We start from the raw sequence: 51,481 nt of genomic DNA, 5'->3' as shown, positions 1-51,481 counted from the left end.
GTTGGACTATGTTGTCGATGCCTATGTTTGGAATATCAATGCTGATGTAACCTCGTGTTTTTGACTACAACGAAGAGTTTAAAACTGAGACTCAGCTAGCGAACTATTACGGTGCCGACGCTATTCCGGTCTTCAGACCACGATCCTGTTATTGTGGTACTTAAATTCCCGGAGGAAGATGAGAGTATACCCGGAGACTTTGACGGCGATAGTGACGTAGATTATGACGATGTTCGCTTCTTCTACAGTCTGTTCATAGCCGGACAAGCTAATGATTTAAGTTATGTATTTTAATGGCGACGGCATAATAAGTATGTTTGATGCACGTGCGCTTATGTCTATGTGTACCCGAGCGCGTTGCGCGGTTGAATAAAAAAGGAAGTTTAAATGAAAAAGTTATTACTCGTGATTGCCGCTGTATTCAGCATCAACGCCAATGCAGCGATTATTACTGTCACTACTGATAAAAGTCAGTATGAACTCAATGAAATCATCACTGCTACTGTCACTGTCAGTGATTTGATTGATGGTGTTGGTGTGCAAACCTTGTTATCAGGGTTTGACTTATCACTAACCTCTTTACTTGATAACAGTGAATACGTCGCGAACTCGGTGACTTTTGGAGCCAATATTGTAGATGTTTCTGATGCGCTTGCTTTCGAGAGTGTGTTGGGGCTGGGCTCTTTCGTTGGTGTAGTGCAGATCGCCAGTTTTTTCACTGATACATTTGCGTTACAGGCTGGGCTGAATGCTTTTGAATTGTTCTCTGTAGAGTTTGAAGCATTAGCGGTAGGGTCTGACACCTTGGTCATTGGGCCGAATGCATCACCAGATTTATTGTCTGATTTTTTTGGTGACGGTGTAACTGCAGTAACTGTTGATGCTGATTATACCGTTGTTGCAGCGACTGTGTCTGAACCAGCAACTTTTGGTGCAGTACTATTGATACTTACTCTCCTCATGGCGTTTAGAAGAGAGCAACGCTAACAAAAAGTACAGCTTTCAGAAATGAAAAAGCGTCTGCACACCACAGGCGCTTTTTTTGTCTTTACTTGTGGTTTAAAATAAATCACACTGGGCACTTGTCCAGTTGCACGGTTGTCGACTTCATGCTCGAAGATATCAATTTCGCTCAGCGCCAGCGATTGTCTTACATAGACTTCAGTCTCATGTTTAAAGGAAATATTCACCGACAAGATCTTATACAAAGATTTCAAGTAGGTCTGTCTGCAGGTACTAGAGATTTCAATTTATACAAGACGTTGGCACCAGATAACCTGTTCTACGATGCTCGAGAAAAGCGTTATTTCCAAAGTGATTCGTTTGAACCCCTTTTCAAGCATGATGCACGCAAAACACTGGTCAAGTTGGCCCATGCTATCTCAGATGGTTTTGATGCCATTGGAGATGTAACTTTTCCAGTGGAGTCGGCGTCATCACTTAACGTTCCAGATATATTTGTGGTTGCCAAGCTGGTTCAAGCGGTGCTCAATAAAAAAGCCGTCAGTGTCATCTATACGTCATTATCCAGTGGGTCAGGAGCTCGCGAACTTGTGCCCCATAGCATTGTAGATAATGGTCAACGTTGGCATGTTCGTGCATACGATAGAAAATCCGAAAGCTTTAGAGACTTCGTTTTAACGAGAATCAGCAAGGTGTCTCTTAAGGATGCGCCAGATGCAACTGAATGCGTAGCGTTTGATGATGCTTGGAAGCGAATGATTACGCTGACGCTCGTTCCTCACCCAAAAAATATAGCCTTTCCAACGGCAATAGAATTGGATTACGGTATGGAAGACGGAGAGTTAAATGTACAAGTTCGTGCTGCAATGGCTGGATATCTACTTCGACGTTGGAATGTGGATTGTACAAAACATGCAAGTTTGCGCACGGGAGAGTACCAGTTGTGGTTGAGCAACCAGTCATCTCTGGATAACACTGATAACCTTACTATCGCGCCTGGCTACATAGCAGAAGAAAAAGCGTATACATAAACCTTAATTAGACAAGATATGGCTAACCAACTCAAAAAGTCTACCTCCCTTTTTGGCGCCATCGTTATAGGATTAGGCTCTATTTTGGGCACAGGGGCTTATGTAAGTGTAGGCTTGAGTGCTCAACTTGCTGAAAATTGGTTATTGTTGGCTATTTTCCTGGCAGGGATCACAGCGACATTCAATGGGTTGTCTTCGGCCCAGTTAGCCAGTGCACACTCTGTCAGTGGCGGCACTTACGAGTACGGCTATCAGTATTTGTCACCGCGGCTCGGTCGTTTGGCGGGATGGCTTTTCGTTATTGCTAAAAGCGCATCTGCTGCCACTGGTGCGCTAGCTGTGGGTTGGTACATTGGTCATTTATTTGGGTTACCCGATGTTTGGCATCGGATCATTGCCTTATTGTTGGTCGCCGGCTTTACGTTACTTGTCAGCAAAGGAATAACGCGTACTAATCGCCTGAATTTAGCGCTCGTTTTAATCTCGATGACAGGGCTTATTGCATTCTCGATCTTTGGCGTTGTTACTCAGCCACATCAAGCGAATGTAGCATCAATGTTTAGGGAAAACTCGACAACACTGTACGCCGTTTTACAGGGCTCCGCATTCATGTTTGTTGCCTATACTGGCTATGGTCGAATAGCGACGATGGGGGAAGAGGTCCAAAATCCTCGTTATACCATTCCGAGAGCGGTCGTGATTACGCTGAGTTTATCTGGACTTTTATATTGTGCCGTTGGTGTATCTATTCTTATGCTCAATGCTAATGGACTCATTGATAAATCAACCCAAATGCATCTTTTTGAAATGGTGTCCGCACACTTAGGGCAGAGTAGTCACTTATCCCACTTTATTGCTTTCGCTGCCATCTGCGCAATGGCTGGTGTTGTGTTGAATTTGATCTTGGGAGTGTCACGAGTGATATTGGCGATGGGAAGGCGAGGGGACTTGCCAAAACAGGTCTCGTTTGTGAATAAAACCCAGACGTCTCCCACCATTGCTGTATGTGTAACAGGTGTTGTTATCGCTCTCATTTTACTGAGCACCGACATTAAACTCGCGTGGTCAGTGAGTGCTTTCACCGTATTGCTTTACTACGCATTAACTAATCTGGCTGCCTTGTTTGTTCCGTCAGAAAAACGCTTCGTACCCAAATGGGTTTCCTTGGTGGGGTTGGTTTCTTGCCTCCTATTGTCAGTGTTCGTATCACCATTAGTGCTAATGGTGGGTGTATTTTGTGTTGCGTGTTTTTTCTTTCTTGACTATTTACTTGCTCACTAGTGTGAACCAACTAAATCAATTCGATCCTCTCTCCCAATAAAGGTATAGGTTCATATACCTAGGTATATACTCTACAAAATAAAGTATATTGACTCCTTACTTAAATACTCTACATTGTAGATATAAAGCTTCAGGAGGGTAGTAATGAGTGAAAAAGAGAAATTCTTAGGGGAGTTTGAGCAGTGTATTTTGTTGAGCATACTCAGACTTGGCGAAAATGCTTACGGCTCCAGTGTTCGCGAGCTTCTGTCAGACGTCGTAAACAGAGAAGTATCAATTGGCGCTTTGTATACCACACTCGAAAGACTCGAAACCAAGGGGATGGTGTCTAGCCGCGTTGGTGAGGCAACGGCTCAGCGCGGTGGAAGGGCAAAAAAATACTTTGAAGTCACCGCAAAAGGTCAGCAAGCCCTCAAGCGTAGTAAACAGGCGTTAGAAAAGCTTTGGAAGGGTGTGGCGTTGAGCGTTGTTATAAACGACGGGATTAGACAGTCATGCTGAACGAAAATCACGAGGCACAGTTACCCTCATGGAGTATTCACTTACTTAATTGGGTACTTCCAGAGGCGTTAAAGGAGCCGATTATTGGTGACTTGAGTGAGGGATTTCATGCCCGAGCGATCAAGAACACACAGCAAGCACATCAGTGGTATTTTAATCAGGTCATTAAAACCACATTTCACTATTTGTTAAAAACGAAAGGTAGGTTATTTATGTTTCTATTCAGTCTGGCAGTCTTCGTTGGTGTTGTAGTTATGGCCATGTTTATGGGAGGAGAGATCACTGATTTTATCAATATCCCTTCCTTAATCATTGTAGTTCCTCCGGCGATTATCTTCGCAAAGTCGGTGGCGTCAACATTGACGATTAAAGACGCGTTGATCATTACCTTTGGGTTTAAAACTACCGAAGATATCAACACACTAAAGGAGGCGCATCGAATCATTGATGTGTTAGGAAATTCCGCCATGTGGATGGGGTGGATTGGTGTTGTATTAGGCGCGGTCGCTATAGGGGCTAACATTGAAAAAGAGTTTTTCGCAGACGTTATCGGGCCTGCGACAGCCGTATGTTTACTCACATTGCTTTATGCCATGCTTATTAAAGCTGTGTGTTACGTGGGCTGTACTAAGCTCAGAGGAGAGCTTGAGCGCTAGGTTAAATTTACCTGCTTCAGCCTGACCGCTGAAGCAGGTGTCATTTTTTATTTTTTGGTAAATACTTTTCTAACGCTTGAATCAGTTCTTCTTTTTCGAGAGGTTTGGTTAAAAACTCATCCATACCAGCGTTTAAACATTCCTTTCTATCTTCCGGAAATGCGTTTGCTGTTAATGCCGCAATCGGAGTTTTGACTTTGAGATCATTTCGCAAAATACTCGATGCCGTTAGTCCATCCATTATCGGCATATTGCAGTCCATTAAAATAAAGTCGAAGGTATACTTTTTACAGGCCTTAACAGCTTGTTCTCCGTCTTTAACGTGGATAGTTTTATATCCTTCCATCGCCAGCATGGCCTTGACGATTTCAGCATTTATCTCATTATCTTCAGCGACTAAAACACGATACTTGTTGTCACCGTTCTTTCCATCTCGTGATGTTCTTTCTGGTGCAATGAGTTGTTGAAGGTCGAGCTCTAAATCGCTTCTCATTAACGGCTTTGTATGTGTTTTCCAAATAAGTGAGTTTACCGGATCATCGCTTTGTAGTTGTTCCAGCTCTGCGGACACTAGAATCACTGGAGGGAAAGGCGACAAACCTCTTTCCTTGAGTACATTGAGTAAATCAGCACCGCTCATTTCTGGCATAGCCAAATCGAGAACTATCACATCAAAACTATCATAGTCTGCTTCCAAAAATGCTTGAGCAGAGTCAAACGCAGTGGCGCTGTATCCCATACCGGAAACGATATGAGAAAGGTATTCACGACTGGTTTGAAGATCGTCAACTACAGCACATCTTAGGCTATTCGATGATATTTGAGTCTCAGGTAGTTCAGCTGGAACCACGGGCATTTCGAAAATAAATTCGCTCCCTTGATTCAAAGTTGAGGTCACTGAGATGTCACCTTGCATCAGTAGCGAAAGTTGCTTTGCGATGCTTAAGCCAAGTCCAGTACCGCCGTACAACCGCGTTGTCGATTGATCGGCTTGCTCAAACTTTTGGAATATTGAATCCACTTGCTCAGGGGCAATACCAATACCTGTATCTTTGACCGAGAATGATATGTAGCGCACTTCTTCTTTCTCGAAGGTATCCACAGTGAGCGTTACCGAACCTGTTTCGGTAAATTTGATGGCGTTGCTCAGTAGGTTGTGGAGTACTTGTGAAATACGGGTGATGTCGCCAAGAATGATCGGTGGAAAATCACTTTCTTTGACGTAGTCAAACGTGAGTCCTTTATTTTGGCAATAAGTGCGTTGCAATGAAACTACATCGTCGAGAAGTTGATGTAAGTCCATTGGACCATTTTCAATGCGAATTTTTCCGGCTTCTATTTTTGAGAAATCGAGTATGTCATTGATCAGTACAAGAAGCTGTCGTCCCGCACTTTTCGCTTTTTTGAGATAGTTGGTACTTTTTTCTGGAGAATCAATTGCAAGTTCGATCATTCCAAACAGACCATTCATGGGTGTTCGCAACTCATGACTCATGTTCGATAAAAACTCAGATTTCGCCTTACTGGCTTGCTTCGCTTGAAGCGCGGAAGCTTCGGCTTTGTTTTTGGTGGCAACGAGTTTCTTGATTGAATCTGTAATTTGCCGTTCCATGGGATAAAATATAACGATGGCCTCCACGACTAGAAGCAGCAGCGTAGCAATCCAAAGGTAGAGTTCAATATTCGCCACTCGGTCTACTCGTTCTCGGGCTGCAAGTTCGAAAGCCGAGACGACATTATTGAGGTCAGTAAGAATAAGTGAAGCTTCTTCAATATCGATGGTGCGATCAGTAGGACATTGTTGTGTCACTATGGGCGTGGCTTGCTCTATGTATTTTTTGACTCGCTTATCGAGTTGACTCTCGCCGAAATAAATATGCGCTACGCTATCGGGCAACACAGGCAAAGATGTTAACTGACCATGATTTTCACTAAACTTGCTAAGCGCACTATCAAGCGCTGATTGACTGGCACCTGAGGCATCCTGACAGGTATGAATTTTTTCTACAAGCAGGGCGATGCGCTGTGAAAGCATTCGCTGTTGGCCTGCTATATTGATGATTCCTGTGTCGGCACGTTGCTCATGAAACATGCCTCGCATGACGAAAACAGTTAAGGTGACAAGCGAGGCAACTAAACACAAAGCAAGTACATATCGGAGTCGAATAGACATAATTACGCTATTTTAAGTCCCTAATATAAAAACGATAATCTATACCGCTTAAATACGCAATCCGATGGCAAAGGTTTTGTGCAACGTTATATTATTAGTGATGGTTGTGAGTATTTTCCAAAGGCTGTGAGGTAAACTCGTGCAGCACTAATTGCGGTGCGTTCAGATCGAAGAAAACAGTACCAACGATGGTTTGATTGTTATGTTGCCAATTTTCATGTTGGTGTGAATTCAGTGAAATCGCAATTTGGTTTACCCCTTTTTTTAGCCACTTTTCAGAAATATGAAAGTGCTGGGCGTATATGCGTTGATGTTTAACACCATTAATAAATAAATGTGCATGGCCCAAGGTCATGCCACCTTCAGTTTTCAATCTTGAGATATTTTCCTGAGTGGGCGCATTCAACACATAGTTCTGTAGCTCAATATGGACATTGACTCCGTCCATTTCATCGCGAAAGAGATTCACAGCCACTTTAGGTATTAACGGCGATGTAACTTCTCTACTTTTGTGATCATGAACTTCAGTGCCGATACACAATACTGAAAAAAACAGTGTACTGGCCGTAATAAATTTTAGTATTACTTTCATATTCTTTTTGCCTTTGGAACTTGTCACGCTTATCGACTGGGAGGGCCACCAACACCTGTGCTGCAGTTTGCCAATGCGTTGTCATCGATAGTTCCCGCAAATCTATCGCCTATAATGTAGGGAAACGCTGGAATCAGTTTGCCGTCCACTTCCGCGACGGTGATGTGATAGTGGTAACCACGTTCGTCATCGGAGTGACCATTGTATTGGTCTAGGAAGGGATAGCCCTGCTCGGTCAGACTTTCATCCCAATAATAGTCCTCGTAGTAGTATCCGTTAGAAGCAATCAGAGAGTTACCTGATAAGGTTGTCACTGTGTCAGTAAAATCAGGCCCAGCAGAGACAACTTCAACACCTTGAGACGGATCGTATTGGTCAACTAGGCTGCAACTTCTTGTACCATCACTACACCCTGTGGCAGATGTAGCGCTGTAATCTCTGACTGTCCATGCACTTATTGCTAAAACCCCAGTGTCTTCCCATGGACCGTAAACAGGGTAGCCGTCTGCAGCAAAACCATAAAGAGGCGAGTGCCCAATACCCTCATCGTTGACCATTGCGGCTAGACAAGATGAGTAAAAGTGATGATGATAATCGCCGTTAGCCGCATGACCACCGCATATATCAACATCATATTGCTCTGCTACTGGAGCTAATGTTTGCCAGTCTCCCTGGTTGTTATAACTCTGACCATCGCCCCAGTTATAAATTGATGAGCCATTAACCCATAGCCCCACCTGCCCAAGACCTGTACTACAGTCATCATCTGTGGGCTCAGGTTCGTCAGGGAAGTATCCTTCACGCAGTGACTCGCTTGGGCAAACCGGCCCAGGTGGCCAATAGCCGTAGCCTTGATCCACACCACAACTGCTATTACTGTTGTACCCGACGTCTTGACCGAAAGCTACTGTATCGCCAACAGCAATAGTGGGGCTTCCTGAGATATAGTCGCGATTTGCCAGTGGACGTTGCGCCAGTTCGTCGTACATGTCTTGCGTGATTTGTACCTGATAATCAGGTATTCCGTAGGAGCTAACTACGGTGTAAGACTTACCGTCTATCGAGCTGGTGGCAACGGATTGCACATTTACCAATGCATTCAAACTGCTTGAGGAAGATGGTACATGAACGGCCCTTGTATCATTGGTATTGAGAAGCCATACGCTGGAGTCAGGTGTTGGTTCGGGCGTTTCAGGTTCGGTTTGAACAGAGTTCACGGTTACAGAGCTAGATGCGGTTACAGTGTCATTGACGCCATCGTCGACTGATATTTGGAACACCAGCGTTGTTGCTTCGTCTGGCGCCGTGAATGAAATACTACTTGAACCCTGACCGTCAAATGACACATCAATTCCGCTAGACTGTACCCAAGTAACTGTTAAGTCGTCGCCATCGGCGTCCGTAATAGTTGCAGTTATAGCAACGGCAGTGCCAGCATCCACTGACACAGTATCTTGAACCACTATTGTCGGTGCACTGTTAGTCGTTTCCGGCGTTTGCTCAGTTACTGTGGTGGCTTCGTTAGAGGAGTCGCTGCCCCCGCAGCCTGAAAGGGTAAGTGAAATTGCTACTGCTAATACAGAAAGGGAAAAGTGTTGTCGCATATCGATACTTCCTGAAACTAATGCTCTGTTGCGTTGGAGAGTATCGAAAAAATATGGAGAAAATGTGCAGAATTTGCGGAATTCGTCGCTAGACGAGTTTGTACCCCACACCGTATACCGCTTGTACAGGTGATGTTTCATTGTTTTTGGTGAGCTTTTGGCGCAAGTTCTTCATGTGGCTATCAATAGTGCGATGACTCACAATTCGACCGTCTTCGTAGGCGTTTTGCATAAGCATTTCTCGCGCAAATACAACGCCGGGTTTTGTCATTAATGTTTTGAGTAATTTGAACTCAACGGGGGTAAGCTCGATGGGCTCTTTATCAACAAAACACTGGAAACGTTCCAAGTCCACACAAATGTTGTCAAAGGTTAGTTGATGAACTGAGCTATCCTCTGAAATCAAGGGCGGAGAGGCTCTGCGTAAAATAGTTTGAATCCTCGCCACCACCTCGCGTACAGAAAATGGTTTACAGACGTAGTCGTCAGCACCTGCATTCAGTCCGAGTAACCTATCAACTTCATCGACTCTGGCGGTTAGCATAAGAATTGGAATGTTTGAGAAAGTTCTGATTTGTTTACACAGCGTAAGCCCGTCGGTTTCAGGGAGCATTCGATCTAGAATGATGGCGTCGTATATTTCGCTTTTAACTTGTGAAACTACGTGAGTGCCAGAGTGCAAAACATCAGCATTAAATCCCTCTAAGTTTAAATAATCTACGAGTAATTGGGCAATTTTTACTTCGTCCTCTACGATCAAAACTTTAGATTTGCTAGACATGTTGCTCTCTCTGTTTGGGTAATTTAACTTCGATACACAATCCGCCTAGTTCTGAAGAGGATACGTGCATTTCTCCCTTATGACCTTTTATTATTCTTTGGCAAATAGACAAACCTAAACCAGCTCCGTTTTGTCGGCTTGTTCTTGCTTTGTCTTCGCGGTACAAGGGCTCAAAAATGAGACGCTGGGCCTCTCTTGACACTCCCGGTGGTGTATCCTCAATGCTAAAAATACCAAACTTATCGTCTTGTGAGACTGCTATACGCATATTTCCTGGTGCATCGGTGTAGGAAACACTGTTAACCACAAGGTTCATTACCAGTTGCGATAGCCGTTGAGTATCTGCGCTTATCCATACAGAAGTGACGTGAGATGCGTCTATCTCAATGCCCTTTGCTTGTGCTAAGACCAAGCCTACACGGATTTGTTCATTCACAATTTTCGCTAGGTCTACATTGGCAAAGTGAAAGCTTAGCTGGCCCATATCATCAAGTGAGAGTTGATAAAGATCCTCTACCAATCTAGATAAGCGTTGTACCTCTTGATTAAAGGACTCAATTTGTTCTGGTGTTGTTTGTCTTACGCCTAGCTTAATTAGCTCCAATTCACCAGAGAGTACGGTGAGAGGGGTTCTGAGTTCATGGGCAATGTCCGCAATCCACTGCTTCTTCATCGCCTCGTTAGACTCCAATGTGGCCGCGAGTTGATTCACTTGTTGCATCAACACACCGAACTCATCTTTGTTATCTAATTGAGTGTATTGATGATATTGCCCAGTTGATAACTGTTTGATTGCATTCGCTATAGTGTTGAATGGCGCCAACATTTTGGGTACAACAACCAATGCGAGAAGAAAACACAAACTCAAAGATACCGCGCCAATGATGAGTATGGATGTTTGTTGTCGCTCTAAAAAGCTTTCAACAATAACGGATGGTTGGTCGTCAGGGGTAAAACTTATCAATAGAGCAATGCTATTGCCACGATAGGTGATGGGGTAAACCATATGTTCGTGGCTGTTTTCATCCATAAGATCACCGGTAATAAACTCTCCAGTCATTGAGACCAATGTCGTTTTAACGCCACGCGCCTGCTCATGAGGAGGAGGCATTGATAAGTCTCTCATATGTGGCGGAGGTGGCCGATGACGCTGGTGGGGTGGAGCAAGCCTACTATTCAAAGACAACGAGATACCGTTCCATTGTTCGTTGTTAGATTGGTAATCTCTCACGAGTTGTACGCTAAGTTTTGCGAGTCGTTCTCGTTCCTGGCTTTTTAAGAATTCATTGAATCCCTGCTCAAAGCTCCAGCGCGCAAGCATGACAGTCACTGCCAGAGAAAGGCAGATAAAACTGAGTAAAATAATAAGAAGTTTATGAGATAGTTTCATGTTTATAGTCTAGCGTGGTAGTGCACTGCTGCACAGGGAGTATGTCGAACTGTGGAGAAATTATGGGAAAATTGCGCTAAATCTCCACATTTGACAGTGAACATCTCTTTTCTCCACCGAAAATCTCTAGGTTATTGACTAATATGAATTTTGTAAGTCGATAATTAACAGTTTTACACGCTGTAATGGCTTAACATTGATGTAAAACATGTGTCATAATTACCTTGCATATTATCACTCAACTATTGTTGTTGACTGCAGTTAAAAACGCAGCAGATTTGGTTTGGCGATATGTTGATCAACGTAACTGTCTTTCGTCGTATAACTTAATGATATTCGGGGTTTGTTTCATTTACGTTGGTTGTTTTCTTCACAGAGCAACGACTTTTCCAGTAGTACTGTCATTGGGCAGTCTATCTCGTTCACATTGGATTCGGGTTGTATTTCAAGTTTTCGGCGTTGCTGTAAGTTTCGATGTAAGGGATTAGTTTTGACAGATTTGGCAAATGTTTGCTTGCGCAGGTATGAAAAGCTAGAGTTAAAGCAACTGGTAATAATTGCAGGTATTGCACCTGACGCTATGCGAAAAGTGTTCGCAATTTGGGTGTTATTTTCGGCTACTGTCGGTGCTTTAGTGGCTGTTGCACCTGGATTGAGTTCGCAGTTTATTGGTTTAACGCTATTTATTTTGTTTGCGTTCACTGCGTTGATGTTCGGTCAAAGTCGGATGTCTGAAGGGTGGCCTGCAATTATTCTTGATGGCGGTGATATCGGTGTCGTACGTGACCCATTGAAGCGAGAGTTCGTATGCGTTAACAAGGCACTCGTTACCAATGCCGTTCCGCGTATCATCAATCCAAACAAAAAGGCTGTTGAGCTCCAACTAGATACCGAAAAATTGACAGAGCAAGATGTGAAGGTCCTCAATCAAGCGGTATGGCCAAGAGACAACAAGCTTATTGGGTTAGCGCACTTTAAGCGTCGTGAAGATGTGTGTGAAAGAATTTTAGATATTTGCAAGTAAGAGTAGCGAATTGAAGAATAGTTGGCATGCCGCGCGAGCGGCATGCCAAAAGATATTTAGTCTACTAGTACAATCTTAACCGCGTTAGTTGCACCAACTTTTTCCATCTCATCACCGTAAGTCATAATGAAGCGGTCCCCAGTTTGAACAAGGCCCTTCTCTTTAAGTACTGCGATAACATCGGCTTTCAGCTGACCAGGCTCACTATCTCTCGAATCAAAGTAAACCGGCTGTACGCCTCTAAACAGCGCCATAGTATTCAGCGATGTTTCGTGACGTGACATAGCAATGATAGGCAGTGACGTGGTGATACGTGACATCAACTTTGGTGTATTACCACTTTCAGTGAGGCCTACAATCGCCTTGATAGAAGGTAAGTGATTTGCTGCATAAACTGCAGACAGCGCTATGGTCTCGCTCACCGATGAAAACATCTCGTCCATACGATGCTTGGAGATCTTAACACTTGGGTGTGTTTCTGCACCTTCACAAACACGAGCCATCGCGGTAACAGTTTCTACTGGGAAATTACCAGCGGCAGTTTCTGCAGAAAGCATTACTGCGTCAGTGCCATCAAGTACTGCGTTGGCAACGTCCATAACCTCTGCGCGTGTTGGCATGGGGCTATCGATCATAGATTCCATCATTTGCGTCGCAGTAATTACGACTTTATTGAGTTGTCTTGAGCGTGCAATTAGTTTTTTCTGTACACCAACAAGCTCAGCGTCGCCAATTTCAACACCAAGGTCGCCTCGAGCTACCATTACAGCATCAGACGCGCTGATGATGTCGGTGATTGCTTCGTCTGAGGCAACCGTCTCGGCGCGCTCGACTTTTGCACAAATTTTAGCGTGACATCCAGCTGCTTCGGCGAGTTCGCGTGCATAGTCTAGGTCGGCGCCACTGCGAGGGAAAGACACGGCCAAGTAGTCGACGCCAATTTTAGCCGCTGTTTTAATATCTTCTTTGTCTTTTGCCGTTAGTGCTTCGGCAGATAAGCCACCGCCCTGACGGTTGATACCTTTGTTATTCGAGAGTTTTCCACCAACAGTAACTACAGTGTGTACCTTGCGGCCTTCAACGTGGGTCACTTTAAGTTGAATACGACCGTCATCGAGTAAAAGAATATCGTCGGCACTTACATCGTCTGGTAGCGCCTTGTAATCAATACCAACCTGCGTGACGTCACCAGCGTCGCGTTCTAGCTCCGCATCTAAGATGAATGGTGCGCCAATATCAAGGTGAACCGGACCTTCAGCGAACCTTGCTACGCGAATTTTAGGGCCTTGCAGGTCACCCAAAATAGCAACACACTTACCTAAATTTTGTGCGGCTTGACGTACTTTTTTAGCACGCTCGATATGGTCTTCGGCTTGTCCATGTGAAAAGTTCATTCGAACAACGTTTGCGCCAGCCTCAATAATTCCTTGAATAGTTTCTAGTGAGTCTGTCGCGGGTCCTAGGGTGGCAAGAATCTTCGTTCTTCTGGTCATAATTTTGTCGCTGTCTCTTGATAAAGGGCGGTTGGTTTGTAAACGATTAACCATAAATCAGGCGTGGTGTAATCGCTTTACGTAATTTTATTACAGGATAGTAGACGAATCTGACAGAAATGTGAATGAAATACGGGAATTTGTATACTCAGCCTACCAGTTTAGTGTGAAAAATGTACAGGGTGGTGGGGGGATGTTAAATAATTACAGCGAGAGCGGTGCAATAGGGAAGAAATAGCGCTCCTAAATAGAAGCGCAAAATGATTATATTTCGTTGCGTTTATCGTAACGTGAACCGCGAAGTGTATCTTTGACTCGCTTGAGGTTCTCGCGGAATTTATTGCCACGCCGAAGTGTGAACCCTGTAGCAAGAACATCAATGAGTGTTAGTTGGGCGATACGTGATGCCATGGGCATGTACATATCGGTATCCTCAGGGACCTCAAGAGAAAGTACATAGTTACACTCCTGAGAGAGCGGGCTACCTGCAGACGTAATACCAACGACGGTGGCGTCGTTACTACGAGCAATATTAGCTATTTCCACCAGGCTTTTCGTTCTACCCGTATGTGAAATCAACACTACCACGTCACCCGCTGTGCAGTTCATACAGCTCATTCGCTGCATCAAAATGTCTTCAAAGTACACCACTGGAACGTTAAAGCGAAAGAACTTATTAAGAGCGTCATGTGCGACTGAAGCGGAAGCGCCTAAACCAAAAAACGAAATTTTTTGTGCTTGGGTCAACAAGTCTACAACACGATTAACAGCCTGAACGTCAATCGACTGCCGTGCAACTTCCAAAGAAGCCATGGTTGATTCGAAAATTTTGGTTGTATATTCATCAGGACCGTCATTTTCGTCAACGTGACGGTTTACGTATGGCGTTCCATTTGCGAGACTTTGCGCCAGGTGCAATTTGAAGTCTGGAAAGCCTTTCGTATCTAGTCGACGACAGAAGCGATTAACGGTAGGTTCACTCACGTCAGACATTTTTGCCAAGGTTGCTATACTCGAGTGAATCGCAGTCTGAGGATTCGCTAAGATAACGTCTGCAACCTTGCGTTCTGATTTGCTGAACGCTGCTTTGTTTTGTGTAATTTTTTCTAAAATATTCATACAAGTGTGGCAGTGTGTAGGGTTAATTATTTATTCTTTGCACTCGTAATAGTACTGAAAGTGACAGCAGTGACAAGAAAAATGTAATTTTTTAACAATATTCTTGTCATTTTTCGAAAAAAGTGTCTCCCTACGGATAAAAATGAAAAAATGATTCGATAGTTTACGCAAGTTGTAATTTTACTACATTTAGTGTTAACTATATGCTAATAACGCGCTGACAATGTAAAAAATCCCTCTTTTTACGCATACATTGTCAGCTAACTGACAAAAAGGTCGACAAATATGGTTTTGGAAAATTCCTACGAGCCCTGTGATTTTGTATTGTTTGGCACTTTAGGAGATCTTTCTAGGAGAAAGCTACTCCCATCACTTTATCAGCTCGAAAAAGCAGAACTTATTCACCCTGAAACAACGATTGTTGGCGTAGCTCGTCATGCGATGGAGCTAGACGCTTATATTGAAGAAGTACACACGAACCTCATTAAGTTCGGTGATAAAGATTTTTGTGAAGACACATGGGCGCGAATGAAAGCCCGTTTACATTATGCGTGTGTCGACATGAAAGACTTAGAAAGCTATGCAGTATTGGACGACCACGTAGATCCAAATCGTACGATGGTGTGCTATCTTGCAACACCACCAGCAATTTACGGTGACATTTGCCGTGGTTTACACAGCTGTAAAATCATCGATTCAAGTGTTCGTGTAGTTTTAGAGAAGCCCATTGGTCACGATTTAGAATCATCTATGGTGATTAATGATCAGGTGGCTGAGTACTTTGACGAGAAACAAATTTACCGCATTGACCACTATCTAGGTAAAGAGACTGTACTCAACTTGATCGCTCTTCGCTTTGCCAATTCGATCTTTGCAACTAATTGGGATCACAACTGTATTGATCATATTCAAATTTCAGTAGCAGAGTCTGTTGGAATAGAGGGGCGTTGGGGATACTTTGACGACGCTGGTCAAATGCGTGACATGGTTCAAAACCACTTGCTGCAAATTTTGAGCTTGGTTGCGATGGAGCCGCCTACCACTCTTGACGCAGACAGTATCCGTGACGAAAAACTCAAAGTATTGAAGGCCCTTCGCCCGATCAACAGCCTGAACGTTAACAGTAGTACGGTTCGTGGACAGTACACGTCAGGCTTTGTTAAAGGTGAAGAAGTTCCTGGTTACCTAGAAGAAGATGATGCAAATACGAAAAGTAAAACTGAAACTTTCGTAGCCATAAAAGCAGAGATTGATAACTGGCGTTGGGCTGGCGTTCCTTTCTATTTGAGAACGGGAAAACGTATGCCTACCAAAGTGAGTGAAGTTGTCATTTACTTCAAACGTCAGCCTCATAACTTGTTCGGCGATAGCTTCAAAGATCTACCACCTAACAAGCTCGTTATTCGCTTGCAGCCTGATGAAGGTGTTGAAATCACCGTAATGAATAAGGTTCCAGGATTAACGAGTTCCGGTTCGATGGACTTACACAAGTCTAAGCTTAATTTGAGCTTCTCGGACACTTTCTCTGAAGAAAGAATTCCAGATGCTTACGAAAAGCTATTATTAGAAGTCATGCTTGGTAACCAAGCGCTATTTGTTCGCCGTGATGAGATTGAGCAAGCATGGAATTGGGTTGACTCTATATTAGAAGCGTGGAAACAATCAAGCGAGCCGCCGGAGCCTTATCAAGCCGGTACTTGGGGACCTGTTGACTCCATTGGTTTGCTAGCTCGAGCTAATCGAAGCTGGTATGAAAGTAAACAAGTTAAGAAGAAAAAATAATGGCACTTACAACTCTTTCATTTGATAGCGCTGATGCGCTCACACAAGCGTTTGCGGAAGATCTAGTTAGCATACTTAAAACTGGTATTCGCGCTCGTGGACGGGCATCACTTGTTGTCAGTGGTGGTAGAACGCCATTACCACTTTTTAAGCAGTTAAGTGAAACTGATTTGGAGTGGGACAAAGTGGACGTAACTTTGGCTGATGAGCGTTGGGTTGACGAAGGCCATGATGCCAGTAACACCACTTTGGTAAAAAATAATCTGATTCAAAACAAAGCCAGTGCAGCGACGTTTGTACCGCTAAAATCAGCACATGAGAATGCTGAGGACGGTATTGAAGAAGCACAGGCTGGTGTACTTGCTATGTCACAACCTTTTGACGCACTCATTCTTGGTATGGGAGAAGATGGTCACACTGCCTCTTTGTTCCCTTGCTCAGAGCAAGTTGCTGATGGACTAGACATGGATAGCGGGAAAACCTGCTTAGCAGTGCAGCCAACAACAGCACCTCATCAACGTATTTCTCTGACCCTACCAGCGTTACTGAACAGTCGAAATATCTTTTTACACCTTACCGGTGAAAAGAAAAAACAAGTACTGAACGACGCGATCGAGAACGCTACGGAAATTCAAAAGCCAATTGTTGCCGTAGTAAACCGTGCCCCCGTAACATTGATGTGGGCTCCATAGGAGATGTGATATGAATACCCAGATTTTAGAGGTTACTCAACGTATTATTGAGCGCAGTAAAGAGACACGTCGCGCTTATTTAGAAAAAATTGAAAATGCCCGCAGACAGGGCCCACATCGTGGTGCGCTATCATGCGGAAACTTAGCCCATGGATTTGCGGCGTGTGGTCAAAGCGATAAAGCCGACTTGCGTTCAATGACAAAAGCTAACGTAGCCATCGTTTCGTCATACAACGATATGTTGTCTGCACACCAACCCTATGAGTCATATCCAGCGATTATCAAGCAAGCGGTAAATGAAGTGGGTAGCGTAGCTCAGTTTGCTGGTGGTGTGCCAGCCATGTGTGATGGTGTTACTCAAGGGCAAACGGGTATGGATCTCAGCTTGATGAGCCGAGACGTAATCGCACAGGCTGCCGCTGTTGCACTTTCACACAACATGTTCGACGCAGCCATGATGTTGGGCATTTGTGACAAAATCGTTCCTGGGTTACTTTTAGGCTCACTGAGCTTTGGTCATTTACCTACCGTATTTGTTCCTGCGGGACCAATGCCTTCTGGCTTGCCGAATAAAGAGAAGGCACGTGTTCGCCAGATGTTTGCTGAAGGTAAAGCCGACAGAGATGCGTTATTGGAAGCTGAATCTCAGTCTTATCACTCAGCTGGTACCTGTACTTTCTACGGCACTGCCAATTCAAACCAACTTGTTGTAGAAATGATGGGGCTTCACTTACCTGGGTCTTCATTTGTTAACCCAGGCACACCGTTACGCGATGCATTAACAAAGGCCGCGGCGGTTCAAGCGACTCGTTTAACTGACCTAGGTGACAATTACACGCCAATCGGTCACATCGTTGATGAGAAAGCTGTGGTTAATGGTCTTGTAGGCTTATTGGCAACAGGTGGTTCTACTAACCACACTATGCACCTTATCGCTGTGGCGCGTGCTGCCGGTATTATCGTTAACTGGGATGATTTCTCAGACATTTCAAGTGCAGTGCCATTGTTAACTCGTATTTACCCCAATGGCTCAGCGGATATTAACCACTTTGTTGCTGCTGGCGGAATGTCTTTGCTGTTCAAAGAGTTGCTGGGAGCTGGTCTCCTTCACAATGATGTTAAAACGATTTGTGGTGAAGGGTTAGAAGCGTATACAAAAGAACCTTTCCTTGCCGACGGTAAACTTGAATGGCGTGATGGCCCACAAAGCTCTCACGACAAAGAAGTACTTGCGACTGTGGAAGCACCGTTCAAGCCTGATGGTGGCTTAAGTGTGCTAGAGGGTAACCTCGGGCGAGCAGTTTTGAAAACTTCTGCATTGCGCTCACCACATTGCCATATCAAAGCGCCAGCTGTTGTGTTTGAAGATCAGTTCGAACTAGACGAAGCCTTTAAATCAGGTGCATTGAACAAAGACTGTATTGTTGTTGTTCGCTTCCAGGGGCCTTCTGCTATTGGAATGCCAGAGTTGCACCGTTTAACGCCACCTCTTGGCGTATTGCAAGACAAAGGCTACAAGGTTGCATTGGTCACTGACGGTCGTATGTCGGGTGCCTCAGGTAAAGTACCTGCGGCTATTCACGTAACACCAGAAGCCATCAAAGGTGGTTTACTAGCAAAAGTACACGATGGCGACATCATCGAGTTGAATACAGAGACTGGTGAACTGACATTATGCGTAGATGAAGCTACCTTAGCTGCTCGTGAAGCACAAGCGGCTAACGTGACTAAGCATCACGTAGGTATGGGACGAGAAATGTTTGGCGGAATGCGCATGAATCTTACAGGCGCAGAAGAGGGTGCTTGCTCTCTGTTCGTCACTCAGGAGTAACTTAAATGAGTGAGCAGTTTGTAGCTGACGTCGGCGGTACGAATATTCGTGTCGCCCGTGTTACACCCGAAGGTGTAAGCGATATTAAAAAGTATATGTGTAATGACTTCGACACCATTGCGCTGGCGTTGCAACAGTACTTTAGTGAAACCCCTGAATATACATTTACACAAGGGTGTATCGCTATCGCATGTCCAGTGTTAGGTGACCAAGTGACCATGACCAACCACTCTTGGTCATTTTCACAAAGTGCACTGAAGAGTGAGTTGTCACTTACTGATTTGTATGTGATCAACGATTTTACAGCGGTAGCCCATTCGTTGCCTGTGTTAACAGAGTCACAATTGATTCAGGTAGGCTCAGGCACACCGGTAGATAAGGGTAACATCGCTGTATTTGGTCCGGGCACAGGTCTTGGTGTTGAACACATCACTATGACATCTTCTGGATGGCAAACACTGGATGGTGAGGGTGGCCATGTTGACTTTGCTCCGGTAGATGAAGCGGACATCGTTGTATGGCGCTACTTGCTCGACAAACTTGGCCGAGTATCTGCCGAAGAAGTAATGTCGGGTAGAGGACTACTCAATATATACACAGCATTGGCGCTGGACGCTGGTAAACCAGCAACGTTTAACGAACCAGCCGAAGTTACGCAAGCTGCGCTCGATGGAAGTTGTGAAGTGGCGCTATCAGCGTTAAATCAGTTCTGCAGAGTGATGGGCAGTTTTGCCGGAAACCTTGCGCTTAATATGGCAACCACTGGCGGTATATTTATCGGTGGTGGTATTGCAGGTCGTTTCCCAGAATTCCTACAAAGCAGTGACTTCAGATCGCGTTTTGAGGGCAAAGGCCATATGAAGTCTTACGTACAAGACATCCCCACCTATTTGATCGCTGAACCTGACCATGGACTTCTTGGTGCGGCAGCGTATCTCAAACAAACAACTGCGAGCTAACTATGACAGCAAATTGGAAATACTCACCAGAAGAAATTTTTACAGCGGGACCTGTAGTACCTGTGTTGGTGATCAACGACGTTGAAAAAGCCGTTCCATTGGCCAAAGCGTTAATGGCTGGTGGCATCAAAGTACTTGAGGTTACCTTGAGAACACCTGCAGCTATCGACGTAATCAAACGCATTGCCGAAGAAGTGCCAGATTCACTGATTGGTGCTGGTACAGTAACTAATGCACAGCAACTTAAAGCCGTTGTGGATGCAGGCGCAAAGTTTGCTATTAGTCCGGGTATGACAGCTGACTTGCTTAAAGCGGGTATGGACGCTTCGATTCCACTCATCCCAGGTATTTCATCTACTTCTGATTTGATGAAAGGTAAAGACGCAGGATACACCCACATGAAGTTCTTCCCAGCGGAGGCTTCAGGCGGCGTTAAAGCGATTAAATCTATCAGCGGACCTTTCCCAGATGTAACCTTCTGCCCAACAGGTGGTATTGGGCCGGGTAATTACAATGATTACCTCGCGCTTAAGAACGTTAAGTGTGTTGGTGGCTCATGGTTAGCACCAGACGACGCAATTGAGGCTGGTGATTGGGATAGAATTACCCAACTTGCAAAAGAAGCCGTAGAAGGCGCTCAGAACGCGTAAAAAAAATAAAGCCCTGCTATGCAGGGCTTTTTTGTATTTAAAACACAAGCGTAGTGCTCAATTATTTTGCAGTGCTTATCACCTGTGTAAGCACATGTGTTTCGTTAGGTTGTAAACCATAGCCTTGCGTTACTGTGGTTTCAACGCATAGCATGTGCTTGTATCCAAACGCATCCATATCAGACAGCGACGCTGCCCCGTGCCAAGGGTTCCACACTACAATAGTATCGTTACCAGATGACGTGATTTCTGTGGTTCTAACGCCATCTTCAACGATAGTAATATTTGGTGCCTCGCAGAAATGAATGCGATCAGTCTCCTCACTGACAAAGTAGGGAGTCGGTGTAGTAAGTACAGCACTCTCGCGAGTTTTGTCTTCGTAATCTCCCGTTATACCGTCGATAGTGGTTTTACCAATATGCTCAACGTTGAAATACGTGTGCAACGCGCAATCAATGGAAAACTCGTGGTCGTCAATGTTCGTAGTAATGAGTGACACTGAAAGGCTTTCGCCAATCATAATAACCAACTTAACTTCGCATTTGTGGTCGAAACCCTTTGCTTTGGTGAAAGCCGGAAGTAAAGTGAGTTCAGTGCCTTCGCTCGTATCTTTGCTATTTGCAATAGACCAAGTTTGTGTACGAAGGAATCCGTGTGAGGGTAGTGTGCCTTTCTCTTGCCCATGATTATGGCCGAACCAGGGCCAACATAGTGGAATACCACCGCGAATAGGTTTTTCTCCGTTCAGGTACGCATGGGGGCTCACCCACAAACGTTCCTTACCGTCAGATTTGGGACAATAAGACATTAGGTGAGCACCAAACAAGGATACTTTAGCCGTTGCATGGGCATTGTCTATATTGATAAACGAGAGGCCGTCTTGATTCGTCGATACCGAAATACTGTCACTGGTAGTCATATTTCTTCCGTGATGTGAGCACTGTTATCGCATTGTGCCCTTAAAACAAAAAAGGTGCGAATTAAAAATCGCACCTTTGTATATTTTTTGTGTTGTTACAACACAAATACGTTTTTGTTACTTAGAGATATGAGCAACCAAATCTAGGACTTTGTTCGAGTAGCCCCATTCGTTGTCGTACCAAGATACAAGCTTAACGAATGTGTCAGTAAGAGCGATTCCAGCGGTAGCATCGAATACTGAAGTACGGGCGTCACCAATAAAGTCGTTAGAAACTACAGCATCTTCTGTGTAGCCCATGATACCTTTTAGCTCACCTTCTGATGCTGCTTTCATCGCTGCACAGATGTCTTCGTAGCTTGTTGGCTTCGCAAGGTTAACAGTTAAGTCAACAACAGAAACGTTTGGCGTTGGTACGCGGAATGCCATACCTGTAAGTTTTCCATTGAGTGAAGGAATAACTTTGCCCACTGCCTTAGCAGCGCCCGTCGAAGATGGAATAATGTTTTGACCCGCACCGCGGCCACCACGCCAGTCTTTCATTGAAGGACCATCAACGGTCTTCTGAGTAGCTGTTGTCGCGTGTACTGTCGTCATTAGGCCATCAACGATACCGAAGTTATCATTCAATACTTTTGCAAGTGGCGCTAGGCAGTTGGTAGTACAAGACGCATTAGAAACGATAGTCTCTCCTGCGTAGCTCTCTTGGTTAACACCCATAACGAACATTGGTGTGTCGTCTTTAGAAGGTGCTGACATAACTACTTTCTTCGCACCAGCTTCAATGTGCTTGACGGCAGTTTCTTTAGTTAGGAATAAACCGGTAGATTCAACAACTACGTCAACGTCTACTTCGTTCCACTTTAGATCGGCAGGATTGCGCTCTGAAGTGATTCGAACTGTTTTTCCATCTACAACCAAGTTGTTGTTGTCGACTGAAACTTCACCGTCGAACAAACCATGTGTAGAGTCATATTTTAACAAATATGCAATGTAGTCTGTGTCCAGAAGGTCGTTAATAGCAACGACTTCAATGTCTTCACGGCTAGCAGCTGCACGCATCACCAGGCGACCGATGCGTCCAAAACCATTGATACCGATACGAATTGTCATGGCGTACCTCGAATTGTTGTATTTATGAAAATTAATTACGTAAAGTATGGATCAAAATGCGATAATTGGCAAAACAAAAAGCAAAACTGTTGCAAAATTACATATTGATGCTACTGCAAACGTATTCAATTTCAACCTGAGGCATCTTTCTAGATAATGTTAAAATTTTGTATGTAGATGCTTTTCTAGCAAGAAACTACAGCGTGACTTTTATTGATTAACAGGAATCACTCACGATGACACAACAACTTCTGCAACAATTGGTTGAGATGCGCGGGATCGAGACTCACTTCGTTGATGCATGGGGTAACCCAGCAACAATCGCTCAAGAGAGTCAGGAAAAACTGCTCAATGTATTGGGCTACAACACAACCAATGAAACAGAAATCCAACGACAGATCTCTGAAGACATTCAATCGGTGTGGTTATCGCCCTTGAACCCTGTACAGGTGATTCGTTCGGGAGAGTTACTTGTCGTACCCGTGCGTTTGCCGATTGAATTGGTTAATGACACTCACGTTCTAGTTATTACTGAAGAGTCTGGCGAAGTATCTGAATTCAAAGTAATTCCTACTGACGGTGAACTATCGGCATCCGCTCATATCGACGATGTGGAGTTTCACGAGTATCAACTAACCATAAATGCAGAGCTACCTCTTGGCTATCACACGATGGAACTTCGTGCTGATAGCGATGTACTAGCGTCAGTGCGTTTAATTGTTGCACCAAAAGCCTGTTACACCCCTGAGCCTGTTGCGGAAGGTAAAAAAGTATGGGGTTTGAGCGTCCAGTTGTATTGTATCCGCAGCGAGTCCAACTGGGGTATTGGTGATTTTAGCGACCTCAGAAAACTTGTAGGTTATGCCGCTAGTGTGGGAGCAGACTTCATCGGTCTTAACCCCATCCACGCATTATACCCTGCTAATCCAAATGCTTGCTCGCCTTATGGTCCGTCCTCTCGTCGCTGGTTGAACTATCTTTATATCGACCCTTCTGTAATAGAAGGGTTTGAACACGATGATGTACAGGCGATACTCAATCGGGAAGATTTTCAACAACAACTCGCTCATGTTCGTCAAGTTGAACATGTAGATTACGAAGGCGTTACACGCTTAAAGTTAGCGTTGTTAAGAGCAGTTTTTGACGTATATAACAACAAGTACCTTAAAAAGAACACCAAACAGAACAAAGCGTTCAAAGCGTTTGTGGCAGAAGGTGGGACCAGCCTTGATATGTTGGCAGTGTATGATGCACTTCAGTCTCATTTGCAAAAGGAAGGTAAGGAATGTTGGGGATGGCCTGTCTTCCCTGATGAATATAAAGACTACCACAACCCTGCTGTTGAGAAGTTCAAAAAGGCTAACCTTACTGACGTTAAGTTTTACTTGTTTATGCAATGGATAGCTGCAGAACAACTAGAGGCGGCAAACCAGGCGGCGCAAGATGCGGGTATGACCATCGGACTCTACCGCGACCTAGCGGTTGGGGTAAGCGAGGGTAGCGCTGAAATCTGGGGTAATAAGGATTTGTACTGCACAGACGCTAGTGTAGGTGCTCCACCTGATATTCTTGGCCCTCTTGGTCAAAATTGGGGACTGCCGCCAATGGATCCTCATAAGTTATATCAACAGGGGTATCAACCGATTATCGATCTTTTTGCTGCGAATATGGCGTCTTCTGGTTCGCTGCGTATTGACCACGTAATGGCATTGCTTCGCTTGTGGTGGGTAGTTAAAGGTGACGATGCCAAAGACGGTGGGTACCTTTATTATCCAGTAGACGACCTACTTGGTATTTTGGCGCTAGAGAGTCACCGCAACAAGAGTTTAGTCATTGGTGAAGACTTAGGCACCGTGCCTGATGAAATTCGCGTAAAGCTTGCCGACAACGGCGTGTACTCCTATCGTGTATTCTTCTTTGAGCAAGCGGAAGATGGTGGATTTTTCTCACCTTCTCATTATCCAATTCAATCTATGTCTACGCTGACGACCCATGACATGCCTACCTTAATCGGTTTCTGGCACTGCCTTGACTTAGAACTTGGGAAAGAGCTGGGTTTGTATCCAACAGAAGAGATTCTTCAAACGCTATATGCAGACCGTCACAAGAATAAACAGGCTATTCTCGATACCCTCCATGGGCATAACTCGGTGAGTGGTGATGTAGGCCACGACGTCAATGTTACTGGGATGACACAGCCGCTTAACTACGGGATGCAGGTACATATGGCAGGTGGTTCTAGCGCGCTATTGAGTTTACAGTTAGAAGATTGGTTGCAAATGGACAAGCCAGTGAATATACCTGGTACGTTTAATGAATATCCGAACTGGCGTAGAAAGCTCACACAGAATATTGAATCAATTTTTGACAATGGTGATATTCAGTCCCTGGCAGGCCAATTGACGCAAGCACGAAACAACGCGAGCAAATAACGTTTTTAAGCGAATGGCAGTGGCACGACAAACCTTTCGGTTTGTCGTGCATCATTCCGGATAAACACACTATCAAGGAATTTTCGCCAATCATTGTAATGAATACGTTTAAAACCTTTGCTAAGTGAGATAACTTAAGTATTACTACTGACGAGCTGAATGTTCGTCAGCTTTTTGTGCGGTGCGATTGTTATTAGTGCCATGCACAACCACCTGCAACGTTGCGGGGGATCACTAAGGAGTAGCAGATGAAGCAAACATTGGCACAGGCAAGCTGTGCAGCGCCATTTTCCCTTCTCGGGCCTGAAAAAAATAAACAAATCACGACACTACGCGCTTGGCACCCTGACGCCGTTAAAATCCACGTAAGTTGGCCAAATTCTTCTACTCCGTCTTCAGAACTATCATTGGATACTAGCTCAGGACTATTCACCGCGGAATTTACTGATTTTCCTGAGAGTTCGCTGTACACCCTTGAGGTTATTACCGCAGAAAAGACCTTCAGTTACACCGACCCATATCAATTTAAAGAAGAAGCGTTTCATGCGGTTCACTTCATTGACCATGAGCCAATGAATCTATACCACCAAGCCGGTGCGCAGCTCACCTCGGTGGAGAGAGACAATCAAAATGTAGATGGAACACGCTTTAGCGTATATGCACCAAATGCCTCAGCGGTTTCTGTAATCGGTGATTTTAATGGTTGGGATGGCCGCTTGCACCCGATGGAAAAAACATCAATGGGCTTCTGGGTACTTTTCGTTCCTGAATTAGGAGAGGGGCAGCGTTACAAATACCAAGTAAAAGATGGTGCAGGCAACGCATTACCACATAAATCGGATCCTATTGGTTTTAGTGCGGAGCAATATCCATCCCATGCATCATTGGTGTATAACCACAACACTTATCAGTGGAACGACAGTGATTGGATGGAGGCTCGCAAGCAAGATAAATACGAAAATCCCATGAGTATTTATGAAGTTCACTTGGGGTCATGGAAACGACCTGACGAAGAGAATGAAAATCGCTATTTGTCATATAAATCACTGGCAGCGACACTAATTCCCTATGTAAAAGACATGGGGTACACCCACATTGAGCTCATGCCAGTATCGGAGTTTCCTTTTGATGGGTCGTGGGGCTATCAACCCGTTGGAATGTTTTCTCCTACCAGTCGATTCGGCGATCCAGACGAATTTAAGTGCTTTGTTGATCAATGTCACCAAGCCGGTATCGGAGTGATTATTGATTGGGTGCCTGCACATTTCCCAGAGGATGGTCACGGGTTAGCACGCTTTGATGGTTCATGCGTTTATGAGTACGAAGATCCAAGAAAGGGGTGGCACCCAGATTGGAATTCGTGCATTTACGACTTTGGTAAAGATACCGTGCGTCAGTTCTTAGTTGCTAATGCCTTGTTCTGGCTAGATAAGTTCCATATTGATGGGCTAAGAGTAGATGCGGTAGCATCAATGCTTTACCTTGATTACTCTCGCAACGATGGAGAGTGGATCCCCAACGTTGATGGCGGAAATGAGAACTACGAAGCCATCAGTCTGTTGAGGTGGTGCAATGAAGAGGTATACAAACATTTTCCTGATGCAATGACAATTGCCGAAGAATCCACCTCGTTTCCCAAGGTGTCTCGCCCTGTTTTTGAAGGCGGCTTGGGTTTCGGATTTAAATGGAATATGGGTTGGATGCACGATTCGTTGCATTACATCTCTAAAGATCCGGCGTACAGACGCTATCACCACGGTGATATTACTTTCAGTATGGTTTACGCCTATGATGAAAGCTTTGTACTCCCTATTTCTCACGATGAAGTTGTACATGGCAAAGGTAGCCTCATAGGCAAGATGCCCGGTGACGAATGGCAGCAAGCTGCTAATCAACGGTCTTATGCTGCCTTTATGTATGGGCATCCCGGTAAGAAGCTCAATTTTATGGGGAACGAATTAGGGCAAAGTCGAGAGTGGAATCACGACGGTCAGCTCGACTGGGATTTGCTCGAGTACCCCAAACACAAAGGGATGCAGGCGCTCTATCGTGACCTAAATCATATGTATAAAGCATTTCCTGCGCTCTATGACAATGACCACAATCACAAAGGCTTCATGTGGTTAGACCACGAAAATGCCGATCAGAGTGTAGTGTCTTTCGTAAGGCGCTCACAAACAGGGTCTCAGCGAATTTACGTAGTGACCAATTTTACGCCAATTCCCAGAGAGCATTTCAGAATTGGCGTTGAAGATGATCGCCAACTCAAACTGATATTGAATACGGATAATAGTGTATATTGGGGGAGTGATTTTGATGTACAACCTCGACTAAATGCTGAGGTTTGTCCGTGGAATAATCAGCCGTTTTCCGTACAATTAACCATACCACCTTTGGCCACAGTTTTTTACGTAACGGACTAGCAACACATTGGATACACGCGTTCATACTTTTGATTGTGACTTAATTACACAAGGTAGCCCCCATCCACTGGGGGCTACTCTGGTTGATGGCGGCTGTAATTTTGCAGTTTATGCACCAGAAGCCATCGCCGTAGTACTTTGCCTTTTTCAATCCGATACCGAAGAAATGCTTTCGGAAGTTGCATTACCTGAACGCACAGGTGATGTATGGCACGGATTCGTTTCGAATCTCACCGAGGGGTATTTGTATGGCTATCGAGTTGAGAGGGCATACAATTCACTGCATGCGGCTTCCTCAGACAAGCTACTCATCGACCCTTATGCTAAAAAACTCAGCCGTGCGGTCCACTGGGATGCAAGGCAATATAAAAAAGACTCTCAGTTTATGGTCCCCAAGGGGGTCATCGTTGAGCCAACGAGTTACGCAAGTAAGTCGGTTAATAAACCCAAACTGAAACCAAGCGAAAGGATTATTTATGAGGCCCACGTAAAAGGGCTGACTAAAAGCCATCCCGACGTACCTAAAGCCGATAGAGGTAAGTTCTTAGGAGCCTGTCATCCTGCGGTACTATCGCACTTAACGTCCCTTGGTATTACCACTGTTCAATTCATGCCTTTGTGCTCGTTTATGCCAGAGCCATACATTACCGAAAAAGGGCTAACTAACTATTGGGGATACAACCCCATCAACTTTTTTGCCCCTGAGCCTCGTTATGCCAATGTTGATGCGATTGCCGAAGTTAAGCAAATGGTTCAAGCCTACCACGACGCTGGACTGGAGGTGATTGTTGATGTTGTCTTTAATCACACCGCAGAAAGTGGAAAGGGGGGCCGGTACTGTCGTTTAAAGGATTTTGTCCGTTTCAAGCTTATTTATACAGCCAGAATATTGAAGGTAAGTTGGTCTTCGACAACCACAGTGGCTGTGGCAACACTATAAATACTGCTAACCCCTTTATGATGGGGCTGATATTAGACGCTATGCGTTTTTGGGTATCAGTGATAGGTATAGACGGTTTTAGATTTGATTTGGCTGTGTGTTTAGGTCGTGAGCCCCAAGAATACAACAAATACTCTGGTCTTATCCGCGCAATCAACCAAGATCCTGTATTGCAAAATGTGGTGTTACTCGCAGAGCCTTGGGACATTGGTCCTGGAGGCTATCAAGTGGGGAATTTCCCCTCGCCATGGTTAGAGGTTAACGATAAATACCGCGATACTACACGAGCGTTTTGGCGTGGTGACGAGGGACTGGCAGGTGAGTTCGCAACGCGCTTGATGGGGTCTAGGGATATTTTCCACAAGGGTGTACGTCATATCTCAACATCGGTCAATAATGTCACTTATCACGATGGCTTCACGCTACACGATATGGTGAGCTATGAGCAACGTCATAATCTCGCGAACCTTGAAGATAATCGCGATGGTCATGGTCATAACCTGTCGGCAAATTATGGCGTTGAAGGTGAGACGACCAATAAAAAATTCTCGCACTGCGTGAACGTCAAAAGCGTAACTTGTTTGCGACTCTATTGTTCTCTCAGGGGACGCCACATATATTAGGGGGAGATGAACTCAGCCGTACCCAGCAGGGCAATAATAACGCCTATTGTCAGGATAATCCGATCAGTTGGTATGATTGGGAAATGAATAAACGAAAGCAGGATTTCTTGGAATTCTGTCAATATGTGGTCCATTTGCGAAAAAACTCCACCTTGCTTAAGGAATTGCAGCTGGAGGACGACGGTTTTCATCTTTCTAAAAACGTCAGTCAAATAAATTGGTACAAGCCGGATGGCACTGGCAAAGCCTCTGAAGATTGGCAAGCTCGTCACAATCAAGCGTTTGGCATAGAGATTCGCGGCTCGGTAAAAAACACCCATCATCCAGAACATTGGTTTTTATGTGTTAATGCCTCTGATAATGACTTAAGGTTTAATCTTCCAAGACTCTCACCTTTTGGCGGCTGGACTTTACAATTGGACACCCGTTATCCATCTTTAAGTGAGCAGCCTAAAATTTGTATTCAGCAGGTGTTTTTGCAAGCTGGTAAGTCGCTCACCTTGTTCAGTTATAGTGAATACGAGCGTTAAACTTTACCTCTGAGCGCAAAATAGGCATACCGTAAAGTTTTGGTGCGTGTAAGCTGTTCTTTATCCGTGCAGCTGGTATGATGCGCTCCCATCTGAAAAGTGAGGGCAAACCTATGCAAAATGATGGTGGTAAACTGAATTCTGAAGCCGAATGTGATATTGGTTTTATTGGTCTGGGGGTAATGGGGAATAACTTAACCATGAACCTAGTCGACCATGGTTACCGTGTTGCTTGTTTCGACTTAGATCAGCAAAAAGTTGAGTCAATTTTGGCGAAAGATGCCAGTGAGCGTGAAGAAGGTAGCGCACCTCGCGTCGAAGGTTGTAGTTCTTATACTGAATTACTCAGCAAACTGAAAACACCACATTGCATCATTTTGTCTGTTCCTGCCGGTGACCCAGTCGATCACGTTTGTCATCACCTCATTGATGCGGGTATTCAAGCTGACGATATTGTTGTTGATACGGGTAATAGCCTGTGGACCGATTCTGTTGCACGTGAAGAAAAGTACAAAGGTAAGTTTATCTTTTTCTCTACTGCAGTATCTGGTGGAGAAGTAGGCGCGCGTTTTGGCCCTTCCTTAATGCCATCCGGTAACCCCTATGCTTGGACGCGTATAGAACCCATCTTAAAATCGATTTCAGCAAAAGTAGACCCGCAGACTGGTAAGCCGATTGAAAGTAATACACCAGGCAAGCCCGTAAAAGACGGTGAACCTTGTGCTACCTACATTGGCCCTGTGGGTGCAGGCCATTACGTCAAAATGGTACACAATGGTATTGAATATGCGGATATGCAGCTTATTTGCGAAGCGTACCATGTTATGCGTCAAGCGTTGAATATGACACCCTCTGACATTGCCGCGGTATTCCGCCGCTGGAATGAAGGTAAACTTAATAGCTATCTAATGGAAATCAGTGCAGAAGTACTCGATCAAGCAGATCCAGAAACTGATGCGCCGTTAGTCGATGTTATTCTGGACCGCGCGGGCCAAAAAGGCACCGGTTTATGGACAGCAGTAAGTGCACTGGAAGTAGGAAGCCCCGCACAAACTATCACGTCAGCAGTTTTCGCACGTAGCATCTCAAGTTTGAAAAGCGAGCGTGTTGCAGCGAGTGAAGTACTCACAGGTCCGTCGGCAACAACATACACCGCAGAAGAAACTACCGTAATTGTGAACCAACTGGAACAAGCCCTATATTGCTCGAAAATTTGTGCTTATGCGCAAGGTTTCCAATTAATGGCGATGGCCGCAAAAGAGCACGGCTGGGAGTTAGAGTTCGGTGAGATTGCTAAGATTTGGCGAGCTGGTTGTATAATTCGTGCAGTTTTCTTGCAGTCTATTTCACAGGCATATGAAAACAACGAAGAATTACCGAATCTTCTACTCGATCCCTATTTCGCAGAGCAAATCACTCAATATCAGGCAGATTGGCGCCAATCTATTGCGCAGGCAACCATTGCAGGGGTTCCTTGTCCTGCAATGATGTCGGCGTTGAGCTATTACGATTCCTATCGTACTGCTGTATTGCCAGCAAACTTACTGCAAGGGCAGAGAGACTATTTTGGTGCACACACTTATCAACGTGTAGATAAGCCAGCTGGCAAAAAATACCACATGGAGTGGAGCGATCCTGCACGCCCACAGACCACGATCAAGAAGTAATGAACTGATTGTTGGTGATACATCGTATAGAAAAGGTGTACTCTTTGAGTGCACCGTTTTTTTATGGAGTAAGGTATGACACAAACTGATTGGTCTGAAGTTCTGTCGCCAGAAGAGTATCGAGTGTGCAGACAGTCAGGCACAGAGCGTCCATTTACTGGCGTGTTACTCAATGAATCCCGTGACGGAATGTACATTTGTAAGTGTTGCGGTGCTGATTTATTTCCCTCGGAGTCGAAATTCGACGCAGGTTGCGGTTGGCCCTCTTTTTTTAAACAGCACAGTGATAATGTGGGTTATCGCGAAGACCATACCCATGGTATGCACAGAATAGAAATTTTCTGTAATAGCTGTGATGCTCACTTGGGACATGTTTTTCCTGATGGACCTGAGCCAACAGGTCAACGTTACTGTGTGAATTCCGTTTCGCTAACGTTTAAGGGTGATGGTGTTGAAATTAAAGGCTAGTTCGGCGCTACACTTACATGTGGTTAAAAAATAGACTAAACGTGAATTGCTGTCGAAAATTCATGGAAAAAAACCGCGTTTTCACGCGGTTTTTGTTGTTTAGTGCTTTTATATTTTGTAATTGAGTTTCAAAATTACAAGCGATTCAAGCGTAACGCATTTGCGTCAAATTCTTCCCGTCTTAACGCCCATACAATATCGTCAGCTACATCATCGAGAATGTCGGTGGGCAACCCGTGGGCCTCACCGAGGAGTTCTCGTTCTAGTGAAGGAATTTTGTCATCAAAGCTTTCAGCGACGGAAAGCCATACATAAGCCATTTGAAATTTATCATCGTCTAAGGCAATAGACACCAAAGAATGAAAAATTGAGACGTCGATGTCACTGCTGTCTTTATAGATGGATAGGGCACGATAAAGAGTTTGCGTTGTTAACGCGTTGTCATACTTGATCTGCAGTGATGCCAGAATTACCAGCAAGTTTGGATCATCAATATTTCTGCGTTGAGCATAGGACTCAAACCGAGAGAGTGCATCTCTATCATTAAATCGAGACCAGTGATAGTAAGAAAGGTAAGGGTCGGGTGAGGTTTTGGTTTCTCTCGCTAACCGTGATAGCTCCTGCTGGGCAGTTAAAACGCCCTTGAGCCGAGTTGCCTCTTTACCACGCCTTTTGATGTGCTCGATGTGTTGTGCTTCTTCCACACATACTAAATACTCCTCAAATGCGAGCATAAGAGGGTATTTATAGGCATCGGATGGGTCATCTTTGTGCTCGTACCTCAAACGAATAATGTCTGCGCGATCGTACCTACATCGAGCGTCAAGATTCAAATCTAAGCAAAACTCACTGTGGGTTTCACATATTTCAGCAATCGTTGGTTTAAACATATCGCTGCATCCACTTAAGCTAAGAGAAATAACTACGGCTAGACTAAGGTATTTTGAAAATGTTGGAATATTACTGAATATTGCCGTGTTTTTTATTGTTTTTATTGTATTTTTGAAACTTATCAACAATTTGGTGTTCCCTGCTTGTTTCATTACTATGGTGGCCATCACGCCAGATACTCACCTAGTGTACCCTAAAATTATAATGTACTGACGTGTCAACTATCGTAAATTTTCGTCGATAAAAGGCAGAAACATGAATCAACAATTTGAACAGGAATTACAAAGTAGTTGGCAAGAACGCCAAGAATATGCAGAAATGATGTTGCCACTTATCGGTAAACTCTATCGCAATAATTCGGTAGAGATTTCAGTGTATGGTCGTTCGCTGTTAAATGCTAGTGCAATTGATGTGATTAAAGCGCATCGCAAAGTGCGTTTGCACGAAGGTATCAAACTTCGTTTAAGAGAAAGTTTTCCTATTGTTAAAGCGTTAAGCGAGATGTCATTGGCTCCTGCACAAATCGATATCGGTAAGTTGGCCTTCGATTTTAACTACGGTGCAGCAGTAGATAAAGAAGACCTCAACGCGTTTTTGACTGAGAAGCTAGACGCCGTGGCTGGAAAAGCTGACGAGCAAGCACCTCAAGATGTTGTTCTTTATGGTTTTGGGCGCATAGGTCGTCTATTGGCGCGCTTGTTGATTGAGCGTCAGGGCCAAAACAACAAACTTCGTCTTCGCGCTATCGTTGTCAGAGGTGGACGAGATGGTGACTTAGAAAAACGCGCAAGCTTGTTACGCCGCGATTCAGTACATGGACCTTTCAATGGGAGTATCACTGTTGACCATGAGCGCAATGCGCTTAAGGCGAACGGTTCATTCATCCAAGTAATTTATGCCAATAGCCCAGACGAAGTGGATTACACTCAATATGGTATTCAAAATGCCATTATTGTTGATAATACAGGTATCTGGCGTGACCGTGATGGTCTTGGTCTCCACCTCAAAGCAAAAGGTGCTGCGAAAGCAATGCTTACTGCTCCGGGCAAAGGGGATATCAAGAACATCGTTCATGGTGTAAATCATCAGGACGTGACTGCTGACGATACTATTCTGTCAGCGGCAAGTTGTACCACCAACGCCATCACTCCAGTGCTTAAGGCGTTGGAGGAAGAATACGGCATTGAAAATGGTCACGTAGAAACGGTTCACTCATTTACCAATGACCAGAACCTCATTGACAATTATCACAAGGGTGATCGCAGAGGAAGAAGCGCACCGTTAAATATGGTAATCACGGAGACAGGTGCGGCGAAGGCGGTAGCAAAAGCCTTTCCTGTTTTGGCTGGAAAACTGACCGGAAACGCAATTCGAGTTCCCACACCGAATGTATCTTTGGCAATATTAAACTTAAACCTAAAAGAATCGGTGGATAAGGTCTCAGTGAATGAATTCTTACGAGACACTGCATTGTTTTCATCGTTACAACATCAGATAGATTACACGGCGAGTAAAGAAATAGTATCTACTGACTTAGTGGGTTCAAGAGCAGCGTCTGTAATTGACTCTCAAGCGACAATTGCCGCTGACAAACGTTTAACTTTGTACGTGTGGTACGACAATGAATTTGGTTACAGCTGCCAGGTAATGCGTGTTGTGGCTGATATGGCAGGGCTTCATATCCCATCACTGCCAGTGTAGCGATGAGAGTGTAAATATTTTGCTGTACAAAAACCGACCCATCGAGGTCGGTTTTTTGCATTAGTCCCCTTATGAATACGGGTTCACATGGCATTATGAATCAGGTCTATGCTAAATTACCGCACAAATAATTACGACGGCGACAGACCATGCACATCTCAAGTCAATTCGACAGTGGAAGCATTAATATTGTTAATGCAAAATCACCTGATGATATTCAACTCACTATTCCAAAAGACAACCAATCAGAGTTTGCTCAATGGTTTCACTTTCGACTGGTTGGTGAAGTGTTTATCACTCATTCAATCACTATTTCTGACTTAGCAAAGTCAGCGTACCCAGCTGGTTGGGAGAACTACAATGTTCTCGCATCGTATGACAGACAAACGTGGTTCCGCGTTCCAACAACGTTCGATGGAGACAAGTTACAGTTTTCTCTCACCTTAGAGCAGCCGAGTGTATTTTTCGCTTATTTCATTCCTTATAGCTATGAAAGACACTTGGATCTTATTCATGATGCGCAAATGGCATTGCACTGTGAACATCAATTTCTGGGCTTGACGTTGGACGGACGAGATATGTCTATGTTGATTATCGGCGAGCCGTCACCAGAGAAGAAAAAAATATGGGTCACTGCACGTCAACACCCTGGTGAAACAATGGCTGAGTGGTGCGCAGAAGGAATTATTTACCGTTTGCTGGATGAACAAGATGGTTTAGCTCGCAAACTTCTCGATAATGCGGTTTTTTATGTTGTGCCTAACATGAATCCAGACGGCAGTGCACGAGGCCATTTACGTACCAACGCAGTGGGCACTAACCTAAATCGCGAGTGGGCGACACCAAGTGCAGAAAAAAGCCCAGAAGTTCTATGTGTACTAGACGCAATGAAAGCGATTGGTGTAGATATGTACCTAGACTTACACGGTGATGAGGCGTTACCTTATAATTTCGTCGCTGGGTGTGAGGGAAACCCAAGCTACTCAGATGACATTAAGCAACTGGAAGACACTTTCAAAACCGCGCTAATGGCAGCGACGCCAGAATTTCAAGACGTGTATGGTTACGACAAAGACGCGCCGGGCGAGGGTAATCTGACGGTTGCGGCAAATGCAGTGGGTGAACGCTTTAATTGTCTGTCGTATACGGTTGAAATGCCTTTTAAAGATAACGCCGATTTACCTGACATACAGTTTGGATGGTCAGTACAACGTAGCCGCCAATTAGGTGAAGATATACTTATTGCTGTAAACGCTGTGATAAACCAATTAGGATAAGAAGTTCACAACGATTGTGAACCACAACGACAACATAACAACAATTACATAGGGGTAGATACCTTGGAAGGGTTATATAGTTTTTTAGTCATGCTTGATGGCTTGTTAGGGGGAGCGGGTTGGTTTCCGTTTGTTCTGCTGGGGGTAGGTTTTTTCTTTACCATCTATCTTAAGTTTCCTCAGATCCGCTTTTTCAAACATGCGTGGCAGGTAGTAACTGGTAAGTACGACAAAGAGAGTGATCCTGGCGACACTACTCACTTTAGAGCATTGACAACGGCACTGTCTGGTACTGTGGGAACTGGTAACATTAGTGGTGTGGCATTTGCGATATTCCTTGGTGGCCCAGCAGCGCTATTCTGGATGTGGGCAACTGCCTTTCTTGGTATGACAACCAAATTCGTTGAGGTTACGCTTTCACACAAATATCGCGTGAAAACGGAAGACGGCACTATGGCTGGTGGCCCCATGTATTATATGGACCGTCGTCTAAACATGAAATGGTTGGCAGTTGCATTTGCTATTGCCACTGTTATTAGTTCTTTCGGCACGGGTAATTTGCCTCAAAGTAACGGTATTGCACAAAGTATTGAAGCAACCTTTGGTTTTGAGCCATGGATTGTTGGTAGCGTTCTAGGTATTTTTCTTGCGTTGGTTATTCTAGGTGGTATTCAACGTATTGCAGCTTTCACAGCCCGAGTTGTTCCAGTGATGGCAGTCGTCTACTTGATTGGCGCTTTGGCAGTTATTTTTGCCAATATTGAAAACATAGGCCCCTCATTTGCTGCGGTTATCAGCGATGCATTTACCGGTTCTGCCGCAGCCGGTGGATTCCTAGGTGCCTCTTTAGCCTATGCCTTTAATCGTGGTGTAAACCGTGGTTTATTCTCGAATGAAGCGGGTCAAGGTTCAGCGCCTATTGCCCACGCTGCAGCAAAAACCAAGGAGCCAGCCTCAGAAGGGATGGTGTCACTGCTCGAGCCTTTCATTGATACCATTATCATTTGTACGATTACAGGTTTAGTGATTCTTTCTTCTGGTGTTTGGAAGGAAAAGCACGAAAATGTATTCGATCGCTCTGATATGTTGTTTGTTGAGGGACATTATGATGATAGCGACCAAGCGGATGTGAATAAACTGTACGGTTATCTAAACGAAATCGAAGGTAACGACGTATCTGCTTTTAACGGCACAATTTCAGTGGTAAACGGTACAGCAGTCAGTGACGGTTATACATTACTAAACTCTCGCTCTGTTGCTGAAGACGTGACCTATTCTGTAGGTAGTGAAGACTTGTTCACAGGTACGTTAACCATCGAAGATGGTAAGCCAATAAAAGAAAACCTAGTAGTGAGCGGTAAGTCGCTGGTTCATTCTGCAACCTTGACAACCATAGCCTTTACTCGTGGTTTCTTCGGCGATTTCGGGCAGTATATTGTGTCTATTGGGCTTTTGTTGTTCGCGTTCTCTACTGCTATTGCTTGGTCTTACTACGGTGACCGCGCCATGACGTATCTTTTAGGGCCCCGTTCAGTAATGCCTTATCGCGTCATCTATGTAGCGGGATTTGTTTGGGCGTCATTCTCAGATACTACCTTAGTGTGGGCGTTATCTGCGGTGGCTATTGTAGTGATGACATTGCCTAACTTGTTCGGCATCATGCTGCTCGCCAAAGAAATGAAAGAAACGGTAAACGAGTATTGGGATCGCGTCACTAAGTAATCAGTTGACCTCGTACTTAACCGAATTGATGGGTGTGGCTTTAGCGGTAGCAGTTTAAAAAGTCCACGCATCAAAGTATACAAACTAGCCCACGTATTACGTGGGCTTTGATTGTCTAAGCCATTGCTGCCCGGTTATGACAATAGATTGATTCAGGAGCATTTTATGGCGCTCATCGATTGCCCAGCATGCAATAAAAAAACCCTCAGATAAAGCGACAGAGTGTCCGCACTGTGGTTTCAAACTAGGTGATGCAACAGCAGAAGACATCGAAAGAAAGCAAAAGTTGCAGAAGTTTAACAAACTGCAGAGCATTCAAAACCAGTCGTTGATCGCTATGCTGATTTTCGTTGCTGGATTCGGTTTTATGTATTGGGGCGGTGCGCAGCCCGGAGACTTACAACACAACCTGGCGATACTTGCAAGTATATGTGGGTTTGTTTGGTATCTGGTTAACCGTGCTCGCGTAGTAATGATAAAGCGATTCAAATCATGAATATAGATGTAATGGTAAATGCTATGACTCCCGAAGTGTACGACCGCTTGCGTGAAGCGGTTGAAACGGGAAAGTGGCCAGATGGTACCCCTCTCTCTGAGGACCAGAAAGAAAGTAGTATGCAAGCCGTAATGTTGTATCAGGCTAAGATAGCTCATTCAACTGAACATATGACCATCAATGAAGCCGGTGAAATTGTTCATAAAAGCAAGCAAGATTTTAAGCGCGATATCAAGGCGCCATCAGACAACAATACAATAGCACGGTTTAAACAGGATGATATTTAGGCGTTTTTTTGCCCCTTCGCACACAAGCAAAGACCCTCAAAAGCGATTGCTCGCCATTGATGAACTTAACCCTGAAAAGGCGAATGAAAAAACTTTTCTTCACGAGCTGGCATTTAATGATGATGACAGCAAGGTCTCAATCGCCGCTTTACAAAAACTTAATTCCTTTGCACTTTGGCAGAAAATGGCACAAACGGCGAAGTGCCCCGTTGTTAAAAAGAGCGCTGAGAAGCAAGTTAGAGATACGCTGCTGGGCATGTCAGACACGTCGCTGTCGGTAAAAGAAAAAGAGGCATTTGTCGCTGAATCAGCCAATATGGAATTGGTTCAGAGTATTATTGAGCATGATTCACAACTACGTGCAAATGACGGGTTGATGCAAAAGCTTATTGAAAAATTCGACAAGCCGAATTTTACACAATACGCTTTTTTGAACGGTAGTGAATCCCTGCAACACCATATTATACAAAGCACCCAAGACGCCTCATTTTTACAGAAACTTGAGAAAAAATCCCGTAAGTCTGATGTGCACGCTAGCATTGTAGATAGGCTAGATGACCTTAAATTACTTGCTCAAAAACCTATTTCAGTGCGAAAAGACGTGACTTTGTGCTTGTCTAAATATCAAGCCTTATTAGATAAGGTTGATGTTGGTCTTGTAAAATCGAGCCGCGCCGCTCTCGTGAGTGAGTACAACACGCTTGCACAAAGTTTTAATTGCTTTGACGATGCAGAGCGCGATGCATTAGTTGAAAAGTTTGAACGTATAGATGGGCAGATAGAACGTCACTTAGAGCGTATCCTACCCGAGTGGGAAGCAAAGCAGGCACAAGAACGTTTAACCGAATTAGTTGCGCTGTGCCATCAGCAGCATGAGCATGCCGTAAAGCAAGTGCATTGGTTGTACAGTAGTCGATTGGTAGAAGCCACACTTGCAGACGTTGCGGGCGTTAACGAAGCAGTGCGAAGTGTAGAGGCGACGCTGACAGAACTAGAGAAGCATCAAGGCGAAAAGAATGGTATTTCTGCTGTGCATCGCTCTTTAAGTGACCTAGTGAAAAAGCTTGATGCTTTCTCTATGCAGCAGCAATATGCACAAAAATTGGTCTCAATTGTTGAAGAGGCTAAGTTGCTTGCACAACGTTTCACAATGGCTATTGATGCCGAAAGTGGATCAGAAGCTACAGATACCTCAGTACTACTCAGTGCTTTCGACGACATTAAATCGCAATGGAAAAACCATGCAACATCGCTTGAGCTAATTCCGGCCGCAATTAATGAACAATGGCGAGAGGTTACTGGTCTGTTTAAAGCGCACATGGACGCCAAGTCTAAAGCGCTCAGTAGTCAGTTAAAACAATGCCGAAAGCTCATCAATGTGGTTGAAACGCTCATTGAGCAAGGGAAATACCGTGGCGCGCTCTCAAAATTCAGCGACCTCGAAACCGGCTATTCTGAATTGCCTAAAGGTGCACAAGATAGAGTGAGTAAACGCTTTGCATCGATCAAAGAGAGCATAGAAAAAGTGTCAGGATGGCAAGCCTTCTTAGTTTCAGATAAGAAACCTGCATTGCTTGAAGAGGCTCGTATACTCGCACAGGAAACGGTCGAAAAAATTGATGCTCGTGCTGCCCATATTCGTAGACTAAGAAAGCAGTGGATGCAGTTAGGCGAGAGTTCTAGCGAGGATACCACGGCACTAGACAAGGCCTTTGATGATGCGTTAGAAAAAGCATTCGCTCCGTGTCGTATGTTTTATGCCAAGCAAGAACAGGAGCGAAATGCTGCGTTGGAGGCTCGTCGTCAGTTGGTAACGTCGTTGTCGACACTTCCCTCGGATATACCAATGCAAAAACTGGCTAAAGAACTCGACGTATTGAAACAAAAATGGTTCAACGCAGGTCATGTAGACAAGTCGAAGTATCATGAAGTCAAAGCGGCTTGGCAAAACGCTTTTAAGCCACTTCAACAAAAGGTCGATGGTTGGTATCAAGATAACAAGAGTCAGAAGTTAGCACTGATTGCAAAAGCGAATGAGCTCGTTGGCAGCGATGATGTTCAAGCTGCCGCAGAAAATGCGCAGCAACTGCAAAAGGCATGGAAACTTGTGGGACATGCTGGGAGACGAGATGAATCCCAATTGTGGAGCGCTTTTAAAGAAGCTAATGATAAAATCTTCGGTGAACTGCACGCTGTCAAAAATGCTCAACACAATGAAAATGAAGCCTTGTTAAATACGTTGTTAAATAAAGTCATTGAAGTAAAAGCTCAGTTGAGTGAGGTTGGACAGTCGGAAATTTCGGTCATTTCAAGCGCGCTAAATGATATTCAGGAACAAGCATATTCACTACCAAAAGTGCTTAAGGGTAAAGTGCAATCCGAAGTATCCGGGGTCCATAGGGCAATCGACACAATGCAGCAAGAGCGCTCGCATAAACGCCTACACGAACGAACTAATGCATTAATCACATTATTGAGAGCAGGAACCGATGGCGTCGTGAGTGATGATATTTCTGAAGCATTGGGACGCCGATGGTTGAATGCGATTGATGGCGACGTTGAAAGTAATCAAAGTCGCCATTGGTTGACGGTTGCTCTTGAAGCAGCTGTGGATCTGCCAACGCCGAGTGAAGATAGTACGCTCAGAACTGATGTTCAGCTAAGCATGATGACTGCCAAGTTAGAACGAGGCGAGATTGCTACTGCTGATTTACTGTTTGAAAAGTGGCTTGCTCACGGCGCTGTTAGTAAGGCCGAGGAAGGTTTGCTAGAGCGTATTGAGCAAGTACTGGCTGCGAATCCTGAGATTGTGGAGTAGGTGCATGGACAATCAAGTCGAATTTAGTTTTGACAGTGAAATGCATGCCTACAAATTTCTCAATACGGTAAAGCATTTCGACGCCGATGCGCTGAAAGTGAAGTTTGGGCGTTCAGATCACCATGTACTCGTTTCTTATCGGGTAGCATTAGATGCTTTTGATACCACCCTGTCTCAGCTTGACGATTTAGCGAGAGACTTGGGTGGAGAAGAGGTTTAACGTAACACTACGAGGAAACACAAGGGATGGCGAATACTCACTCAGCGTTCATTGGACTAATGCAACGAGCGCGTAATGTTAAACGTTGGCCACTGATGGCCCAGTTTCAAGAAGAAATGTTGTCGACACATATCTACGAAGCGGCTGTCGTGGCACATATGCTCGGTGCTATTGCTAAAGATGTCTGCGGACAAGACGTTAATCCTGACAGAGTGGCCACCATGGCATTGTTTCACGAAGGCAGTGAAATAGCAGGGATGAGCGATATTCCAAGCCCTGTAAAATACCACGATCCAGAGACAACATCGGCGATCAAAAAGTTGGAGCGTCGGTTCGAAGCAATGCTCATCCAGACCTTGCCTAATGCATTACAGAGCAGGTATCAGCCACTCATTGAGCAAGACAAAGATGACATTCACGTGCGCTTAGCAAAGGCTGCCGACGTACTATGCGCTTATCTGAAATGCGAGAACGAGTTGTCTAAATCTAATTCTGAATTTGCCAATGCTATGCAGGAAATGGAAGTGCAATTACGTCAGTACCGAGAAAGATTCGAGGCTGTGGAGTATTTTTGCAAGGTGTTCCTAGAGGATGCCAAAGGCACACTAGACGAACAAACCAAGGATTTAGATTGGGTTGAACGCGCCAACACCTTGCATTTAGATACAGAATAAATTGTTTTTTGACGAATTTACGCAAAAGCGTTAGCAATCTGTTTCACTTCGCAGGTAATAACTTTCACGTTTGTGTATCCCATGTTTCGGAGTTGCTCTGCGCAAAGCGTCGCTCTTACTGCTGAAGCACAGTGGAGATAAATAGGTCTATTGTCGTCACCTTCCATCGCGATTATTTTCATTTCCAGAATACCTCTAGGAATATTGATTGCCGCAGGAACAGGAGCGACGGCAACTTCTTGTGGCTCTCGTACATCAATGAGTAAACCATTGTCTGTCCCGATGAGTTGATGTGCTTCTTGTGCCGTGATTTTTTCGATATCGAAAGGAATACTCGCTAAACGTTCAGCAATTGTCTTAGGCATGGTGTTATTTCCACTCTAGTTGACTTGTATTAATATTAGCTTATTCTAATATTTAATGTATTGCAAAATTAGCGAAGGTATATTTTCGTCTAGTCGACATTCTCGGCAGTAGCGGTATACTTTGCGCTTGTTAAGAATAACTTCACAATACGGAGAATTTAGTGTTGATGTCTGTCTCAGAGCGTCGAAATGCTGAAGAAATGCTTAAACATGCCACTGACGCGGAGCAGTACCTAAAGCAACTCGCCAATAAAACTCGTCTGATGATTTTATGTTCGTTACTCAATGAGGAACTTTCAGTGTCCGCGCTTTTGGATAGAGTGGATGTTTCTCAGCCAGTGATGTCTCAACATTTAGCATTACTTCGAGAGTCTGGACTTGTAGCAACGCGAAGAGAAGGGCAGGTCATATGTTACCGCCTCGCTGACGAACGAGTTAAACAAACGATCAATCTGTTGTATCAGTTCTTTTGTGCACCTACAGAGTAGTTCGCTTAACTTAACGTTTGTACACATAGATAAAAGCACTTTACTCGCGTAAAATTTCGATATCTTTACCCTTCGTATTTGCAACTGTGAATGCGACACAAACCTGTAAGTGGTGATATGAATAATCTCATAGAAAAATCGGCCTTCGAACGCTTGGAAGCATCTTTCTCACTGTTTAACGCCAATGAGCAAGTATGGATCCTTACTGATGAACACGGTTGCGTGATGTTAACGACTGATGATGAGGACGGTGTACCTGTTTGGCCAAGTGATGACTTAGCTAAACTATGGGCAACTGAGGACTGGTCTGATTGCGAACCTATGGCGATTACTTTGCAAGATTTTATGCAGAAATGGATTCCTGGAATGGAAAAAGATGGGCTAATGGTTATGGTGTGCCCGGTTCCAGCGGAAGAGGGCGAAGTGATCCCACCAGAAGCTTTCGTCGAATATATCAGCAAGTCCTAATTTTGCCAGCTAAGGAAGGCTGCGCATTGTGCAATAAGGAGACACGGTAGTTTGCTAATCCCCAGTAGTGATGATTTATGGTTTCTCCCGCTAGGGGGCACCGGCGAAATAGGGATGAACCTCAATTTATATGGTCATGACGGAAAGTGGCTGATGATAGATTGTGGAATTTCATTCGATGAACCCCTAGTTCCTTCTTATCGCAATGGGGGAGAGAATGTAAAAGCTCTGCATTCTGTTGTTGCACCCGATCCAACGTTCATTGCCGACCAAAAAGAACATTTAGTGGGAATTGTCATTACCCATGCTCACGAAGACCACATAGGCGCTTTGCCTTATTTGTGGGAGCGATTTAAGTGTCCAGTTTATACAACACCTTTTACTGCTGAAGTGCTTCGACGCAAGTTATCTCGCTCGAAAAATGCCAACAAAGTTCCCATTGTGGAAGTACAAGGCGGAAGTATTCAAACTCTTGGACCGTTTACCCTCCAGTGGTTAGAGATTACACACTCAATACCAGAACCTTATGCCATAAGGATTGATACCCCGGTGGGAAGTGTGCTGCATACAGCAGACTGGAAAATTGATGCTCAGCCCGTTACTGGAAAGCCTTTCGATCACAGTGCCTTTCGTCGATTGGCTAGTGAAGATATTCTTGCTCTTATCGGCGACTCGACAAACGCGAATAAACCTGGTTTTTCTTTATCGGAGAGAAACTGCTTCGATGGCCTGTTGAATACGATTAAGCCAATCAACGGGCGAGTTGTTGTTACTTGTTTTGCGAGTAATGTAGCAAGACTCATTTCACTGGCGAAGGTAGCGCAAAAAACCGGACGTTATTTGGGCCTTTTCGGTCGCTCACTCCTAAACATGTATGCTATTGCGAAGTATCGTAATCTCTGGCCCGATGATTTAACTATTGTAGAGCCTGGACACTTGGGGTATCTGCCACCCGAAGAAGTCATGATGGTGGTAACAGGAAGTCAAGGTGAACCCAGAGCTGCGTTGGCTCGAATGGCGGCTGATACCCATCACCAAGTAGAGCTTACTAAAGGCGATGTGGTGATTTATTCGTCTATTGTGATTCCCGGTAACGAAACCGCAGTTAACAAGGTCAACCGTGCATTGGCGGCAAAGGGCGTTAGCGTGTTACACAGCGAGCAAAGTCCCTTGCCTATTCATGCCAGCGGCCATCCATGTGAAGAGGAGTTAAAGCTGATGTATCAGTGGGTTCAGCCTGAAATCGCTATTCCTGTACACGGAGAAAAAGCCCATTTAACTGCTCACGCTGAAATTGCGAAAGCATGCGGAGTCAAAAAGCACTATGTAGGACAAAACGGCGATCTATACCGATTGGCGCCACAACCAAGTATTAGACGCCAGCAGGTATCTACCGGACGAATACCTATTCAACAAAACTAGGGGAGCAACTTTGCTTCAATAACGTTTGGTAGGAGGCAAAAGTCAGTCCAGTCGACATATTCTTACGTGTAATACAAGGAGTCGTTCTGTTACACTTCGGTAAGAATAATAACAACATTAGAGAGATGCGTTGCTGTGCAAAGGATGGTTTGGCTTTTTTGTTTTCTCCCATTTTTTTCTTTCGGAGTTAGTGCCGCACCTAAACTCGCCAACCCTGTTTTCCAATCATTGTCTACCAAAAACGGCCTACCCCAAGATGTGGTTAATCATATTCAAATTGATGACGAGGGTTTCGTCTGGATTGCTACTGAAGGTGGTGTGGTTAGATGGGATGGTACCAAAACCCAGTTGATTCGTGGCCCAGATGACCTCTTCATTAACCTTTCTATTGACAGGCTATCGATTGAGCAGGGCAAAGCGCTGTGGATCAGTACATTTTCTGGCGGTGTATATCGTCTCGACTTCAAAACTAATCAAACCGAACAAGTGGTTGCACTGCCGTATGCACAACAGAGTGATTGGATACAAAATGCAGAAGATTTCTTCTGGCACAACGAACATACGCTCTATTTAGCATTATCTGAACAAGTTGTGCGCTACAACACGGTAACGTCGCAACTGGATACTGTGTTCTACCTTGAGCAATCGTTAGTCGCTGAGGAGCATGGTGTTAGAGCCGTGCATGTATTAGACGACGTTTTAATTATTGCGACCTCAGCGGGTGTATTTTACAAACGACTACAAGACCCAGCATCTTCTGTGCAGACCCTTGACTATCTCAATGGAGTTGAGCCGGATATTGATAACCAGAATGCAAAATTACTTTTTCGGGATGACAATGAGGGATTTTGGATTGGCACTGTCAGTGGCGTGTATCGTACGACACTCTCTGACCTGCGCTCTCAACTAGAAGGAAGCTCGTCCTCACGGTTTACCGCCCATATGCCAATGCGCAATGTGTGGACCATGGAAACGGCGGGTGACTCGTCGTTTTGGTTGGGAACAAACAAAGGGTTATATAGCCTAACTTACGACGGTGATGGGTGGCAGAGTGAGCACGTATTAGAGCCTCACAACGGTAGGAGCGAGTTGTCTAATAAACGTATTCGCACGCTTGCTACTGATAAAACAGGTAACTTATGGCTGGGCTCTATATATGGCGGTGCACTCTATTTTGGGGTAAAAAGCGCAGAAATCGAGACCATACAGAACACACGGTTCGGTGATAATAAGCTACTTAGTGATGGTGTCATTTGGTCGCTGGCACAAACTGATGAGGATAGCTTGTGGATTGGCACAGAAAATGGTCTGAACAAATACTATTTTGAAACTAAATCGACCGAACAGTACCTGTTTAGTGATAGCGAGCTGTTTGAGCCGGGCTCCGCGGCGATTCAACGTATTATTCCCCAGAGTAACGGGCAGCTTTTTCTTCAAAGTTACTATGGTATTCGCATTTTTGATCCGGAGACAGGGGAGATTACCCGTCCCCAGTTATCAGAGGGTGACAACCACGTTTTTGATGCGTGGAACTCAGGGATGAATATCGACAGTGCTGATAGACTTTATTTCATCGGTAGTGAGTTTTATCGCTATTCCCCCCAGACACAAACCGTTGAAGTCCTGCCGTTAGACGAAGAAATTTTCGATGTGAGTTTCTCTGTTGGTTTCTTGGGTGAGTCGACCTATCACGATGGTAAAATGTTTCTCTCTATGATGAGTGGCTTGTGGCTTTTCGATCCAGAAACCTTTGAGTCTGAGCTCGTCTACTTGTTTTCAGAAGAGCAGCGTTCGAACCTGCAGTCAGTTTCATCCTGGGTAATTGACGATAATCGAGTGTTGTGGTTGGCGTTTACTGGTTACGGACTTTTCGGGTTGGATGCGGATACGTTTGAACCTCTATACCATCTCAGTGAAGATAACTTATTGTTATCCAATATAGTTTACGGTCTAAAAAAAGATGACCAAGGTAACATATGGTTTAGTTCTCACAATGGATTACACCAATATTCACCCGTGTCGGGGCAAGTCTATAATTTTATCTACGGCAGAGAGCTTCCTGTCTCCGAGTTTAACGAAGGCGCAGTGGCGCAGCTAGCTGGGGGAGAATTGGCATACGGTTCAACCTCTGGGGTAGTAGTATTTTCTCCTGAAACACTCAGAGCCATGGACAGATCTGGCAGTCTTTTGTCGTTTCAGTCGGCAATTACGGGTGTTACATCCGGCGATCAGGAACTCGGCTTGCCGTTCACGAATTTGCATGACATGGAGATTACTCTCTCCCACCGCGAAAACAGTTTTACCGTGGATTACTCAGCAATGACAATGAGTAGCGCGGGTAACGTAAAATATCATTTCCGTTTTCAAAAAGGAAACCAAGTCATCAGCGAAGGTGTGACTCGAGACAGTCAACTTACCATTACGAACGTAGAACCTGGAGAGTACACTTTTACTGTGACGCCTACGCCCGGCAGCTTAGAGTTCAGCGTATTGCCGGCAGAAATCCGTATTGTGATGCCTCATGCGCCATGGCGTTCACCGCTGGCTTACGGCATATACGGAGCCATGCTTCTGGCCTTATTAGTGGCCATATTACTCTCGCGGAAAAAGCAGTTATTTAGATTGCAAAATGCTCGACAAGAAGCTGCATTGTTCAGTGAAGCGTTCAAGCAAACAAGAGATTGGGTAGTTATCTTCAATGAGCAAAGGGAGCCTGTTGCCGCCAATCCAGCTTTCGAAATGGTATTTGGCATTGACAGCAAGCAATCGTTACCTGCCCAAATGGAACAAATCTACAGACGCTCGGTACATTTGAGTCGCCAATTGGTAGGAAAACTGGAGGACATGAAGCCCGGAGAGTTTTGGCGTGAGGAAGCGATTATCGAGAGTCCTGAGGGTAGGCAATACGATACGCTCATCGCAGTTACCGCGATGGGACAAGAATCAGTATCATCGCACTTTTTACTGGTGATTTCGGACATTTCCGAACAGAAAAGCGCAGAACGTAAACTGTTAAAAATGGCGAACTACGACAATCTTACGGGGCTAGTTAATCGCAGTTTGTTGTTAGACAGATTAGAGCATGCCATTGCCAATAGCCGTCATCACGAGAGTCGTGTCGCAGTGATGTTTATCGACCTCGATAGGTTTAAAGGGATCAATGACTCTTTAGGACACGACTACGGTGACAAGTTGCTTCGCGTTGTTGCCAACAGAATGCGCAATTTAGTCGCGGATAAAGGCACGGTAGCGCGGTTAGGTGGTGACGAATTTGTTATTGTGATTGAAGAAGTCTCACACGAAAATGACCTCAGTTCCTTTGTTTCGCAAATTATCGATGCGGTTGAAACTCCCATTGCCCTTGCCAGTGAGATGTTGAGGGTGTCCTGTAGTGTAGGTGTGGCCTTTTACCCTGACGATGCAGTGGAGCCAGCAGAGCTAATTAAGCGTGCCGACGTGGCGATGTATAGCGCTAAGAAAGATGCATTAAACGGGTTTGCGTACTTCACGTCTGATATGAATGAGAAAGCCAGACAACGACTCTTGGTCGAGAACCTAGTTAAAAGAGGATATCTTGAATCCTGCTTCTTTAATCACTATCAACCCATAGTTGACGCGATAACCGGAAAAGTCGTCGGTGTTGAATTACTCCTACGATGTAAAATAGATGATGATCCTCTCTATCCTGACGCGTTCATTCCGGTATTAGAGCAACTTCGTTATATTGTTGATGTCACTAGACTAGCAATGCAAGATGCGGCTGCTGATCTCGCCAAATGGTATGAATCTGGTTTTAACGGGTTTGTTGCCATTAATCTCTCCGCGCTCCATTTTAAATCTGAATTTGATATAGATTTCGTTGCTGAGCTACTCGCATCTTATGGTTTACCCAAACAAGCCTTTCGATTTGAAATAACCGAAGGCGTGTTAATGGACGATAGTGATATGAGCCGTCAGCAGATACAGAGACTGGTTGATGCTGGTTTTATCCTCGCACTTGATGATTTTGGTACGGGATACTCCTCGTTGAGCTACCTAAAACGCTATCCACTGTCGGTGTTGAAGATTGATAAGAGTTTTATCTTTGATATGACCAAAAAATCAGCCGATAGCGCGCTTGTAGATACCACCATCGCACTAGCGGCCAACCTTGGCATGCGCTGTGTTGCAGAAGGGGTTGAAACCGCAGAGCAGGCAGAGTCGCTACTCGAAAAAAATTGTCGGTATCATCAAGGATATTTCTATGCAAAACCAGCGGCAGCTGACGACCTGAGCACTTATCTACTCAACCATCTTTGAATGGTACAAAATTGTTCGAAAGTTCGTGCTTTGATGTATTAGCGTTCTTGACTGATATGTATAAGAAATTTCGATGTTCACCGTACTATATGGTCTACCCGTCGGATCGATGTAAACGTTCGTTTAAAAAAGCTTGTCTTCGTTAAAAAAATAAGGCTTATTATGTAGCTGTGAAAGATTTGTAAATTTGAGCTACATTTTAAAAAACATACGAGTGACTTATGCCGCTAGATATGACAGTAAACAGCACGGAAGTAATTAAATCGCCATTGAGTATGCTTTACCACTGGGAAGCGACTCGTGGAAACGATCTGTACCTTACACAGCCAGTGTCGGGCGAGTACCACGATTATACATGGGCGCAAGTCGCCAATTTGGCACGTAAAGTAGCAAATAAACTCAAGAGCTTAGCGCTGCCTGAGGGGAGCCGGATTGGTATTTTCTCAAAAAACTGTGCCGAGTGGTTCATCACCGACTTGGGAATCATGATGGCTGGACATGTTTCCGTGCCAATATTCTCCACCGCGGGCCCAGATACGGTGAGTTATGTACTCGAGCATGCTGACGTGCAGCTCTTGTTTGTAGGTAAGCTAGACAATACTGCTGAGCAAGTTGCCGCTATTCCTAAAGCGTATGAAACGGTGGCATTTCCTTATCCCAACATTGACACCAAGCAGCAGTGGGATCAGTTTATAGATTGCGAACCTATGACTGAATCGCCTGTGCCCGATATGAACAATGTCATGACGATTATCTACACTTCGGGCAGTACAGGGCAACCAAAGGGTGTGGTGCACACGTTTAATACTATTTGTTGGGCAGCGCAACGTTCGTTAAATCAGTTGTCTGTTGGGCAGGGAGATAGCATTATGAGCTACCTGCCGCTAGCTCACATTACCGAGCGTGTTTTAGTTGAACTCGCAAGTTTTTATAGCGGTGGCAAGATTCACTTCGTTGAAGCGCTGACAACCTTCCAAAGAGATGTTGTTCATTGTCAGCCTAGCTTGTTCATATCAGTTCCTCGTTTATGGACGAAGTTCCAGATGGGGGTGTTGGCGAAAATGCCCCAGTCCAAACTCGATGTTTTACTTAAAATTCCAATTATCAACAAGCTCATCGCTAAGAAAATTCGTCAAGGTCTTGGTATTGATAACTCTCGTTTGTGGGCAAGTGGATCAGCGCCGTTAGCGCCAGCTGTTATCGAATGGTTCGCGAAGATTGGCGTATATATCTCTGAAGGGTGGGGGATGACTGAGAATAGTGCCTACGGTACGGGAAGTGTACCTTTTAGACACGATAAAATTGGTTGTATCGGTATGCCATACGATGGCGTTGATGTCCGTATTTCAGAGGAAGGAGAAATTCAGGTTAAGTCTCCATGTAACATGGTGGAGTACTACCTTGAGCCTGAAAAAACCAAAGAAGTTTTCACTGACGACGGCTACTTACGCACTGGAGACAAAGGTGTTATCGATGGTGACGGTTACGTCAAAATAACTGGTAGGCTGAAAGACATTTTTAAAACCGCCAAAGGAAAGTATGTTGCACCTGCACCCATCGAGTCTCAATTTATGGAAAACCCCATTGTTGAGCAGGTGTGTGTTACTGGTACCAACTTACCACAGCCGATAGCATTATTGGTGTTGAGTGAAGAAGCGCAAAAACAAGACAAAGCTGAGATTGAAAGCAGTCTTACTGCAACGTTCAAAGACATCAATGCTAAGCTAGAGAGCCATCAAGTGATGGACAGAGTAATGGTAATGAGTAATGAGTGGAGTATTGAAAACGACCTGCTTACGCCAACGCTCAAAGTTAAACGCCATGTTCTGGAAGAACGTTTTGAGTCGGTTATCCAAGGTAGCTACTCAGACGAACTCGTATGGGTTAACGCGTAAATTAAAGTGTTAGCATTCGACCAGCGATTTTCGCTGGTCGATGTTTTACAAAGTCACTAATTATGATGGGTAGCGCTCGCTCAGTCCCTCGTAAACTTTATCGCTGTAGCTATCATCCGCCATATCTAGCGCATCTAACACTTCTACTAGATGCTCGTTATCTTCTTTTCCGTTCCAGATTTTAATATAAGTGCCTTCTTTATAGCCATTGTCTTGCCTAAAGAAGTTCAGCACATTCTTGCCGACATATTGGCGATATAGCTCGTTAGCATCCATTTCTGATTGCTCAACTATGACCATGAACAATGGCACGCTAAAACGCTTTGCTGCGCAAAGACCTGCCATAAGCTCAAGGTTATCAAGTAGCGAACTCTCAGTTGGGCTGTATTCAACATTGTCGAATGTCACTTTAGGTGAAGATGCAGTAAGCGCTTCAGCAATGGTAGACGCTGAGGCTGAGATATCACCGTTGAATTCTATGATGCTTGCCGAGAGGGCAAAATGCCAAATATCAACCAGTTCCATTTGAAGTTGAGGCAAGTCTTTTTGTTGTGCTTTCCACCATTTCCAACCGTGATGATCAATAGCTTCAACCGATTCCACCATGGCAGCACGCAGATAACCATACCCAGCAGTTAACCAGCTGGGGTTAACTTTAGTATTCATTTTGTCTTGAAGCGAGAGCATTGTGGCGAGTTGTTGTGTCGAAAGCATTGATAATCCTGCAGTTAAGTTTGTTATACATTTGATCGATGAAAGCCATTGGCTTCTGTTAATGTTGAAAGTCTACTGGAATGGCTGCACAGCGTGAACTGTTTTGT

40 protein-coding genes and 2 pseudogenes are annotated in these 51,481 nt (G+C 44.6%); 30 read left to right on the top strand and 12 right to left on the bottom strand.

What is annotated here, in order from left to right; translation table 11 throughout:
* The first annotated feature begins 111 nt into the window (after nucleotides 1-111).
* The 6 genes from EYS00_RS21220 to EYS00_RS16835 all read left to right on the top strand — a co-directional run bounded on the left by EYS00_RS21220 (nucleotide 112) and on the right by EYS00_RS16835 (nucleotide 4,432).
* Nucleotides 112-294 carry a hypothetical protein gene (locus EYS00_RS21220; RefSeq protein WP_181412805.1) on the top strand — a complete coding sequence of 61 codons (183 nt, stop codon included), beginning with the start codon at nucleotides 112-114 and terminating at the stop codon, nucleotides 292-294.
* 93 nt (nucleotides 295-387) lie between these two features.
* A complete protein-coding gene (locus EYS00_RS16855; RefSeq protein WP_130638696.1) occupies nucleotides 388-987 on the top strand; it encodes a hypothetical protein in 600 nt (199 codons plus the stop codon).
* 122 nt (nucleotides 988-1,109) lie between these two features.
* The gene (locus tag EYS00_RS16850; protein ID WP_130638694.1) at nucleotides 1,110-1,994 is read left to right on the top strand and encodes a WYL domain-containing protein; all 885 of its coding nucleotides are present in this window, start codon (nucleotides 1,110-1,112) and stop codon (nucleotides 1,992-1,994) included.
* A gap of 18 nt (nucleotides 1,995-2,012) precedes the next feature.
* Nucleotides 2,013-3,275, top strand: coding sequence for an APC family permease (locus EYS00_RS16845; protein ID WP_130638692.1), 1,263 nt, complete (start codon nucleotides 2,013-2,015; stop codon nucleotides 3,273-3,275).
* Between the two features lie 144 nt (nucleotides 3,276-3,419).
* Entirely contained in the window at nucleotides 3,420-3,776 is a 357-nt protein-coding gene (locus EYS00_RS16840) for a PadR family transcriptional regulator (protein WP_130638690.1), read from the top strand.
* The gene (locus tag EYS00_RS16835; protein ID WP_130638688.1) at nucleotides 3,770-4,432 is read left to right on the top strand and encodes a hypothetical protein; all 663 of its coding nucleotides are present in this window, start codon (nucleotides 3,770-3,772) and stop codon (nucleotides 4,430-4,432) included. The genes EYS00_RS16840 and EYS00_RS16835 overlap by 7 nt, the downstream gene beginning before the upstream one ends.
* Before the next feature lie 40 nt (nucleotides 4,433-4,472).
* Here EYS00_RS16835 and EYS00_RS16830 read toward each other — a convergent pair whose 3' ends face one another.
* From EYS00_RS16830 to EYS00_RS16810, 5 genes are all read right to left on the bottom strand, one after another.
* The gene (locus EYS00_RS16830) at nucleotides 4,473-6,605 is read right to left on the bottom strand and encodes a response regulator (RefSeq protein WP_130638686.1); all 2,133 of its coding nucleotides are present in this window, start codon (nucleotides 6,603-6,605) and stop codon (nucleotides 4,473-4,475) included.
* Between the two features lie 94 nt (nucleotides 6,606-6,699).
* Complete coding sequence (locus tag EYS00_RS16825) at nucleotides 6,700-7,197, bottom strand: hypothetical protein (RefSeq protein ID WP_130638684.1); 498 nt, start codon at nucleotides 7,195-7,197, stop codon at nucleotides 6,700-6,702.
* 29 nt (nucleotides 7,198-7,226) lie between these two features.
* Nucleotides 7,227-8,801, bottom strand: a complete 1,575-nt coding sequence (locus EYS00_RS16820) for a YHYH protein (protein WP_130638682.1) — start codon at nucleotides 8,799-8,801, stop codon at nucleotides 7,227-7,229.
* Between the two features lie 88 nt (nucleotides 8,802-8,889).
* Nucleotides 8,890-9,582, bottom strand: coding sequence for a response regulator (locus EYS00_RS16815; RefSeq protein ID WP_130638680.1), 693 nt, complete (start codon nucleotides 9,580-9,582; stop codon nucleotides 8,890-8,892).
* The gene (locus EYS00_RS16810; protein WP_130638678.1) at nucleotides 9,575-10,972 is read right to left on the bottom strand and encodes an ATP-binding protein; all 1,398 of its coding nucleotides are present in this window, start codon (nucleotides 10,970-10,972) and stop codon (nucleotides 9,575-9,577) included. The genes EYS00_RS16815 and EYS00_RS16810 overlap by 8 nt, the downstream gene beginning before the upstream one ends.
* Nucleotides 10,973-11,462: 490 nt before the next feature.
* Here EYS00_RS16810 and EYS00_RS16805 point away from each other — a divergent pair, with 490 nt between their 5' ends.
* Nucleotides 11,463-11,996 (top strand): hypothetical protein, encoded by a 534-nt coding sequence (locus EYS00_RS16805; RefSeq protein WP_130638676.1) that lies wholly within the window; start codon nucleotides 11,463-11,465, stop codon nucleotides 11,994-11,996.
* Nucleotides 11,997-12,052: 56 nt separating this feature from the next.
* On the opposite strand, the gene pyk is transcribed toward EYS00_RS16805, so the two are convergent.
* Together pyk and EYS00_RS16795 are read right to left on the bottom strand one after the other, a co-directional pair.
* Nucleotides 12,053-13,489, bottom strand: a complete 1,437-nt coding sequence (pyk, locus tag EYS00_RS16800) for a pyruvate kinase (RefSeq protein WP_130638674.1) — start codon at nucleotides 13,487-13,489, stop codon at nucleotides 12,053-12,055.
* Between the two features lie 264 nt (nucleotides 13,490-13,753).
* A complete protein-coding gene (locus tag EYS00_RS16795) occupies nucleotides 13,754-14,608 on the bottom strand; it encodes a MurR/RpiR family transcriptional regulator (protein WP_130638672.1) in 855 nt (284 codons plus the stop codon).
* Nucleotides 14,609-14,893: 285 nt separating this feature from the next.
* Between EYS00_RS16795 and zwf the strand changes: the two genes are divergently transcribed.
* Genes zwf through EYS00_RS16770 form a run of 5 tightly spaced genes read left to right on the top strand, consistent with a single transcriptional unit; the run spans nucleotide 14,894 to nucleotide 20,522 of the window.
* Nucleotides 14,894-16,390, top strand: coding sequence for a glucose-6-phosphate dehydrogenase (gene zwf, locus EYS00_RS16790; RefSeq protein ID WP_130638670.1), 1,497 nt, complete (start codon nucleotides 14,894-14,896; stop codon nucleotides 16,388-16,390).
* Nucleotides 16,390-17,082, top strand: a complete 693-nt coding sequence (gene pgl, locus EYS00_RS16785; RefSeq protein WP_130638668.1) for a 6-phosphogluconolactonase — start codon at nucleotides 16,390-16,392, stop codon at nucleotides 17,080-17,082. Before zwf ends, pgl begins: the two co-directional genes overlap by 1 nt.
* 10 nt (nucleotides 17,083-17,092) lie before the next feature.
* Nucleotides 17,093-18,913: a phosphogluconate dehydratase gene (gene edd, locus EYS00_RS16780; RefSeq protein WP_130638666.1), complete on the top strand. Its 1,821-nt coding sequence runs from the start codon at nucleotides 17,093-17,095 to the stop codon at nucleotides 18,911-18,913.
* Nucleotides 18,914-18,918: 5 nt separating this feature from the next.
* Complete coding sequence (glk, locus tag EYS00_RS16775) at nucleotides 18,919-19,872, top strand: glucokinase (RefSeq protein ID WP_130638664.1); 954 nt, start codon at nucleotides 18,919-18,921, stop codon at nucleotides 19,870-19,872.
* Nucleotides 19,873-19,874: 2 nt separating this feature from the next.
* A complete protein-coding gene (locus tag EYS00_RS16770) occupies nucleotides 19,875-20,522 on the top strand; it encodes a bifunctional 4-hydroxy-2-oxoglutarate aldolase/2-dehydro-3-deoxy-phosphogluconate aldolase (RefSeq protein WP_130638662.1) in 648 nt (215 codons plus the stop codon).
* A 61-nt stretch (nucleotides 20,523-20,583) separates the two neighbouring features.
* Here EYS00_RS16770 and EYS00_RS16765 read toward each other — a convergent pair whose 3' ends face one another.
* Entirely contained in the window at nucleotides 20,584-21,441 is an 858-nt protein-coding gene (locus EYS00_RS16765; RefSeq protein WP_130638660.1) for a D-hexose-6-phosphate mutarotase, read from the bottom strand.
* 117 nt (nucleotides 21,442-21,558) lie between these two features.
* Nucleotides 21,559-22,554, bottom strand: a complete 996-nt coding sequence (gene gap, locus EYS00_RS16760) for a type I glyceraldehyde-3-phosphate dehydrogenase (protein WP_130638658.1) — start codon at nucleotides 22,552-22,554, stop codon at nucleotides 21,559-21,561.
* A 236-nt stretch (nucleotides 22,555-22,790) separates the two neighbouring features.
* Here gap and malQ point away from each other — a divergent pair, with 236 nt between their 5' ends.
* The 5 genes and pseudogenes from malQ (at nucleotide 22,791) to msrB (ending at nucleotide 31,637) form a co-directional block, all read left to right on the top strand.
* On the top strand, nucleotides 22,791-24,986 hold the full coding sequence (gene malQ / locus EYS00_RS16755) for a 4-alpha-glucanotransferase (protein WP_130638656.1): 2,196 nt from the start codon (nucleotides 22,791-22,793) through the stop codon (nucleotides 24,984-24,986).
* Nucleotides 24,987-25,234: 248 nt separating this feature from the next.
* A complete protein-coding gene (glgB, locus tag EYS00_RS16750; RefSeq protein WP_130638654.1) occupies nucleotides 25,235-27,409 on the top strand; it encodes a 1,4-alpha-glucan branching protein GlgB in 2,175 nt (724 codons plus the stop codon).
* Nucleotides 27,410-27,416: 7 nt separating this feature from the next.
* Nucleotides 27,417-29,502: pseudogene (glgX, locus tag EYS00_RS16745) on the top strand (glycogen debranching protein GlgX).
* Between the two features lie 113 nt (nucleotides 29,503-29,615).
* Nucleotides 29,616-31,169 carry an NADP-dependent phosphogluconate dehydrogenase gene (gndA, locus tag EYS00_RS16740; RefSeq protein WP_130638652.1) on the top strand — a complete coding sequence of 518 codons (1,554 nt, stop codon included), beginning with the start codon at nucleotides 29,616-29,618 and terminating at the stop codon, nucleotides 31,167-31,169.
* Nucleotides 31,170-31,244: 75 nt separating this feature from the next.
* Nucleotides 31,245-31,637: a peptide-methionine (R)-S-oxide reductase MsrB gene (gene msrB, locus EYS00_RS16735; RefSeq protein ID WP_130638650.1), complete on the top strand. Its 393-nt coding sequence runs from the start codon at nucleotides 31,245-31,247 to the stop codon at nucleotides 31,635-31,637.
* A 134-nt stretch (nucleotides 31,638-31,771) separates the two neighbouring features.
* Here the strand turns inward: msrB and EYS00_RS16730 are convergent, their stop codons facing one another.
* Nucleotides 31,772-32,680, bottom strand: a complete 909-nt coding sequence (locus EYS00_RS16730; RefSeq protein ID WP_258313037.1) for a DUF2989 domain-containing protein — start codon at nucleotides 32,678-32,680, stop codon at nucleotides 31,772-31,774.
* 103 nt (nucleotides 32,681-32,783) lie between these two features.
* On the opposite strand from EYS00_RS16730, the gene EYS00_RS16725 reads away from it, so the two are divergent.
* The 8 genes and pseudogenes from EYS00_RS16725 (at nucleotide 32,784) to yfbR (ending at nucleotide 41,723) form a co-directional block, all read left to right on the top strand.
* On the top strand, nucleotides 32,784-34,229 hold the full coding sequence (locus tag EYS00_RS16725; RefSeq protein WP_130638648.1) for a glyceraldehyde-3-phosphate dehydrogenase: 1,446 nt from the start codon (nucleotides 32,784-32,786) through the stop codon (nucleotides 34,227-34,229).
* Between the two features lie 149 nt (nucleotides 34,230-34,378).
* Nucleotides 34,379-35,506 (top strand): M14-type cytosolic carboxypeptidase, encoded by a 1,128-nt coding sequence (locus EYS00_RS16720; protein ID WP_130638646.1) that lies wholly within the window; start codon nucleotides 34,379-34,381, stop codon nucleotides 35,504-35,506.
* A gap of 63 nt (nucleotides 35,507-35,569) precedes the next feature.
* Complete coding sequence (locus EYS00_RS16715) at nucleotides 35,570-37,228, top strand: sodium:alanine symporter family protein (protein WP_130638644.1); 1,659 nt, start codon at nucleotides 35,570-35,572, stop codon at nucleotides 37,226-37,228.
* Nucleotides 37,229-37,393: 165 nt separating this feature from the next.
* A pseudogene (locus tag EYS00_RS16710) lies at nucleotides 37,394-37,724 on the top strand (hypothetical protein).
* The gene (locus EYS00_RS16705; protein WP_130638642.1) at nucleotides 37,721-38,011 is read left to right on the top strand and encodes a YeaC family protein; all 291 of its coding nucleotides are present in this window, start codon (nucleotides 37,721-37,723) and stop codon (nucleotides 38,009-38,011) included. The pseudogene EYS00_RS16710 and the gene EYS00_RS16705 overlap by 4 nt, the downstream one beginning before the upstream one ends.
* Nucleotides 38,001-40,829 (top strand): DUF349 domain-containing protein, encoded by a 2,829-nt coding sequence (locus tag EYS00_RS16700; RefSeq protein ID WP_130638640.1) that lies wholly within the window; start codon nucleotides 38,001-38,003, stop codon nucleotides 40,827-40,829. Before EYS00_RS16705 ends, EYS00_RS16700 begins: the two co-directional genes overlap by 11 nt.
* A 4-nt stretch (nucleotides 40,830-40,833) precedes the next feature.
* Nucleotides 40,834-41,049, top strand: coding sequence for a hypothetical protein (locus EYS00_RS16695; protein ID WP_130638638.1), 216 nt, complete (start codon nucleotides 40,834-40,836; stop codon nucleotides 41,047-41,049).
* 26 nt (nucleotides 41,050-41,075) lie between these two features.
* Entirely contained in the window at nucleotides 41,076-41,723 is a 648-nt protein-coding gene (yfbR, locus tag EYS00_RS16690) for a 5'-deoxynucleotidase (RefSeq protein ID WP_130638636.1), read from the top strand.
* 17 nt (nucleotides 41,724-41,740) lie between these two features.
* Here the strand turns inward: yfbR and EYS00_RS16685 are convergent, their stop codons facing one another.
* Nucleotides 41,741-42,088, bottom strand: coding sequence for a rhodanese-like domain-containing protein (locus EYS00_RS16685; protein WP_130638634.1), 348 nt, complete (start codon nucleotides 42,086-42,088; stop codon nucleotides 41,741-41,743).
* A gap of 167 nt (nucleotides 42,089-42,255) precedes the next feature.
* Between EYS00_RS16685 and EYS00_RS16680 the strand changes: the two genes are divergently transcribed.
* From EYS00_RS16680 to EYS00_RS16660, 5 genes are all read left to right on the top strand, one after another.
* Nucleotides 42,256-42,576 carry a metalloregulator ArsR/SmtB family transcription factor gene (locus EYS00_RS16680; RefSeq protein WP_130638708.1) on the top strand — a complete coding sequence of 107 codons (321 nt, stop codon included), beginning with the start codon at nucleotides 42,256-42,258 and terminating at the stop codon, nucleotides 42,574-42,576.
* Nucleotides 42,577-42,693: 117 nt separating this feature from the next.
* Nucleotides 42,694-43,044 (top strand): DUF2750 domain-containing protein, encoded by a 351-nt coding sequence (locus EYS00_RS16675; protein WP_130638632.1) that lies wholly within the window; start codon nucleotides 42,694-42,696, stop codon nucleotides 43,042-43,044.
* Nucleotides 43,045-43,095: 51 nt separating this feature from the next.
* Nucleotides 43,096-44,466 carry a ribonuclease J gene (locus EYS00_RS16670; RefSeq protein ID WP_130638630.1) on the top strand — a complete coding sequence of 457 codons (1,371 nt, stop codon included), beginning with the start codon at nucleotides 43,096-43,098 and terminating at the stop codon, nucleotides 44,464-44,466.
* 144 nt (nucleotides 44,467-44,610) lie between these two features.
* Nucleotides 44,611-48,765, top strand: a complete 4,155-nt coding sequence (locus EYS00_RS16665) for an EAL domain-containing protein (protein WP_130638628.1) — start codon at nucleotides 44,611-44,613, stop codon at nucleotides 48,763-48,765.
* A 221-nt stretch (nucleotides 48,766-48,986) separates the two neighbouring features.
* Nucleotides 48,987-50,660 (top strand): AMP-binding protein, encoded by a 1,674-nt coding sequence (locus EYS00_RS16660; protein WP_130638626.1) that lies wholly within the window; start codon nucleotides 48,987-48,989, stop codon nucleotides 50,658-50,660.
* Nucleotides 50,661-50,720: 60 nt separating this feature from the next.
* Here EYS00_RS16660 and EYS00_RS16655 read toward each other — a convergent pair whose 3' ends face one another.
* Entirely contained in the window at nucleotides 50,721-51,374 is a 654-nt protein-coding gene (locus tag EYS00_RS16655; protein WP_130638624.1) for a dUTP diphosphatase, read from the bottom strand.
* Nucleotides 51,375-51,481 lie beyond the last annotated feature (107 nt).

It is taken from the genome of Alteromonas sp. KUL49 (assembly GCF_006538345.1).
GTDB lineage: Bacteria > Pseudomonadota > Gammaproteobacteria > Enterobacterales > Alteromonadaceae > Alteromonas.
The sequence above is the reverse complement of the archived record's forward strand: the minus strand, read 5'-3'. Positions and strand labels throughout refer to the sequence as shown.

Excerpts from the sequence above, each read along its gene's own strand:
- pgl (WP_130638668.1), top strand. The coding sequence starts at position 16,390 with ATGGCACTTACAACTCTTTCATTTGATAGCGCTGATGCGCTCACACAA.
- EYS00_RS16855 (WP_130638696.1), top strand. The coding sequence starts at position 388 with ATGAAAAAGTTATTACTCGTGATTGCCGCTGTATTCAGCATCAACGCC.
- EYS00_RS16680 (WP_130638708.1), top strand. The coding sequence starts at position 42,256 with ATGTCTGTCTCAGAGCGTCGAAATGCTGAAGAAATGCTTAAACATGCC.
- gndA (WP_130638652.1), top strand. The coding sequence starts at position 29,616 with ATGCAAAATGATGGTGGTAAACTGAATTCTGAAGCCGAATGTGATATT.
- EYS00_RS16825 (WP_130638684.1), bottom strand. The coding sequence starts at position 7,197 with ATGAAAGTAATACTAAAATTTATTACGGCCAGTACACTGTTTTTTTCA.
- EYS00_RS16685 (WP_130638634.1), bottom strand. The coding sequence starts at position 42,088 with ATGCCTAAGACAATTGCTGAACGTTTAGCGAGTATTCCTTTCGATATC.
- EYS00_RS16765 (WP_130638660.1), bottom strand. The coding sequence starts at position 21,441 with ATGACTACCAGTGACAGTATTTCGGTATCGACGAATCAAGACGGCCTC.
- EYS00_RS16700 (WP_130638640.1), top strand. The coding sequence starts at position 38,001 with ATGATATTTAGGCGTTTTTTTGCCCCTTCGCACACAAGCAAAGACCCT.
- EYS00_RS16820 (WP_130638682.1), bottom strand. The coding sequence starts at position 8,801 with ATGCGACAACACTTTTCCCTTTCTGTATTAGCAGTAGCAATTTCACTT.
- glk (WP_130638664.1), top strand. The coding sequence starts at position 18,919 with ATGAGTGAGCAGTTTGTAGCTGACGTCGGCGGTACGAATATTCGTGTC.
- EYS00_RS16770 (WP_130638662.1), top strand. The coding sequence starts at position 19,875 with ATGACAGCAAATTGGAAATACTCACCAGAAGAAATTTTTACAGCGGGA.
- EYS00_RS16840 (WP_130638690.1), top strand. The coding sequence starts at position 3,420 with ATGAGTGAAAAAGAGAAATTCTTAGGGGAGTTTGAGCAGTGTATTTTG.
- EYS00_RS16720 (WP_130638646.1), top strand. The coding sequence starts at position 34,379 with ATGCACATCTCAAGTCAATTCGACAGTGGAAGCATTAATATTGTTAAT.
- EYS00_RS16830 (WP_130638686.1), bottom strand. The coding sequence starts at position 6,605 with ATGTCTATTCGACTCCGATATGTACTTGCTTTGTGTTTAGTTGCCTCG.
- edd (WP_130638666.1), top strand. The coding sequence starts at position 17,093 with ATGAATACCCAGATTTTAGAGGTTACTCAACGTATTATTGAGCGCAGT.
- pyk (WP_130638674.1), bottom strand. The coding sequence starts at position 13,489 with ATGACCAGAAGAACGAAGATTCTTGCCACCCTAGGACCCGCGACAGAC.
- EYS00_RS16845 (WP_130638692.1), top strand. The coding sequence starts at position 2,013 with ATGGCTAACCAACTCAAAAAGTCTACCTCCCTTTTTGGCGCCATCGTT.
- EYS00_RS16850 (WP_130638694.1), top strand. The coding sequence starts at position 1,110 with ATGCTCGAAGATATCAATTTCGCTCAGCGCCAGCGATTGTCTTACATA.
- EYS00_RS16655 (WP_130638624.1), bottom strand. The coding sequence starts at position 51,374 with ATGCTTTCGACACAACAACTCGCCACAATGCTCTCGCTTCAAGACAAA.
- zwf (WP_130638670.1), top strand. The coding sequence starts at position 14,894 with ATGGTTTTGGAAAATTCCTACGAGCCCTGTGATTTTGTATTGTTTGGC.
- EYS00_RS16810 (WP_130638678.1), bottom strand. The coding sequence starts at position 10,972 with ATGAAACTATCTCATAAACTTCTTATTATTTTACTCAGTTTTATCTGC.
- EYS00_RS16730 (WP_258313037.1), bottom strand. The coding sequence starts at position 32,680 with ATGAAACAAGCAGGGAACACCAAATTGTTGATAAGTTTCAAAAATACA.
- glgB (WP_130638654.1), top strand. The coding sequence starts at position 25,235 with ATGAAGCAAACATTGGCACAGGCAAGCTGTGCAGCGCCATTTTCCCTT.
- EYS00_RS16665 (WP_130638628.1), top strand. The coding sequence starts at position 44,611 with ATGGTTTGGCTTTTTTGTTTTCTCCCATTTTTTTCTTTCGGAGTTAGT.
- EYS00_RS16795 (WP_130638672.1), bottom strand. The coding sequence starts at position 14,608 with ATGAATATTTTAGAAAAAATTACACAAAACAAAGCAGCGTTCAGCAAA.
- EYS00_RS16705 (WP_130638642.1), top strand. The coding sequence starts at position 37,721 with ATGAATATAGATGTAATGGTAAATGCTATGACTCCCGAAGTGTACGAC.
- malQ (WP_130638656.1), top strand. The coding sequence starts at position 22,791 with ATGACACAACAACTTCTGCAACAATTGGTTGAGATGCGCGGGATCGAG.
- yfbR (WP_130638636.1), top strand. The coding sequence starts at position 41,076 with ATGGCGAATACTCACTCAGCGTTCATTGGACTAATGCAACGAGCGCGT.
- EYS00_RS16725 (WP_130638648.1), top strand. The coding sequence starts at position 32,784 with ATGAATCAACAATTTGAACAGGAATTACAAAGTAGTTGGCAAGAACGC.
- EYS00_RS16660 (WP_130638626.1), top strand. The coding sequence starts at position 48,987 with ATGCCGCTAGATATGACAGTAAACAGCACGGAAGTAATTAAATCGCCA.
- gap (WP_130638658.1), bottom strand. The coding sequence starts at position 22,554 with ATGACAATTCGTATCGGTATCAATGGTTTTGGACGCATCGGTCGCCTG.
- EYS00_RS16675 (WP_130638632.1), top strand. The coding sequence starts at position 42,694 with ATGAATAATCTCATAGAAAAATCGGCCTTCGAACGCTTGGAAGCATCT.
- EYS00_RS16835 (WP_130638688.1), top strand. The coding sequence starts at position 3,770 with ATGCTGAACGAAAATCACGAGGCACAGTTACCCTCATGGAGTATTCAC.
- EYS00_RS16815 (WP_130638680.1), bottom strand. The coding sequence starts at position 9,582 with ATGTCTAGCAAATCTAAAGTTTTGATCGTAGAGGACGAAGTAAAAATT.
- EYS00_RS16695 (WP_130638638.1), top strand. The coding sequence starts at position 40,834 with ATGGACAATCAAGTCGAATTTAGTTTTGACAGTGAAATGCATGCCTAC.
- msrB (WP_130638650.1), top strand. The coding sequence starts at position 31,245 with ATGACACAAACTGATTGGTCTGAAGTTCTGTCGCCAGAAGAGTATCGA.